55 protein-coding genes are annotated in these 49,170 nt (G+C 72.3%); 42 read left to right on the top strand and 13 right to left on the bottom strand.

The window, feature by feature from the left end:
* The 5 genes from ABT034_RS31845 to ABT034_RS31825 form a co-directional block, all read left to right on the top strand.
* The coding region (locus tag ABT034_RS31845) for a hypothetical protein (protein ID WP_351220557.1) at positions 1 to 275 on the top strand (275 nt) is incomplete at its 5' end.
* A gap of 2 nt (positions 276 to 277) precedes the next feature.
* On the top strand, positions 278 to 661 hold the full coding sequence (locus ABT034_RS31840) for a hypothetical protein (protein ID WP_351220556.1): 384 nt from the start codon (positions 278 to 280) through the stop codon (positions 659 to 661).
* A complete protein-coding gene (locus tag ABT034_RS31835) occupies positions 658 to 2,010 on the top strand; it encodes a hypothetical protein (protein ID WP_351220555.1) in 1,353 nt (450 codons plus the stop codon). The genes ABT034_RS31840 and ABT034_RS31835 overlap by 4 nt, the downstream gene beginning before the upstream one ends.
* Positions 2,011 to 2,042: 32 nt before the next feature.
* Positions 2,043 to 2,786 carry a hypothetical protein gene (locus tag ABT034_RS31830; RefSeq protein ID WP_351220554.1) on the top strand — a complete coding sequence of 248 codons (744 nt, stop codon included), beginning with the start codon at positions 2,043 to 2,045 and terminating at the stop codon, positions 2,784 to 2,786.
* Positions 2,787 to 2,890: 104 nt separating this feature from the next.
* Positions 2,891 to 3,637 carry a nuclease-related domain-containing protein gene (locus tag ABT034_RS31825; RefSeq protein WP_351220553.1) on the top strand — a complete coding sequence of 249 codons (747 nt, stop codon included), beginning with the start codon at positions 2,891 to 2,893 and terminating at the stop codon, positions 3,635 to 3,637.
* Between the two features lie 59 nt (positions 3,638 to 3,696).
* Here ABT034_RS31825 and ABT034_RS31820 read toward each other — a convergent pair whose 3' ends face one another.
* Entirely contained in the window at positions 3,697 to 4,443 is a 747-nt protein-coding gene (locus ABT034_RS31820) for a hypothetical protein (protein ID WP_351220552.1), read from the bottom strand.
* A gap of 199 nt (positions 4,444 to 4,642) precedes the next feature.
* Between ABT034_RS31820 and ABT034_RS31815 the strand changes: the two genes are divergently transcribed.
* The 7 genes from ABT034_RS31815 to ABT034_RS31785 all read left to right on the top strand — a co-directional run bounded on the left by ABT034_RS31815 (position 4,643) and on the right by ABT034_RS31785 (position 14,854).
* Positions 4,643 to 5,272, top strand: coding sequence for a hypothetical protein (locus ABT034_RS31815; protein ID WP_351220551.1), 630 nt, complete (start codon positions 4,643 to 4,645; stop codon positions 5,270 to 5,272).
* Entirely contained in the window at positions 5,272 to 5,841 is a 570-nt protein-coding gene (locus tag ABT034_RS31810) for a hypothetical protein (RefSeq protein WP_351220550.1), read from the top strand. The genes ABT034_RS31815 and ABT034_RS31810 overlap by 1 nt, the downstream gene beginning before the upstream one ends.
* 143 nt (positions 5,842 to 5,984) lie before the next feature.
* Complete coding sequence (locus ABT034_RS31805; protein WP_351220549.1) at positions 5,985 to 6,476, top strand: HNH endonuclease; 492 nt, start codon at positions 5,985 to 5,987, stop codon at positions 6,474 to 6,476.
* Between the two features lie 967 nt (positions 6,477 to 7,443).
* Positions 7,444 to 12,468, top strand: a complete 5,025-nt coding sequence (gene mobF, locus ABT034_RS31800) for a MobF family relaxase (RefSeq protein WP_351220548.1) — start codon at positions 7,444 to 7,446, stop codon at positions 12,466 to 12,468.
* Positions 12,469 to 12,544: 76 nt separating this feature from the next.
* Positions 12,545 to 12,973, top strand: a complete 429-nt coding sequence (locus ABT034_RS31795; RefSeq protein WP_351220547.1) for a hypothetical protein — start codon at positions 12,545 to 12,547, stop codon at positions 12,971 to 12,973.
* Positions 12,974 to 13,100: 127 nt separating this feature from the next.
* Entirely contained in the window at positions 13,101 to 13,745 is a 645-nt protein-coding gene (locus tag ABT034_RS31790; RefSeq protein ID WP_351220546.1) for a ParA family partition ATPase, read from the top strand.
* The gene (locus tag ABT034_RS31785) at positions 13,742 to 14,854 is read left to right on the top strand and encodes a hypothetical protein (protein WP_351220545.1); all 1,113 of its coding nucleotides are present in this window, start codon (positions 13,742 to 13,744) and stop codon (positions 14,852 to 14,854) included. The genes ABT034_RS31790 and ABT034_RS31785 overlap by 4 nt, the downstream gene beginning before the upstream one ends.
* Before the next feature lie 76 nt (positions 14,855 to 14,930).
* On the opposite strand, the gene ABT034_RS31780 is transcribed toward ABT034_RS31785, so the two are convergent.
* The 4 genes from ABT034_RS31780 to ABT034_RS31765 all read right to left on the bottom strand — a co-directional run bounded on the left by ABT034_RS31780 (position 14,931) and on the right by ABT034_RS31765 (position 20,104).
* Positions 14,931 to 15,632 (bottom strand): hypothetical protein, encoded by a 702-nt coding sequence (locus ABT034_RS31780; RefSeq protein WP_351220544.1) that lies wholly within the window; start codon positions 15,630 to 15,632, stop codon positions 14,931 to 14,933.
* Complete coding sequence (locus tag ABT034_RS31775; RefSeq protein ID WP_351220543.1) at positions 15,633 to 17,978, bottom strand: type IV secretory system conjugative DNA transfer family protein; 2,346 nt, start codon at positions 17,976 to 17,978, stop codon at positions 15,633 to 15,635.
* Between the two features lie 324 nt (positions 17,979 to 18,302).
* Complete coding sequence (locus ABT034_RS31770) at positions 18,303 to 19,904, bottom strand: DUF2637 domain-containing protein (protein WP_351220542.1); 1,602 nt, start codon at positions 19,902 to 19,904, stop codon at positions 18,303 to 18,305.
* Positions 19,905 to 19,918: 14 nt separating this feature from the next.
* Complete coding sequence (locus tag ABT034_RS31765; RefSeq protein ID WP_351220541.1) at positions 19,919 to 20,104, bottom strand: hypothetical protein; 186 nt, start codon at positions 20,102 to 20,104, stop codon at positions 19,919 to 19,921.
* 309 nt (positions 20,105 to 20,413) lie between these two features.
* Here ABT034_RS31765 and ABT034_RS31760 point away from each other — a divergent pair, with 309 nt between their 5' ends.
* The 15 genes from ABT034_RS31760 to ABT034_RS31690 all read left to right on the top strand — a co-directional run bounded on the left by ABT034_RS31760 (position 20,414) and on the right by ABT034_RS31690 (position 29,250).
* Positions 20,414 to 20,743, top strand: coding sequence for a hypothetical protein (locus ABT034_RS31760; RefSeq protein ID WP_351220540.1), 330 nt, complete (start codon positions 20,414 to 20,416; stop codon positions 20,741 to 20,743).
* A gap of 5 nt (positions 20,744 to 20,748) precedes the next feature.
* Entirely contained in the window at positions 20,749 to 20,892 is a 144-nt protein-coding gene (locus ABT034_RS31755; protein WP_351220539.1) for a hypothetical protein, read from the top strand.
* 96 nt (positions 20,893 to 20,988) lie between these two features.
* Positions 20,989 to 21,276, top strand: coding sequence for a hypothetical protein (locus tag ABT034_RS31750; RefSeq protein WP_351220538.1), 288 nt, complete (start codon positions 20,989 to 20,991; stop codon positions 21,274 to 21,276).
* Positions 21,273 to 21,557, top strand: a complete 285-nt coding sequence (locus ABT034_RS31745; RefSeq protein ID WP_351220537.1) for a hypothetical protein — start codon at positions 21,273 to 21,275, stop codon at positions 21,555 to 21,557. Before ABT034_RS31750 ends, ABT034_RS31745 begins: the two co-directional genes overlap by 4 nt.
* Positions 21,554 to 21,997: an ASCH domain-containing protein gene (locus tag ABT034_RS31740; protein WP_351220536.1), complete on the top strand. Its 444-nt coding sequence runs from the start codon at positions 21,554 to 21,556 to the stop codon at positions 21,995 to 21,997. Before ABT034_RS31745 ends, ABT034_RS31740 begins: the two co-directional genes overlap by 4 nt.
* On the top strand, positions 21,994 to 23,190 hold the full coding sequence (locus ABT034_RS31735; RefSeq protein ID WP_351220535.1) for a DNA cytosine methyltransferase: 1,197 nt from the start codon (positions 21,994 to 21,996) through the stop codon (positions 23,188 to 23,190). The genes ABT034_RS31740 and ABT034_RS31735 overlap by 4 nt, the downstream gene beginning before the upstream one ends.
* Entirely contained in the window at positions 23,187 to 23,609 is a 423-nt protein-coding gene (locus ABT034_RS31730; protein ID WP_351220534.1) for a DUF4326 domain-containing protein, read from the top strand. Before ABT034_RS31735 ends, ABT034_RS31730 begins: the two co-directional genes overlap by 4 nt.
* Positions 23,606 to 24,160, top strand: a complete 555-nt coding sequence (locus ABT034_RS31725; protein ID WP_351220533.1) for a DUF1643 domain-containing protein — start codon at positions 23,606 to 23,608, stop codon at positions 24,158 to 24,160. The genes ABT034_RS31730 and ABT034_RS31725 overlap by 4 nt, the downstream gene beginning before the upstream one ends.
* The gene (locus ABT034_RS31720) at positions 24,157 to 25,245 is read left to right on the top strand and encodes a DnaB-like helicase N-terminal domain-containing protein (protein ID WP_351220532.1); all 1,089 of its coding nucleotides are present in this window, start codon (positions 24,157 to 24,159) and stop codon (positions 25,243 to 25,245) included. Before ABT034_RS31725 ends, ABT034_RS31720 begins: the two co-directional genes overlap by 4 nt.
* Before the next feature lie 4 nt (positions 25,246 to 25,249).
* Positions 25,250 to 26,011, top strand: coding sequence for a hypothetical protein (locus ABT034_RS31715; protein ID WP_351220531.1), 762 nt, complete (start codon positions 25,250 to 25,252; stop codon positions 26,009 to 26,011).
* Positions 26,008 to 26,406, top strand: a complete 399-nt coding sequence (locus tag ABT034_RS31710) for a hypothetical protein (protein ID WP_351220530.1) — start codon at positions 26,008 to 26,010, stop codon at positions 26,404 to 26,406. Before ABT034_RS31715 ends, ABT034_RS31710 begins: the two co-directional genes overlap by 4 nt.
* A gap of 31 nt (positions 26,407 to 26,437) precedes the next feature.
* Complete coding sequence (locus ABT034_RS31705; RefSeq protein ID WP_351220529.1) at positions 26,438 to 26,818, top strand: hypothetical protein; 381 nt, start codon at positions 26,438 to 26,440, stop codon at positions 26,816 to 26,818.
* Positions 26,815 to 27,333, top strand: coding sequence for a hypothetical protein (locus tag ABT034_RS31700; protein ID WP_351220528.1), 519 nt, complete (start codon positions 26,815 to 26,817; stop codon positions 27,331 to 27,333). Before ABT034_RS31705 ends, ABT034_RS31700 begins: the two co-directional genes overlap by 4 nt.
* Before the next feature lie 83 nt (positions 27,334 to 27,416).
* Complete coding sequence (locus ABT034_RS31695; protein ID WP_351220527.1) at positions 27,417 to 28,919, top strand: hypothetical protein; 1,503 nt, start codon at positions 27,417 to 27,419, stop codon at positions 28,917 to 28,919.
* Between the two features lie 127 nt (positions 28,920 to 29,046).
* A complete protein-coding gene (locus ABT034_RS31690; protein WP_351220526.1) occupies positions 29,047 to 29,250 on the top strand; it encodes a hypothetical protein in 204 nt (67 codons plus the stop codon).
* Positions 29,251 to 29,289: 39 nt separating this feature from the next.
* Here the strand turns inward: ABT034_RS31690 and ABT034_RS31685 are convergent, their stop codons facing one another.
* From ABT034_RS31685 to ABT034_RS31665, 5 genes are all read right to left on the bottom strand, one after another.
* Positions 29,290 to 29,571, bottom strand: coding sequence for a hypothetical protein (locus ABT034_RS31685; RefSeq protein ID WP_351220525.1), 282 nt, complete (start codon positions 29,569 to 29,571; stop codon positions 29,290 to 29,292).
* Positions 29,571 to 31,046, bottom strand: a complete 1,476-nt coding sequence (locus tag ABT034_RS31680; protein WP_351220524.1) for an exonuclease domain-containing protein — start codon at positions 31,044 to 31,046, stop codon at positions 29,571 to 29,573. The genes ABT034_RS31685 and ABT034_RS31680 overlap by 1 nt, the downstream gene beginning before the upstream one ends.
* Positions 31,047 to 31,198: 152 nt before the next feature.
* Positions 31,199 to 31,852 carry a hypothetical protein gene (locus ABT034_RS31675; RefSeq protein ID WP_351220523.1) on the bottom strand — a complete coding sequence of 218 codons (654 nt, stop codon included), beginning with the start codon at positions 31,850 to 31,852 and terminating at the stop codon, positions 31,199 to 31,201.
* 121 nt (positions 31,853 to 31,973) lie between these two features.
* On the bottom strand, positions 31,974 to 32,891 hold the full coding sequence (locus ABT034_RS31670; RefSeq protein WP_351220522.1) for a hypothetical protein: 918 nt from the start codon (positions 32,889 to 32,891) through the stop codon (positions 31,974 to 31,976).
* Between the two features lie 100 nt (positions 32,892 to 32,991).
* On the bottom strand, positions 32,992 to 33,231 hold the full coding sequence (locus ABT034_RS31665) for a hypothetical protein (RefSeq protein WP_351220521.1): 240 nt from the start codon (positions 33,229 to 33,231) through the stop codon (positions 32,992 to 32,994).
* A gap of 72 nt (positions 33,232 to 33,303) precedes the next feature.
* Between ABT034_RS31665 and ABT034_RS31660 the strand changes: the two genes are divergently transcribed.
* Positions 33,304 to 33,522 carry a hypothetical protein gene (locus tag ABT034_RS31660; protein WP_351220520.1) on the top strand — a complete coding sequence of 73 codons (219 nt, stop codon included), beginning with the start codon at positions 33,304 to 33,306 and terminating at the stop codon, positions 33,520 to 33,522.
* A gap of 4 nt (positions 33,523 to 33,526) precedes the next feature.
* Here ABT034_RS31660 and ABT034_RS31655 read toward each other — a convergent pair whose 3' ends face one another.
* Positions 33,527 to 34,357, bottom strand: coding sequence for a recombinase family protein (locus ABT034_RS31655; RefSeq protein WP_351220519.1), 831 nt, complete (start codon positions 34,355 to 34,357; stop codon positions 33,527 to 33,529).
* 135 nt (positions 34,358 to 34,492) lie between these two features.
* On the opposite strand from ABT034_RS31655, the gene ABT034_RS31650 reads away from it, so the two are divergent.
* From ABT034_RS31650 to ABT034_RS31625, 6 genes are all read left to right on the top strand, one after another.
* Complete coding sequence (locus ABT034_RS31650; RefSeq protein ID WP_351220518.1) at positions 34,493 to 35,440, top strand: hypothetical protein; 948 nt, start codon at positions 34,493 to 34,495, stop codon at positions 35,438 to 35,440.
* On the top strand, positions 35,437 to 36,036 hold the full coding sequence (locus tag ABT034_RS31645) for a hypothetical protein (RefSeq protein ID WP_351220517.1): 600 nt from the start codon (positions 35,437 to 35,439) through the stop codon (positions 36,034 to 36,036). The genes ABT034_RS31650 and ABT034_RS31645 overlap by 4 nt, the downstream gene beginning before the upstream one ends.
* Positions 36,037 to 36,057: 21 nt before the next feature.
* The gene (locus ABT034_RS31640; protein WP_351220516.1) at positions 36,058 to 36,978 is read left to right on the top strand and encodes a RapZ C-terminal domain-containing protein; all 921 of its coding nucleotides are present in this window, start codon (positions 36,058 to 36,060) and stop codon (positions 36,976 to 36,978) included.
* Positions 36,979 to 37,086: 108 nt separating this feature from the next.
* On the top strand, positions 37,087 to 37,509 hold the full coding sequence (locus tag ABT034_RS31635) for an NUDIX domain-containing protein (protein ID WP_351220515.1): 423 nt from the start codon (positions 37,087 to 37,089) through the stop codon (positions 37,507 to 37,509).
* A gap of 132 nt (positions 37,510 to 37,641) precedes the next feature.
* Positions 37,642 to 38,094 (top strand): hypothetical protein, encoded by a 453-nt coding sequence (locus tag ABT034_RS31630; RefSeq protein WP_351220514.1) that lies wholly within the window; start codon positions 37,642 to 37,644, stop codon positions 38,092 to 38,094.
* Between the two features lie 543 nt (positions 38,095 to 38,637).
* The gene (locus tag ABT034_RS31625; RefSeq protein WP_351220513.1) at positions 38,638 to 39,051 is read left to right on the top strand and encodes a hypothetical protein; all 414 of its coding nucleotides are present in this window, start codon (positions 38,638 to 38,640) and stop codon (positions 39,049 to 39,051) included.
* A 293-nt stretch (positions 39,052 to 39,344) separates the two neighbouring features.
* Here ABT034_RS31625 and ABT034_RS31620 read toward each other — a convergent pair whose 3' ends face one another.
* Together ABT034_RS31620 and ABT034_RS31615 are read right to left on the bottom strand one after the other, a co-directional pair.
* Positions 39,345 to 39,731 carry a restriction endonuclease gene (locus tag ABT034_RS31620; protein WP_351220512.1) on the bottom strand — a complete coding sequence of 129 codons (387 nt, stop codon included), beginning with the start codon at positions 39,729 to 39,731 and terminating at the stop codon, positions 39,345 to 39,347.
* Positions 39,728 to 40,180 (bottom strand): hypothetical protein, encoded by a 453-nt coding sequence (locus ABT034_RS31615; RefSeq protein WP_351220511.1) that lies wholly within the window; start codon positions 40,178 to 40,180, stop codon positions 39,728 to 39,730. Before ABT034_RS31615 ends, ABT034_RS31620 begins: the two co-directional genes overlap by 4 nt.
* 170 nt (positions 40,181 to 40,350) lie before the next feature.
* Here ABT034_RS31615 and ABT034_RS31610 point away from each other — a divergent pair, with 170 nt between their 5' ends.
* The 8 genes from ABT034_RS31610 to ABT034_RS31575 all read left to right on the top strand — a co-directional run.
* Positions 40,351 to 41,577 carry an NsdA family TPR-like regulatory protein gene (locus ABT034_RS31610; RefSeq protein ID WP_351220510.1) on the top strand — a complete coding sequence of 409 codons (1,227 nt, stop codon included), beginning with the start codon at positions 40,351 to 40,353 and terminating at the stop codon, positions 41,575 to 41,577.
* A gap of 11 nt (positions 41,578 to 41,588) precedes the next feature.
* Positions 41,589 to 42,140, top strand: coding sequence for a GNAT family N-acetyltransferase (locus ABT034_RS31605; RefSeq protein ID WP_351220509.1), 552 nt, complete (start codon positions 41,589 to 41,591; stop codon positions 42,138 to 42,140).
* A 538-nt stretch (positions 42,141 to 42,678) separates the two neighbouring features.
* On the top strand, positions 42,679 to 42,912 hold the full coding sequence (locus tag ABT034_RS31600) for a hypothetical protein (protein ID WP_351220508.1): 234 nt from the start codon (positions 42,679 to 42,681) through the stop codon (positions 42,910 to 42,912).
* A 544-nt stretch (positions 42,913 to 43,456) separates the two neighbouring features.
* Entirely contained in the window at positions 43,457 to 45,502 is a 2,046-nt protein-coding gene (locus ABT034_RS31595; RefSeq protein ID WP_351220507.1) for a hypothetical protein, read from the top strand.
* A gap of 186 nt (positions 45,503 to 45,688) precedes the next feature.
* Positions 45,689 to 46,891 carry a hypothetical protein gene (locus ABT034_RS31590; RefSeq protein ID WP_351220506.1) on the top strand — a complete coding sequence of 401 codons (1,203 nt, stop codon included), beginning with the start codon at positions 45,689 to 45,691 and terminating at the stop codon, positions 46,889 to 46,891.
* 82 nt (positions 46,892 to 46,973) lie between these two features.
* The gene (locus ABT034_RS31585; protein ID WP_351220505.1) at positions 46,974 to 47,333 is read left to right on the top strand and encodes a hypothetical protein; all 360 of its coding nucleotides are present in this window, start codon (positions 46,974 to 46,976) and stop codon (positions 47,331 to 47,333) included.
* Positions 47,326 to 48,066 (top strand): hypothetical protein, encoded by a 741-nt coding sequence (locus ABT034_RS31580; RefSeq protein WP_351220504.1) that lies wholly within the window; start codon positions 47,326 to 47,328, stop codon positions 48,064 to 48,066. Before ABT034_RS31585 ends, ABT034_RS31580 begins: the two co-directional genes overlap by 8 nt.
* A 549-nt stretch (positions 48,067 to 48,615) precedes the next feature.
* Positions 48,616 to 49,170, top strand: a 555-nt coding sequence (locus ABT034_RS31575) for a type II toxin-antitoxin system Phd/YefM family antitoxin (protein WP_351220503.1), incomplete at its 3' end; no start/stop codon positions are given.

The raw sequence follows: 49,170 nt of genomic DNA, 5'->3' as shown, positions 1-49,170 counted from the left end.
ACGCCGTCGAGGTGTACGACGAGTTGACCCGCCCGGACGACGCCCTGTGCGTCACCTGCCGCGAGCCCATCGGCACCTTCTACGGCCACGAGGGCTGGCAGCACTACCGCATGGCCGTCAACGAGCACGGCATCAACGCCACCGTGGTCTACGAGGCCGAGGACAAGCACACCCCCGAGCCCACCTTCGTGCCCCGCACCCGCCGCGCGTTCGCCGACGGCAAGGTCGTCCGCCCGTACGACGACCCCGCCGCGCCGGCCGCCGAGGAGGCGTAGCCGTGGCCTGGTTCGTGGGCACCGTCCTCTTACTCGCCCTGCTCGCCGCGCTGCTGGCCCCGCGCCTGCACCGGCTGGAGCAGGAACGCCAGGAGCGCCGGGCGGACGAGCACTACCGCAAGCAGCTGCAGGCCGCCACCGACCACGCCATCACCACCGCCGTACGCGCCCGCCTCGCCGAGCCCGTGGTCGACCTGCACATCACCATCCCGATGCGCGTCACCGTCGGCGACGTCGTCGCCCGCGCGCTGGAGGACTTCGCCCTGGAGGTCCCCCGAGAGCACGCCGCCGCGATGCTGCGCCACCGCCTCGAATTCCGCGGCCACGCCCGCTGGCCCGACCTGATCACCGACGCATTCGACGACGAGGAGGACCCGACCCCATGAACATCCGCCAGTTGTTCCGCCGCCGCACCGCTACGGGGCCCACCGTTCAGCCTGTTCACGACACGTCCGACCCCTTCACCCTGACCATCACCGACCGCCTGGACGTCCTGCGTCCCGACGGCAGCACCTGGAACCTGTGCGAGGGGCACGATCACGAGCACCGGACCGTGGCCCAGGTGCTGGACTGCCTGGTGTGGGAGAACCTCGCCTCCATCCCGCCCGCGGACCTGTACGGCCTCCGAGTTGAGCCGCTCCGTATCGTCCTGCCCGGCGTCGAGCCCGTCGTCGCCGTGTTCCACGGCCCGGACGAGGACTTCCCCAGTGGCCGCACGCTCGACGAGACCGGCCTGCCGTTGTGCTGGCGAGCCCTCGCCGAAACGGCCGGCGCACCCGCCGCCGATGCGGCCGAGTCCATCGGCTGCCCCTCGTGCCAGCACCCGCCACCGGCGACCACCGCACCCGTCATCCCCGTGCAGCCGCCCGCGCCCGCGTGGGAGCAGGACGGCCACTTCCAGGTCGGCGACACCGTCCAGATGCCGCCCGCCGACCCCTTCCCGGCGAAGGTCGTGTGGGTCGAGGGCGACCGGGTCGGCATCGTCACCAACCCCGCCAACGGGGCCCAGGCCAACGCCTCGCGCGAGCAGCTCCGCCACGTCACCGGCTGCGAGCCCTGCACGGCCGACGCCGCCGTCCAGGACGCCGCCGAGGAGCAGCGGGAGAGCGCCTACTGGGAGCAGTGGCCGACTGACCACCGCGAGCTGCACGACGCGGTGATGGAGGACATGCAGCTCACTGCCGGGTCCGTGCCCAACCTGTCGGTGTGTGGGCACCCGTCCAACCACACCCGCTACAAGTTCGGCCCCAACACCCCGGTGCGCGAGTGGATGCGCACCGAGTTCGACGGGCACATGGTCGCCTCCGAATCCCCGAGCCTCGCCCTGGGCCGCATCTGGGACCCCATCGACTGGCTGCGCATCGAGCGCGAGCACGGCGACGAGGGGCTCACCATCACCGTGCCCTGGGAGGGCATGACGTGGCCGACCGTCCGCAGCGCCTACGCCCTTGCCCGGGAAGCCGACCTCGACGTCGCCCTGGACGTCGACCTGGAGATGGACCCGCTCGACGACGGCACGGTCGGCGTCGAGGCGACCCCGTGCTGGATGGTCGTCAAGGGCGTTGTCCCCGACGAGGTCGAGGAGCAGATCAGCGCGATCCTGGGCCGCACCCCCGAGTCCTACCCCCACAGCCGCGTGCTCCGGCCGTCCTACCCGGACCGGCCCGGCACCGACTACAGCGCCCCCTACAAGCACGACACCGACGACCAGACCATGTGGTTCTGGGCCGGATGACCACCCCCGCCTCACCGATCAGGAGCGCCCGCATGACTGACACCGCCCCGCGGCTGCTGCCCGCCGAGGAGAACTTCCTCGCCGACTTCTTCGACCTGGAGGAACCGCTGCTCATCTGGCTCGACCAGACCACCCAGGACACCCGCGCCGGCGCGGACGACGTCTACACCCTGCCCGCCGACCTCGACGGCGAGGCCGTCCGCGCCGCGTGGGCCCGCATCTTCGAGGCCCTGCCCAAGTCCCTGCTCGACGAGCGGCACGCCCTGCTCACCGGGGAGGAGCTGACCACCGGCAACAAGGTCATCGGCCCCGACGGGTACGAGCACAGCCCGCTGTACGCCGCGCCCGTCGACCAGGCCGACGTCGAGGTCCTGGTCGCGCTGCTCGACCACTTCCGCAAGGCCCTCGCGTTGGAGCCCGGCTACACCGACCTGCGCAGCATCCTCACGGAGGCAGGCGAGTGGTACGGCGAGAACGCCGACCGCGCGCGGTACTCCGTCGGCGAGCGCGTGCCCGAGACCGCTGAGCAGGTCGTCGACCGGCTGGCCCGCGCCCTCGCTGTGCTCCAGCTGCAGGACGACGACACCCGCACGCTGCTGGCCGCCGTCACCGCGGCCGGGCCCGACCGGCGCATCGTGCTGACCGGGGACCAGGAGCAGGCCGCCCACCGCTACTTCGACCGGGTCATCACCGCCGTGACCGAGGGCAAGCCCCGCATCGAGCGCGCCTTCGCCCGGTTCGTCGAGTTCGGCGACGACCGCCCCGCACGGCCCTGACCACCGGACCGCCCGCCGGGCACCGAAGGCGCACTGCCGCCGTGTCGGTGCCCGGCGCTACGGTCCCCGAGACAGGCCGATCAGGCAGACCAGGAGGGGACTACATGGCCATCGCACCAGGGCGCCGCAGCGACGGGGCCGGGGCCAGCGCCCGCCGCGTCGGGGAGTTAGCCCGCGCCGCCGAACGCATCCAGCAGCACCGCCGCGCCAAGGTCATGCTGCCGCTGACCGCAGCGGGCGCGGCCGTGGTCGGCGTGGCCGCCGGCACGCTGCTCGGGTGGCAGGCGGGCACCGTCGCCGCCCTCGCCGTCCTCGCGTACGGGACGCACCGCATCTACCGACGGGCCCGCAACAGCTGGACGAGCGGCGCCGCCGGAGAAGAGGCCACGGCCCGGCTGCTGCGGCCCCTCGCCCGCCGCGGCTACGCCGTGCTGCACGACCGGTCGATCCCGGGGAGCCGGGCCAACATCGACCACCTGGTCGCCGGGCCTTTCGGCGTGGTCCTGGTCGACAGCAAGAACTGGCAGTCGAAGAAGTCCGCGCTCACGATCACGGGCGGACTGCTGCGGTACGGCCGCTACGACCAGACCAAGGCGCTGCAGACCGTGGTGTGGGAAGCCGAGCAGGCTGCCAGGGCACTGGGGGTGCCGGTCCGCCCGGTCCTCGCGGTGCACGGCGCGAGGGTCCCCGCACCGCGCGGACGCACCGAGCTGCACGGCGTGACCGTGGTCGAGGCGAAGAAGCTGCGCGGGATGCTCTACGGCCTGCCCGCCCAGCCCGGGTGGGACGCTGGCCGCGTCACCGCCATCGAGGAGCAGGCCGAACGGCGCCTTCCCCGACACAGCGGCTGACCGACCCCGCCGACAGCAAGGGCCCGGGATCTCCCGGGCCCTTCGTCGTGTCCGCCGCCCTACGACGCGTCCGGCTGCGCGACGTCGTCCAGGCCGAGGTCGAGGAGCACCGCCAGGTCCTCCCCGGCCGCCCACTGCTGCAGCACCGCCCGGTCGACGAGCCGCACCCCGTGCCGGGCCGCCCACACAACCCGCTCCCGGGCGAAGGCCCCGGAGCTGACGACGACGAACAGCGGCCGGGGGCCCTGCGCGACTCCGGCCGGCAACCGCGGGGCGCCGCCGACCGGGCGCAGCGCCGCCCGCCCGCCTGCCTCGCCCGTCTGCTCGACGCCACGCTCGAAGGCGAGGCCGAGCTGGCGACCGTCGGGCCCGTTGCCGACCAGGTGCACCGCCGTGCGGCTGATGCGCACCCCGCGTACGTGCGTCCAGCCGTCGCGCAGCAGTAGACGGCCGACGATCGAGCGGAAGCGCCGGTCGTCCGCCGCGTCGATCTCCGCGAGGGAGTAGCACCGCGCCCGCCGGCGCCGCTGTACGACCACCGCGCGCCGCCACCGCACGGCAGCCCGCACCCCGTAGGCGAGCGCCACCGCCGCGAGCAGCGCGGCCCACCAGCCGACCCGGGACCACAGCCAGCCGAGGCCGACCAGGGGTAACCCGAGCACGGCCGCGATCCCGGCGAAGACGGGCACGACCTCCCACCACTCCGGCCCGTACTGCCCGTTCAGCCGCAGCTGCATTTCCTCGCGCTTGCGCCAGGCCCGCCGCGTGCCGACGGGAGACCGGGTCAGCGGCCACACGTCGTTCACCCCCACCACCACCTCGCCCTGCTTCGTCGTCCCTTGTCATATCTGCCCGCGCCACCGCCCGTACAGCTGCACCGCCGCGCACCGAACGGCCGAGCGACGCCCCGTCCGAGCAGCGGCTAATAACAAGCCCTGCGGAGCGCCGTGCGCGAGTTTGACAATCTGGATTGTCAAGGACAGTCACGACAACTACGCTTGTCACATGGACGACGAGAACCCTTACTGGACCGAGTTGCTCAAGCTGCGCGACCCGGCATGGACCGACCCCGCCGACGACCAGCAGCGCGCCCTGACCGCCGCCGTGCTCCACCTCGCCTACGACCTGGGAGGGGAGATCTGGAGCCGCGCCGGCGAACTCGACGCGATGGGTGCGCCCACGCGCGAGACCGTGGTCACCCGCTCCCCCGACCGGGCGCTGGCCACCCTGCGCGCCCTGCGGGCGGTGCGGGAGGCCGCCGACGCCGCCGCCGAGGACACCGCCCGCAAGGCGGGACAGCTGGGAGCGGGCTACCCGCAACTGGGCAAGGCGTGGGACATCAGCCGCCAGGCCGCCCGGCTGCGCTGGCCCGGCGCGGTGAGCGCGATCAACCCGGCCGCGAACCGCGAGCCGGTCCACTTCGAGATGTACGGCGGAGAGGCCCGGGTCTCCTACCACCCTGAGTTCGGCGGGTGGTGGTGGATCGCCACCGCCGCGAACCGGAAGACCGCCGAGGCGCCCGAGGGGGACGACGGGCACGCCGAGACCAGCGAGGAGGCCGCCGCCGCGGCGGGCGCGTTCCTCGCCGCCAACGCCGTTCCGGCCGCCGAACCCGCCCCAACGGGTGAAATGTGATGCACGTCACTCCGACGTGTCCGGGGTGCGCGACGATCACGGAGCGGATCGAGGTCGAGGGCGAGCAGGTGTGGCGCTGCACCGCGCCCGGGTGCGGCCAGCGCACCTACGGCACCGGCGACCAGGACGACGACCAGGACCTCCCGCCGTACACGGAGACCGACGAGACCGGCGCGGTGATCTGCCACCACGGCGACGGCGAGGTCGACATCGAGGCGACCGCTGAGCTGGCCGCCCAGGACGACCGCGGGGAAGCCGAGCCCGGTCACCCAAATTTGGGTGACTCTCCGATGGGGCCGGCCGAGCCCGAGGTGCGCGACGTCCGCGTGAAGGACCTCGCGCACGCCCTCGCCGGGGGGTGGGCGTGGATCTACGGGGACCCGGAGGGGTGGCGGTTCTTCACCAGCGCCGCGTACGACCCCGACCACGACACCGCCGTCACGATTACGTACAGCGATGGGGAAGTGGTCCGCGAGGAGCCGTGGCCCGAGGCCCGTTTCGTGCACGCCGGGCCCGAGAGCTTCCCCACGGCGAGCCGCCCCGGCCCGGCCGGGATGGTGAAGCGGTGATGTTCCCCAGCGAGCAGCACGGCCCGGACGTTCCCCACCCCGCGCTTCCCCAGGGCCCGGGTGGGGAAGACCCCGGCCCGGTTCCCCACCGTGGGGAAGCCGACCCCGGTGGGGAAGCCCTCGCCCCGGAGGGCGGGGAAGGGGTGCCGTGGGGAACGCTGCTGGCCGATGGGGAAACCGTCGAGCGCTACCGCGCGCAGGTCCTGCAGCGCGGTCCGGACGACTGCTGGTGGTGGCTGGGGGCGATCACCGACACGGGGCACGGGAGCTTCCGCGCCGGGTCCCACACCACCCAGACCTCCCGCGTGGTGCCCGCCCACCTGTTCGGCTACCGCCTCGCCCACGGGGCCGACGCCCTCGCCGGCGGGCTGGTCGTGCGGCACCGATGCGACCACGGCGCGTGCCAGAACCCGGGTCACTGGCTCCCGGGTACCCGAGGCGACAACAACCGCGACGCCGCAGCTAGGAGGCGACTTGCCGGGCACGCGCTGACCGACGCGCGGGGCGCGGCGGGGCGGGCGCGGGCGGTCCAGGCCGCCATCGCCGCCGCCGATCCGGAGCGGCTGGACGAGGCGATAGCCGCCGCCCTCGCCGCGGGCAATCCGTCCGGGGCGTACCAGGACAGCATCTTCTGACCGACGTGCAGCACCACGGCGCCGGGACCATTCGGTCCCGGCGCCGACGCGTGTGGGGAGCTGGGGAAGCGGGGGTGGGGAGCCGTGCCCGGGGAGGGTCGCGTGCGACTCGCGGCAGCAGTTCCCCGTCACCGTTTCCCCGCCCGTTGGGGAAGCCGGGCGTGCGCAGCGGGGTGGGGAAGACCGGGCCCCGTGGGGAACTTCCCCACGGGGCGAGGGTCGGGGAGGGCGCGCGGGTGGGGAAGTTCTCCGCCCGGTCCGTCTCGCGGCAGCCGTCGAGTTCCCCACTTCCCCGGGCGCTGCCCCGCTTCCCCATCGCCCGGGGAAGACCCGGCCGCGCCGCTTCCCCGGCTCCCCGGTCGGCCGCGTCGGCTTCCCCGCCGTCCGGTGCGCGAGCGTCCGCGCGTCACCGTCCGTGTCCGTCGCCCGGGTGGTGGGGAAGCCGGGCCCGCCGCGCGAGCGCGCCGGCCGCGCGGCGTGGGGCGGGTTTCCCCGGCCCCGGAACCGGCCCTTGGTAACAGTCGACCCCCGCCGGGTGTCCCGGCGGGGGTCGAAGTCGTCGCCGCCGACCGTAGCGCACGGGCGCGGCGGGTGGCCAGTGCCGCCTCTTGGTTTGGCGCGGCGAGCCGCCGGTGGCCGCTTCCGCAGCGCGAGCGCCGGAGCCAGCGCGGGCCGTGCCCGCCGACCGGAACATTTCGGTACAGACCGTGCGCGTCACCGCGAGGGCCGAGGCCCGCCGATGCAGGCCGAATGCGACCCGAAAGGCCGCAGGACCGCCTCTCTCCGCCGCCGTAGCGACCCATTTTGATCTTCCTCGGACCCCGGCCACCGGACCTCTTCTCTTCCCTTGATCATCCGGACCATCTAACCCAACGTAATCCCCCTGCTCACTACAACAACCCCCACACCTATGCATCACGATCCGATGGCTGTTGTTGATCTTGAAAACCGCCTACTCTGAGTCTCGATGTTGTCGATCAGTGCAGGCTCAGATCCCGGCTACCTGACCAAGACGGTCGGTGCCGGTGCCGAGCATTACTACCTGCGCTCGATCGAGCTGCAGGGGGAGCCGCCCGGTTTCTGGACCGGCGACGGCATCGCGGACCTTGGACTGTCGGGCGAGGTCGCCAACGACGTCTTCGAGGACCTGTACAGCGACTTCATCGACCCCCGGAAGCGGGACGAGATGTACGCCCGGCTGGCGTCGATCCCGCACCCCGAGGGCAGCGAGGAGTACGCCCAGGCGGAGAAGAAGATCCGCAAGGAGTGCCGTCTCGGCGACGCGCCGCGCAACTACGAGAAGGCGTACGAGAAGCGGCTGGGGAAGAACCTCGCCGCGGCCGAGGCCCGTACCCCGGGCGGGGTGCTGAGCCCCGAGCAGCTCAAGGCCATCGAGATCAGCACCCGCAAGGAAGCCCCCAGCGCGAAGCTGTACTACGACCTGACGTTCTCGGCTCCGAAGTCGTGGTCGGTGGCGCACGCCGCGCTGCAGGTCAAGGCCGCCGAGGCGCGCGAGGCCGGCGACCTGGAGACGGCCCAGGAGTTCAGCCGCAAGGCCGATCAGCTGTGGGACTGCTGGAAGTCGGGCGTGCAGGCCGGTCTGGAGCACATGCAGGACGAGGCCGGGTACACCCGCAAGGGCCACCACGGGGCGAGCAAGGACGGCCGCACCAGCGGCGAGTACGTCAAGGCCGACAAGTTCATCGTGGCCGCGTTCGCCCAGCACACGAGCAGGCAGGACGACCCGCAGCTGCACGTCCACGCCGCCGTGCTGAACAAGGTCCGGTGCGTGGACGTCGACCCGGTCACCGGCCGCGAGCGCGAGGTGTGGCGGGCGCTGGACGGCACGGGCCTGTTCCGGCACAAGCAGGCCGCCGGGCACCTCGCCGAGCGCGTCGCCGAGCAGGAGCTGGAGCGCGTGCTGGGCTGGCGGGTGCAGATGCGCCCGGACGGCAAGGCCCGCGAGATCGTCGGCGTGGACCAGGACCTGCGGGACTCGTTCAGCAGCCGCCGCACCGCCATCACCGCCGAGGTCGCCGAGGTCGCCAAGGCGTTCGAGGAGAAGTACGGCGTCGCCCCCTCCGCCTACACGCTGGCCCGGATCAGCGAGGACGTCAGCCTCCGGCAGCGCGCGGCCAAGAAGCACGACGCCGTGACCAGGGAAACCCTGCTCCAGCGCTGGGAGGCGTCGAGCCAGGCCCGCTTCCGCGAGTCGCTGGCCGACGTGCCCGAGCGGATCGCCGAAGAGTCCGCCATCCACGACCTGCACCGCCCTGCCAAGGAGTTCGACCCCGAGGTCATCCAGCGCCGCGCCATCGCCGCGGTGCAGGAGGCGAAGCCCACCTGGACGCGCCCTGACCTGCTGGTCGAGCTGAACCGACAGCTCCCCGACACCCTGGGCGGGCTGGAGCGCCAGCAGGTCCGCGACCTGCTCAACCAGCTGGCCGACGACGCGCTCTCCCCGACCGCCGACAACGGCGTGGTGCTCACCAAGGCGCCCGCCCTGGTCGAGGTCCCCGCCGAGCTGCAGCGCACCGACGGGACCTTCAAGTACGAGCCGAACCCCGACACCTTCGACCGGTACGCCACCGAGGAGGCCCTGCGCACCGAGGGCCGACTGGCCGAGTTCGCGGGCAAGCGCGGTGCGCCGACCGTGCCCAGCGAGCTGGTCGAGGAAGTCATCCAGCGCCGCGGGCTCAAGGGCCGCCAGGCCGACTTCGTCCGGGCCGCCGCCACCTCCGGCCGCAAGGTCGACCTGCTGGTCGGCCCGGCCGGCGCGGGCAAGAGCTACACGCTCGCCGCGCTGACCGAGGTGTGGGAGGCGCACGAGGGCCGCAAGGTCATCGGTCTGGCCAGCGGCCAGCGCGCCGCCGAGGTGCTGCGCGACGAGGGCGTGGAGAACGTCGCCAACATCGAGATGATGCTGATTGCCAACCGGTCGATCGCCGAGGGCCGCCCGATCGCAGACGCCGAGAAGTACCGCATCCCGGCGGGCGCCCTGGTCATCGTCGACGAGGCCGGCATGACCGACAACAGCGACATGGACCAGGTCCGGGCGCTCATCGAGGCCGCCGGCGCGAAGTGCGTCCCGGCCGGTGACCACCACCAGCTCACGGCCGTGGGCGCGGGCGGAATCTTCGCCCAGTGGGTCGAGGACGCTCCCGGCGTGCACGTCCTGGACGAGGTCCGCCGCTTCCGCGACACCGACCCGGTCACCGGTGAGAAGGTCGTTCGCCAGTGGGAGGCCGACGCCTCCCTCCAGCTGCGTGAGGGCGACAGCGAGGCGCTGGCCGCCTACGAGCAGTACGGCCGGTGGCGCGGCGGCTCCGCCGAGGAGATGACCGAGCGCGCCTACCAGGCATGGCTGACCGACCACCTCGACGGCCGCAACCCCCTGCTCATCGCCCAGGACAACGCTCAGGTCGCCGAGCTGTCCGCCCGGGTCCGCGCCGACCTGGTGCGCGCGGGCAAGGTCTCCGAGGACGGCGTGGTGCTGCGCACCGGCCGCGAGGAGCACGGCATCGAGACCAAGGCCGGTGTCGGCGACCTGATTCAGCTGCGCCGCAACAACCGGAACATCACGGCCGAGAACGGCAGCTTCGCGGTCAACCGCACGGTGGCCGAGGTCACCGGGATCAGCGACAACGGGGCGCTGATGGTGAAGCTGGAGGACGGCTCCCAGATGCACCTCCCGGCCGGATACGTGAAAGCGCACGTCGAGCTGGCCTACGCCGCGACCGTCCACGGCGCCCAGGGCCGCACGGTCGGGGTCTGCCACTCCCTGGTCGATCCCAACTCGACCAACCGCGAGGCGCTGTACGTCATGCTCACCCGCGGCGAGATGGAGAACTTCGGGTACGTCATCACCCACCGGGACGGCGACGGCCTCAAGGCCGAGGAGATCCCCCACCACCTCGCCGTGCTCGACTCCACCCTGCAGCGCAGCGGGCTGGAGCTGACCGCGACGAAGACGATCGAGGCCGAGCTGGAGCGCCGCGAGCACCTCGCCGTGCTGGAGCCGGTGTGGTCGGGCGTGAAGGAGCAGGACGCCGAGAAGCGCTACGGCACCGCCCTGCTGCAGGCCATCGGCACCGAGGACTACGAGCGTTGCGCGAGCAGCGAGGCGTTCGGTTCCCTGCTGCGGCTGGCCCGGCACGTCGAGGAGCAGGGATTCGACGCCGAGGACCTGCTGGTGCGCACCGCCCGCTCCCGCGAGCTGGAGACCGCCGACGACGTCGCCAAGGTGCTGCACGACCGGCTGAACAAGGCGTACAACCTGGTCGAGCGTGACCAGATCCGCGCCGAGGAGGCCGAGCAGCGTGCCGCCCTCGCCGAGCAGGAGCGCAAGGTCGAGGACGCGGTCGAGGCCGGGCAGGCGCCGGTCGACCCGGAGGAGCTGCAGCGGGCGGCCGAGGCCGCGCAGCAGAGCGACCCGCACGCCGAGCTGATGAAGCAGACCCTCGCCACCCAGGCCGGGGTCGAGACGCTGCACGCCGGCACCGACCCGGAGACGATCGAGCGCCAGGAGGCGGAGCTGGCCGCCGCGCTGCGCGCCGCCGAGGAGATGACGGACGCCGACGTCGAGCAGCTGGTCGACACCCCCGAGCCGGTCGAGGCCGAGGCGCACCCGCACTTCGAGGACCTGATGCGGCAGAACGAGGCGTTCGCACAGAACGTCGAGGTGCTGCACGCCGGTCAGGACCAGGAGGTCGCCCGGCGCCAGGCCGAGGAGCGCGAGGCCCACTGGGAGGCGATGGACTCCTACACGGCCCGCACCCCGGACCTGGACGGCGACCTGGGCCGCTTCCTGCAGGAGTGGGCCGTCGAGATGGACGAGCGCACCGAGCGGCTGGGCCAGCGCGTCGCCGAGGAACAGCCCGCATGGGCCGTCGACAGGCTGGGCCCGGTGCCCGAGGACCCGATGGAGCGCGCCGACTGGGAGCGCCGCGCCGGCCGGGTCGAGCGCTACCGCGAGGCCCACGGCTACGACCACGACACCAACCCCATCGGCCAGGCCCCGCCGCAGGGTGCGGTCGAGGCCCGCGCCGACTGGGAGCGCGCGCGCCGCGCCCTGGGAATCGACGAGAAGGAAGCCGACATCGCCCGCGCGTCCGACGAGACGCTGCGGCAGATGATCGAGCGTGCCGAGCGCGAGAAGGAGTGGGCGCCGCCGTACGTCGCCGACGACATGCAGAAGGCGTTCACCGCCGAGCGCGACTTCAAGGACCAGGCCGTGCAGATGGAGCTGCGCGCCCAGGAGCAGGCGGAGAAGGAGGCCGCCGAGCACGAGGAGCGCGTCACCCAGGCCATGTACGAGGCGCAGACCGCGACCGGCTACAACGAGCACCAGGAGGCCCTCGCCCAGTCGATGGCGCTGCAGCAGGTGCCCACGCTGCAGGCCGAGATCGACCCGAGCGACCTGGTGAAGGAGACCCTCGACCGCGCCCAGACCAGCCGCGACATCGCCGAGACGATGGGTGACCGCGCGAGCCGGTACCAGGAGGTCCAGCAGGCCCGCGAGGCGTGGGTCGAGGAGACCCAGACCGTCCGCGACGAAGCCGACCTCGCCCGGACCGAGCTGGAGCGCCGCGCCCCGGAGCCCGAGATCGAGGAGCCCGCGGCCCCGACCGCTCCCGCCGCCCCGGCCGCGCCCACGAAGTCCGTCGAGGAGCAGCTGATGGAGGCGATGGAGCAGGCCCGCCTCGCGCAGGAGATCCTGCAGCAGCGCGCGCAGGAGCGGGAGCAGGAAGCCGAGCGGCAGAAGGAGGCCGAGCGGCAGCAGCCGCAGAGCGAGGAGCTGGAGCGCGAGCGCCGCGACACCGGTCTCGGCGGGTACGGGACGGACTACGAGCGGCTGGGCCAGGAGCTGGCACGGGCCGAGCGCGACGCCACCCCGGAGCCCGCGGCCCCCGAGCCGGAGCCCGTCGCCGTCCCGGCACCGGAGCCCCCGGCGCCGCCCGCGCCGGAGATCGACCTCGACGTCGACATGTAGCCGAAGGGCCAGCGGAGCAGCCGCTGGCCCTTCCTACTGCCTGCCCTCTGTCCGTGCCGCCCGCTACCGTGCCCTTATGGCTGACTACCCGACGATGTGGAACGGGCCGGGCGCCATGCCGCCGGCCGGAGGAACCGCGGCGCAGCAGACCGCCCCGCCGCCACCGACCGCGCCGCCCGCCGAACCGGTGGTCGGCCGCCGCACGCTGGCCGAGGTCACCGCGCTGCTCGACAACATCGAGCACGCCGTACGGACTGGCTACCAGCTGGAGGAGTTCCACGAGGGCGTACGGGCGACCTACCGATGGGCCGTCGGCCAGGGCCCGAGCCCCATCACGGACCGCGCCGCCGGCATCCCCGACGCCCAGCAGCTGCGGGCCGAGGACGACGCCGCCGAGGGCGCGATGCGAGGCCCCCGCCGCCGGTACGCCAACGGCGTGCAGCACGCGGCGATGTGGCTGCGCGGCGCCACCCAGGACCAGCCCTGGGCACTGTGGGAGACCTGACCTGACCGCACACACGGACGAGCCCGCCCCCTCCCGGGGCGGGCTTTCGCGTATCAAGCGGGCGGTACAGGGGCGGAAGCGGGCGTCCGTGATGTGTTGATCTCAGCGCTGCCCATAGGCTCCCGACATGCTCATCGTGAATGCGAGTCCCAGAACCATGGGGAAGACGACGGACACCGCCTGGTTCGGGCACGCCCTCCAGGAGCACGGCTACGACGTCGAGGGGTTCGACGCCGACCACAGCCAGCAGTTCCGGGCCTGGTCACTGGCGGGGAAGTTCACCTTCCCGGTCCACCTCAACGCCAGCTCCCGCTTCCACGAGGAGGTCGAGCTTCCCGAGGGGAAGATCAGCCTCGCGGACTGCGGGCACAGCGAGAACCACCCGGCAGTCACCGACAGCTTGTTCAAGGTCGCCGACCTGGTGATCCTGCACATGTCGCCGACCCGCGCGGACTGGCTGCGCGTCGAGAAGCCGGTGGCAGACACACCGTTCAGCGACATCGTGAAGCGCAGCTCAGTCTTCCGTCCGGACGGCAAACCGCCGACCACGTGGGTGCTGCTCAACCGGTGTTCCCCCAACAGCCCGCGCGACAAGGGCATGACGAAGTACTACGCCGAGCGCATGGAGCGCGCGAAGTGGAACGTCTTCGACACTGTCATCCCGAACGTGGGCCAGTACGCGCACAGCATGAACTTCCCGATCACCGGAGCGAAGGACTCGCACTTCGGTGACCTGGTCGTCGAGATGAAGGAGAAGGGGCTGCTGCCGTGAGCGCCAACTACAAGAAGCTCATGGAGGAAGAGGAGCGGGAGGAACGGGAGCGGGCGGAGCGCGAGGCCGCCGAGGCAGAGCCCGAGACCACCGACGAGCCCGCGGCTGCAGAAGCCGCCGCCGTGGCCATCCCCTCGCCGGCCGGAGAGGTCGACACCTCGCCGCCGCCCCCGCCGCCGGAGCCGTACCGCCCCCAGCCCTTCACGCCGGACCTGATTCCCGAGCCCGTCGAGGTCGAGGCCGAGGGCGAGCTAACGCCCCAGGAGGTCGACGACCTGGAGCACTGCGAAGCCGCATTCGCTCACGGCAACCGGGCCGAGTGGATGAAGTGGAAAGCCGCGCACGCCATCCGTGCCCGGAACCTGCACCGGCAGGGCGGGCGGACGTGGGCGGACTACTGCCAGGACCGGTTCGGGGAGTCGGAGTCGGAGGTCAACCGTCGCATCCAGCAGTGGCCCCTGCTCAAGGCCATCACCGAGCAGCAGGACCGGCCCCGCGCGATCCCCGACTCCCACGTGCAGCAGCTGCTGCCGATGGTCGAGCAGCACGGCCAGGACGTGACCGCCCGCGCGTACGTCGCGCTGCGAGGGTGGGCCGCCGAGCGTCGCCACCGGGTCACGGCCACCGTGGTCGACGGCCTGGTCGAGCTGGCACGGGCCGCCGAAGTTCCGGCGCTGACGACCTCGAACACCTTCCAGCTGGCGATCGAGGCGAAGCCGAAGCCGAAGGCGACACGGTCCAGGAAGAAGGAAGCGGCCCCGGCCCCGGCCCCGGCCGCGGCCGAGTCCGCTCCGGCGGAGGCCGAGGCCGCCGCGCAGGAGCAGCCGGAGCCCGAGGCCGGAGGTCACCCAAATTCGGGTGACTCGACGAACGGAACCCCGGCCGGCGAGACGACGCCCGCCGACGGCGACGAGTCGGTGGTCGACGCCGAGATCGTGGACGACACGCCCCCGCACCGGGCGGTCCAGACGCGTGACCTGCTGCAGGGGATGCTGGCCGCGATCGAGTCGGGGGCGCTGCAGGACGCGCCGGACGAGACGTTGAAGGACATCAGCACCGCCGCCCTGTCCGTCGCGTACGCGGTCGACGAGGTCCTCAAGGGCCGGTAGCGGTCGAGACCCGGGCAACGCGGAGGGGGAGTCACCCAAATTTGGGTGACTCCCCCTCCGCATGGTGCCGCTGCGCTCAGTCGGTTTCCTTGTCCGGCTCCCGGCGCTTGGCGATGTTGCGCTCCACGTACTCGAAGAAGCCCGGGTCCGTGAAGTCCTCGATGGTGAACGCCGGCGGCGCCGGGTGCGGGTTCTCCGGTGTGGGCTGGACCGGCACCGGCACCGGGTGCTTCGGCTTCTTGAGGTCGTCCCGGGGAAGGCCGCAGTCCTTCAACTCCTCCTTGAGGAGGGTCTCGACCTGCGGCCAGAAACGGAACTCCCACTCCAGGGCCCGGGTCGGCGGCACCTTCGTGGTCTCGTACGACCACTCGTGCGCCCCGCGCAACGCGGTCAGAACGATGCGCACGCGGGTGTGGCGGTACCAGCAGGGCTTCCACACGTCCTGGGCATAGATGGGCCACAGGATGTTGTGGCACCACTTCGTCAGCCAGTCCCACAGCTCCCGGGCCTGGTCCTGGTCGATGTCATCGGTCCAGTTCGGGGAGACCCCGGGCCAGTCCGGTTCGGGCTCCGGCTCCGGTTCGGCCTGCAGCGCCGCGAACGCCTCAGTGATCGCGGCGAGCTGCTCCTTGTGCTCACCGACCTTGTAGGCCAGCCCCTCCAGCAGCTCCTTGAGCTTCTGGTTCTCCAGGTCCGAGAGGCGCTTGCGGGCATCGGAGACGTTGCCCGTCAACGTCAGCAGCATGTCGCCGACGCTGACCTTCATGTCGTCAGCCACTTAGAACCCCGTCTCGTCGTCGTCGCCCCAGCTGTCGTCCGCCACCGCGGTGTCGTCGGTACCGGTCTTGCGCAGCGGCACCGCCGCCGGCACGGTCCCGGCGGGCTGCTCCTGCGGCTGCTGCTGCGGCGGAACCTGCTCCAGATGCCGGGTCGGTGCGAAGTCCGGCTGGTCGGGGAAGACCGGCGGGTGCTCGGGCATCGGAGGCACCGGCGGGACGACCTCGCCACGCACGACCTGCAGGTGGTCGCGCGGGCCGGGCAGCGGGCCGGACGCCCAGCCGCTGGCCGCCGGGTCCGCCGTCCACGGGCTGGGGTCAGCCGTCGGAGCCGACGGGGCCCACGGGCTGGCAGGCTCCGGCGGGGCCCACAGGTCCGCCGGGTCCTCGACGAGCGGCGCGGCCATGGGCGGGGCGTAGGCGGGCACCGTGGCGTCCTTGTGCTTGCGCGCCTTCATCGCCGCCTTGGCGTCCCGCTTCCCCTGCTTGACCACGGCCTTGAAGTCCTTGCGGTCCCACACCGCCTGGTAGCGGACGACGACCGGCCCGCCGATGTTGCGGCGCAGGACCAGGATCTGGCCCGGCTCCAGGTTCATGATGTCCGCCGGGGTCATGGTGTCGACCTCGACCCAGGTGTACGAGGAGGACTGGCGCATGGTGCCGTCCGGGCCCGGGGAGTTCGAGTGCGACTCCCTCTTCTCCTTGTGCCGGCCGCACAGCTCCGAGATGCCCTTGAGGTCCTCTTCGTCGGACATGCCGCCAAGGATGAGCTTGACCATGTTGGTCCAGATCGTCTTCGCCGCTTCCCGGCCGTAGCGCTCCCGGATCTGCGAGCGCGACTGGAACACGGCGTGGATGGCGATGCCCAGGCCCCGGCTGTCCGAGGTCCACTTCTCCAGCGGTACGGAGCAGATCAGCGCCGCTTCGTCGAGGATCAGCGACCAGGGCGCGTCCAGGCGCCCGCCGGGCTGCAGCGGGGCCATGTCCCGGGCCTCTTCGTAGATCTCACCCGTGAGGCAGCTGAACAGCGGGCCGATGCCGCCCCGGCCGGTGTCACGGCCGAGCAGGTACAGGGTGTCCTGCGACTGCAGGTAGCCGCGGATGTCGAAGAGCCCGCTGCCCTTGTGCGCGTCCTGGATGACCCGCTGGACCTGCGGGGTGTCGAGGAACATGAAGGTCTTGGACAGCGTCCCGAAGACGTTCTCACCGGTGGTCGGCTTGCCCTCGACCTTCTGCACCTGGAGCAGGTCGTCCTTCCAGCCGCTCGGGGCGACCGGCCGCGAGGGGTTGTAGGGGTCGGGGTGCTCGTACTTCTCCAGGATCTTGATGGCTTCGTGGTTGCGGAAGCTCTTGGACCAGCGAGCCACGTCCATGAGGGTCAAGCCCTCCGCGTCGGCCGCCCACAGGAACGCCTTGAGCACCGAGTAGCTGGCCGTCTCCCAGAAGCTGCGGTTCTCGACACCGCGCGTGGCGTCGGAGCCGTCGAGCAGGTAGTTGGCGCGGCGCATGGCCCGGTCGACGCCGTGCTCCGGGTCGGAGCAGCCCATCACCGGGTCCCAGGCCACGTTCGAGGCCCGGCCGCCGATGTCCTGCGGGTTCCAGATCAGGATGCGGCCGACCCGGGCGCGCAGCCGCTCCGTGTGGTCGACGATGTCCGGCTTCACCGAGGTCGCCAGGACCGCGCCGGGTGCGTCGATGATCCAGTTGGCCAGCTTCGCGGTCTTGCCCGAGCCGGGCGGGGCGACCATCACGGAGCTGTCCTCGATCGCCATGTACAGGTGCAGGCCCGTCTTGCGGTCCTTGCCCAGGTAGGTGCCGACCGCGTTGGTGTCCACCTTCCGGGCCGGGACCTTGGCCAGGCTGGGCCGCAGCACGTGGCGCTTCTTGACCAGCTGACGGGGGCCGAGCGCCTTGCGCAGCGTGCCCTTGGGGGCGAACCCGTCGGTCTCGCGGGTGAAGTCGAACTCACCCTTGAACTTCATGTATCCGGCGCCGACCAGGCCGACCCCCAGGGCCGTCACCAGCAGCGGCTGCGCCTCGAACAGCGTGCCACCGGCATCGACGATGCCCCCGAAGATGGTCCCGAGCATCCCGCTGGGGTCGGTGTCCTGCGTCGTCGTCTCGGCCGCGAGCAGGGTGGCCGGCACGGACAGGGCCGTCAGCCTCACCGTGGGCCGGTGGAAGACCGGGCGAGGGGTGAACAGCACGTTCTTGAGCGCGTCGCCCTCGATGGGCTTCCAGGTCTCTTCCGGCTTCCCGGCCGCCGAAACGTCGGTGTCCGGGACCTGGTTGACGACGTGCTGGTCGGTCGAGTCGATCAGGACGCTGGCCTTACTGTTGTCGTTCACGAAGGTCCTTTCCTTCGGGGTCCCGGTGGTGCTGCAGCCGCCAAGCTCTTCACGCACCACCGGGGCCACTCCTGTCTGTATATGTCCCTGCACTGACAAGTGCCGCATGGTTATCGCCGATCGTTACGGACCTACTGCGCACCGCTGCGCAGCCTCCCGCCGGGCGGGATGACGTGCGCAGACTGCCCGCCAGACCGGACACCGTCTGGTGTCCGTGCCCGGTGGACGGGCCCGCGTCGATCGCCCCGCCCCGAGGGGTGGTGGTCGCCGTACCGATCACTGTGGAGCGGTTGGCCTGTGGATAATTTCCGCTGACTCCGGAGGTCACTGGCCACCCTCCGAGCCCTGCTCCTGACGGGGCGAGGGAACCTCCGTGAGGTCCTTCTCGTACTCCGCCAGCAGCTCTTCGCTGATGTGGGTGCGCCGCACCGTGTCGAGCTTGAGCGCGTTGCCGCTGGCCTCGACGATCGCCGCCGCCAGCGGACGCCCGCGCAGCGCCCGGGTCTCCGCCGGAAGGCTGCGGTAGGTCTCGGCGACCAGGTCCCGCGTCGCGTTGCCCCAGGTGCGCACCGGCTGTGCGCCACCGTCCTCGACGAGGTCCTCGACCTTCGCCTGCACCCGCGCCGGCGCGGTGCTGCGAGCCGGAGCGGCAGCAGCAACGGGCTCCGGCTGCTGCGGGATCTCGTACACCGGCTCGACCTGCTCCGGGCCCGGCTCGACGACCTGCTCCGGCTCGACGTAGGGCTCAGGCTGCTCGACGGGCGCGGGCTGCGGCTGCGCGTACGGGCCGTACCCGCCGCTGTAGGCCGCCTCCGGGACCGACGCCTCGACCTGCTGGTCGTAGGAGGCCACCGGGTCGCCGTAGCGGTGCGCGGGGCCGTAGGGCTCCGGCTGCTGGGCGCCGTACGGGGCGAAGTCCTCGCCCTGGTCGTACGCCGTGCCCTGCTTCTGCCAGAAGTCGTCCGGCACGGACGGGGCCGGTTCCTCGACCGGCTCGAACTCCGGCTCCTCGAACTCCGGGCCCTCGAACTCCGGCTGCTCGCCCTGCGGCTGCGGGGCTTCCACCGCCGGCCGCTCCTGCTCCGGCTCGACCTGCGGCAGCTGCTCCGTGCCCGCCTCCGGCTGCGTGCCCTTCTCCAGCTCCGGCCGCTGCTGGGGCTGGAAGAGCGCGGGAACCTCGCGGCCGGTGGCGATGAGCACCGCGGGCACCGTCTCCGACAACGGCTTGCCGTAGCGGGCCAGCCGCAGCGGCATCAGCAGTTCGACGGGGGCGCCGCCCTTCTTCCCGGGCTTGGCCGCCTTCCGCCAGTTCTTCCCGAACTCCGACTCCAGCCAGGTCTGGTACACGTACCGGTCCTGCTCCAGCTTGATGACCTGCTCGTAGCTGCGCAGCTCCCAGAGCTTCATACGCCGCCACAACAGGAACGTCGGACCGGGCGAGAGCAGCCAACGGCTCAGGCGCACGCCATCCATGTGCTTGTCGGCCGTGATGTCGGCGACCCGGCCCACCGCGTGGCGGGCCGCCTCGACCGAGACGACGAACAAGATCGGGATGACCGCGTGCATACCGACGCCGAGCGGGTCGGGCCAGGCCGCCGCACCGTTGAATGCGATGGTGGCCGCAGTCAGCAGCCACGCCGTCTGGCGCAGCAGCGGGAAGCGCATCCGCATCCAGGTCAGCAGCAGATCGAGCGCCAGCAGCACCACGATCCCGGCGTCGATGCCGATGGGGAAGACGTAGCTGAAGTTCCCGAAGTCCTTCTGCACCGCGAGGTCGCGCACCGCGGTGTAGGAACCCGCGAAGCCGATGCCCGCGATGATGACGGCGCCCACGACCACCACGCCGATCAGGCGCTTGTGCGTCTTGGTCAGCGTCGGGGGCCTGTTGGCCGCCGAGGTCGTTTCCTCGGTTGTCTCGGGGGTCATTACTCCTTCTCTCGTCACGCGTTCCGCTTGCTCAGGTATTCGTCGAGGGCCGCGTCGACCAGGTCCTGCAGGCTGACGTCGTGGCCGGCGGCGTAGAGCTTGGCCCTCTTACGTACGGACACGCGGACGCGGGCGGAGAAGTTGGTGCGCTCCTCCGTCTCGGGCGCCTGCTGGTCCTGGGGTTCGCCCTGCTTCGGCACTGTGGCTCCTGGTGTGGGTCGTTCCAATGTTGCGAGCACCCTATGGCCCTTCGTTGGCTTCGTGGCTTGTGGACTTGTACGGCAACTGTACTGCCAACATCCACGTTTGCCAACATCCCAGAAATCGCGGATTCCAGAATGTTGACAAGCTGGCCGCAAGGGAGGTTAATGGAAGAGCGAGAGAGGGGCCCGGGGCTTGCAGGCCCTGGAACCCCTCTCTCCACCGGGGCTTGCAGGCCCCGGCGTCATCCCGGAACGGCGCGTAGGACCGCCTTCCGGATTGGGACACCCCTACTTGGAGGGATCTCCGTGAACCAGTCTCTCAGCCTCATCCCCGGCGCCGACATCAGCGTCGACGACTTCCCGGCCCTGCGCCTGTCGCCCGAGGGCATCCGCGCTCTGCCGGTCCTCACCGGCCCGCGCCTCGCGGTCGTCGGACGGATCGGCCCGAAGTGCCGCGACTGCCGCGACTTCGAGAGCGTCGTCACCCGCACCGGCATCGTCACCTGCGACAACCCGGTGCACGCCGAGGCGAAGCCCCAGCTGCCCATGCGCCCCACCCCGCACGAGCGGGACGGCCGGCAGGACTCCCCGGAGCCCGCCCGCCCGCACCGCCGCGCCGCGCTGCTGGTCGGCTGACCGCCGTGCGTACCGCGATCGGTACCACCGCCGTCATCCAGGACCCCGCCGCGAGCGAGTCCCTGCGCCGCGCCCAGGAGGCCGCCGCCGACGCGCAGCGCGCCGCCGAGGCCCGTGCCGCGATCGAGCGCGCCCGTCAGGGCAGCTGACCGCTCCCTCTACCTCGACCCGGGCGGACGAGCGACCTGCCCCGCCCGGGTCGAGCCGGACCCCCCCGTCTCTTCTCTCCTTCGCCGGAGGCTGCTGTGCGTTCCACCTCGCGCGTCATTACGACGCTCGCCACGTTCCTGTTCGTCTCCCAGGCCCCGGTCGCCGAGTTCGCCAAGAACCCGGCCCGGACCCGCGAGCTGGTCCACGAGACCGCCGACCGACTCGGCCCAAACGGCGCCGCCGACGCGGTCGCCGAGGTCGCCTACGAGTACGGCCGGCACCCCGAGACCGCCGCCGCCCACATGCGCGCCTGCCTGCTCGCCGTCGAGTCCGCCGACTTCCGCACCTTCGTCCCCGCCGCGCGAGTGGCGGTGTCCCGATGAAGGTCACCGAGAACTTCACCGCCGAGCGGATCACCGCCCTGGTCGCCATCCTCGCGGGCACGCTGGCCGCCCTGCTCGCCGTCCACGTCGGCACGGGCATCGGCAACACCATCGGCGCCGCGTTCCTCACCTACGTGGCCACGATCGTGGCCGTCGCCGTCAAGGTGCCGCTGCAGCTGGTCAAGGTCGTCACCGCGAGCGGCCGGGGCACGATCATCGCGGTCGTCATCACGGCCATCGTGCTCATCGGCATCGCCAAGGCGTTCCGGGGGCTCGCATGATCCGCGCGCTGACCGTCCGCCAGCCCTGGGCCAGCGCCATCGCCCACGCCGACAAGCGGATCGAGAACCGCACCTGGACGACCCCGCACCGGGGCGCCGTCCTGATCCACAGCGCGGCGAAGCCCGACCAGCACGCCAACCAGTACGCGCCCATGACCGCCATCGTGCGCGGGCTGCAGCTCGACCTGGGCGCCGTCATCGCCGTGGCCCGGATCGTCGACTGCCACCCGGACGATGGCGAGTGCGCCCCGTGGGCCATGCCCGGCCACTTCCACTGGCAGCTCGACCAGGTCACCGCCCTGCCGCTGCCCGTGCCCGCCACCGGCGCGCTGCAGCTGTGGACGCCGCCGGAGCAGGTGCTGGAGACCGTGCGCCTGCAGCTGGACGACACCACGGCCGCCGCCCTCGCCACCGATGCCGAGTGGGAGGGCGCGCGATGAGCACGGTCAACCACCTGTTCACCGGAGGCGGGGGCGACCTCGACGGCTTCCGTGGCGCCGGGTTCCGCGCCCGCTCCGCGTTCAACCACGCCCCGCCGGCCGTCGCCACCGTCCGGCTCAACTTCCCCGGCGTACGCGCCGAGTGCGAGAACGTTCACACGCTCGACATGCGGCGCCTGCCCTACGCCCGGGTCCTGGTCGGCTCCCCGATCTGCAAGGAGGCCGCGCCGGCGGGCGGGAACAGCGCCCCGCAGGTGGCCACCCTGGACGACGCGGTCGAGGAGGCCGACGACGTCGTCGAGCAGGACGACCTCAAGGCCCGGCCCGCCAGCTGGTCGCAGACCCGGGCCACCGCGTGGGACCTGGTCCGCGCCGACGAGTGCGGCCAGTACGACGTCATCGCCGGGGAGAACGTCCCCGGATTCGCCACCCGCTGGAACCTGTTCGACGACTGGCTGCGGATCTGGGACAAGCTGGGCAAGTTCCCGACGCTGGTGTCCTTCGACGCCGCGCACCTGGACGGCGAGGACTTCACCGCGGCGCCGCAGCACCGCCACCGCATCGCGTTCGTCCTCGCCCGCAAGGGCCTGCCCCGCCCGGACCTGCGGCCCCGGCCCCGGGCCGTGTGCGAGCACTGCGGCGACGTCCGGGCGACCCAGCAGTGGGCCCGCCCGCGGATGCGGAAGACCGCCACGTACGGCGAGGGCTACCGCTACATCTGCCCGAACCGGCGCTGCGGGCACCGCGAGGTCGTCCCGCTGACCCGGCCGATCGGCGACGTCCTCGACCTGTCCGCGCCCACCCGGCGCTTCGGCGACGGCAAGCCGGGCAAGAAGTTCCGCCCGTACGCCGCGACGACCCGGGCCAAGGTCGAGATGGGGCTGCGCCGGTACGAGGGCAAGCCCTTCCTGGTCATCCTGCGCAACCACAGCACCGTGCAGAGCCTCGACGAGGCCGCGCCCGCATTCACCGCCGAGGGCAACCACCACATGTACGTGGAGCCCGCCGGCATGACGCTCGACGAGTGCCGGGTGCGGATGTTCACCAACCGCGAGAAAGCCCGGGGTCAGGGCTTCCCCGACTCCCACCAGTTCGCCGGGACGTCCACCGAGGTCAACCGACAGATCGGCAACGCCTTCCCGCCCCCGTCCGCCCGCTGGCTGGCCGAGCGGGTCCGGGAGGTGCTGGCATGAGCGCCGCCAAGCGGTTCGACCCCGAGATGAAGGGCGGGCTGCAGCTGGGCCTGGACCTCTTCGAGGAGGAGCACCAGGAGCAGACCGCCGCCACCGGGCCCACCACCGTGGTGTGCCTCAAGGGCCGCCGCGACGACCCCGAGATCAAGGACGTCGTCTACGTCGGCCGCCCGATGTACCAGGGCGGATGGCACCTCGCCGGTCACCTGCTCGCCAACCCCTTCAAGGTGGGCAAGCACGGCACCGCCGAGGACGTCGTCGCCAAGTACCGCGTGTGGCTCGACCAGCACCGCGACCTGGTCGAGCGCGAGCTTCCCCGGCTCAAGGGCCAGCGGCTGGGCTGCTGGTGCCCCGAGGGCGAGCCGTGCCACGCGCGCGTGCTCGCCGAGCTGGCGGACGCGGCGGAGGTGACGCCGTGACGCTCCCCGAACAGATCCAGGCATGGGCCGCCGACCAGGGCCTGACCCATCAGCAGGGCGACGCCGGCACCGCCGTGTTCAGCCCCGACCTGGTCCACCGCTACGCCCTGACCCGCACCTGGGCACCCGGCCCGCACCGCGTCTACGTCCTGCTCAACCCGTCGATGGCCACCGCCGACCAGGACGACCCCACGGTCCGGCGGCTGGTCGGCTTCGCCCACCGCGACCGTTGCGGCGGGCTGGTGCTGGCCAACCTGTTCGCCGTCCGGTCCACCGACCCCAGCGTCCTCACCACCGGGCTGCTCGACACCGTCGGCGCCCACAACGACGCGCTGCTGCAGCTACTCGCCGAGGCCGCCCACGACCTCACCGTCGGCTGGGGAGCATGGGGCAGGCTCCAGCGCGCCGCCACCGTCGAGAAGGCCCTCACCGCCCACGGCGCCCGGCTGTGGGCCCTGGGCACCACCAAGGCCGGGCACCCGCGCCACCCGCTCTATCTCCCGGCAGTCGCGCCCCTGCACCCGTACGAGCCGGGCGGGGTGGCCCGGTGAAGAAGCTGACGCTCAAGGCCGAGGAAGCGCTGCTCGGGGCGATGCTGCACCGCCCCGAGGCACTTCCTTCGATGCGCTGGATACCGCCGGGGACCTTCTCCCGCCCGGACTACGCCGCCCTGTGGCAGACGCTGCACTCGATCGACTTCTCCAAGGTCGCCCCGAACGACGTCCCGGCCGCCGTCACCGCGGCCGTGGCGAAGATCGAGGAGCCGGGCATCCGGCAGACCCTCACCCCGTCCCGCCTCTCCGTCCTCGCCAACGCCAGCGTCTGCCCGAACCCCCGCACCGCCCCGCTGTACGGCGGGATGGTGCTGGAGGCTGCGATCCACCGGGCCGTCGAGCACGCCGGCGAGACGCTGCGGGACACCGCCCGTCAGGCCGAGGTCGACCAGGCGCTCAAGGCACTGGAGCAGGCCGACCGGACCGGGCAGCGCCTCGCCCAGCTGGACGCCGCCTGGAAGACCGCACCGGAGACCGTGCGCAACCTGCTCGACACCACGCCCGAGCAGGAGGTCACCCCGGTGCCCCGCACCGAGCGGGCCCGGGTCGACATCCAGGCCGAGGGCGAGACCGTCGCCTCCCTGCTCTACGAGCCCCGCCAGCTGCGCGAGGTCACCGGCTGGCTGGAGGGCCGGGACTTCTCCCACCCGCAGCTGGCCGCCGTCTACCAGGCGATGCGCACGCTCGACGAGCGGCACGCCCCCATCGACCCGCTGACCGTCGTGTGGGAGGCCCAGCGACACCCCGGGCCGCAGCCCAGCGACCAGGTCCTCGCCGAGCTGCAGGAGGCCGGGATGGGCGGCACCGCCGCCTATACCGCCGAGCAGGTCCTGCACACCGCCGCCCTCGACCGCCTCGACGCAGCCGGTCACGACCTGCGCAACTACGCCCGCCACCCGGCCCTGCCGGTCTCCGCCCTGGTCGACCACGCCGGGCAGGCCCTGGAGCCGGTCCAGGCCGACCAGCAGCGCATCCAGCACGCCGAGCGCGAGCCGGAGCTGGCCAGCGACAAGGAGCCCGCCCCACCGGCTCCCGCCCACACCCCCGACGCCCCCGCCCACCAGCACGAGATGGAGATGTGACCCCATGAACGAGCCCACCCCCTTCGACCCGACCACCTACCTGATCAGCCGCGAGCAGCAGATCACCGCCCCGTACCTGCCCAGCGTCGAGCCGCTGCCCCCGGTGAAGTCCGCCGGCCGCGCCCTGTGGGAGCACTTCGGCCGCCTCGCGCCCGGACTGGTCACCACCGCGGCGACCGCGCTGGCGTGGGGCTGGCACGAGCAGCTGCCCGACGGCTCGACCCAGCCCCTGTGGATCAGCGGAGGGCTGGCCGCCCTCGCCGCCGCGGCGGGCACCGTGTCGGCCGCCAAGCAGCACGGCGAGGCGGAGACCACCCGGTTCGCGTTCGCCGCCGGCGGGACCCTCGCCCTGCTGGGCGTGGCCGCCTGGACGCCGGACTCCGCGCTGCGCGCCCTGCTGTGGCTGGTCGGCACCGCAGCGGTCTACGCCGTGTGCGCCCCGCTGTGGCGCGGCGACCGCCGCCTGGAGCGCGAGCAGCGCCACGAGCGCGTCATGGCGGAGACGGAGGCCCGCACCGAGGTGGCCGTCGCCATGATCGAGGGTCAGACCCGCGTCGCCGAGAAGGTGTGGGAGCACCGCACCGAGGTGGCCCGGGTCGAGGCCATCAGCAAGACCGTCGAGGCGCTGGTCGCCGCGAGCGACGCCCGCGATACCCGCGCCGTCGCGCCCGGCGACGAGCTGAACGTCGCCGCGCTGCTCAAGGCCGCCGGGCACGAGGCCCCTGTCGAGCTGGCCGCCGCCGAGCGCGAGGAGCGGCAGCGGTGAAGCCCACCGCCGCCGTCGGGCGACTGGTCAGGCAGTGGCGCGGCCACGTCGTGGAGGTCTCCCCGAAGGGACTGTCCATCGACGGCCGCACGGTCGACCCCGCGCCGCTGACCGAACGCGATGCCGTGAAGCCCGCCGACGACCCGCGCGCACACCCCTCGCTGCAGTTCCTCGACGGCGGCTCCCTGGTCTACCGGGGCCACGTCCAGGCCGAGGTCCACCCCGGCCAGGAGGTGACCGTGCACGGCCCCAAGGGCGCCGAGTGGCCGCCCGCGCCCGCCCGCGAGCCCGAGACCGCGCCCCAGCCGGAGCGGCACCTGCGGCTCGTACGCGACGAGCCCGACGCCGGCCCCGCGCCGCCGGAGGTCGACGACGACCTCGACATCGACTTCTGAGACCCCGCCACCGAGAAGAAGGGACCCGACCGTGAGCGACACCCAGACCGAGGACCAGGACGTCCGCGAGCACCAGGAAGAGGTCGCCGGGTTACTCCCGGCCCTCGCCCAGCTCGACCGGACCGCCGCCGAACTGCAGGAGAAGACGGCGTCCGGCCAGGAGGTCACCGCCGCCGACGTCAGCACCTACGAGCAGCAGGCCGCCCACGCCCGGCACCTGGTCGACGCGGCCGGCGCGGACCACCGCGAGGTCGCCGAGGCGGAGAAGGAACACCGCGGCGACGGCGACAAGGGGTTCGCCACCCGGGCCATGGACCACGCCGCCCACCCCCGCAGCTTCGAGCCCACCCCGCCCCCGGCCGACAACGGCCAGGACCGCGACCGCGACGACGACGAGGAGATCGACCTGTGAACGGCGAGAAGCACAACGGCGAGCAGCAGCAGGCCGAGGACCCGTGGGCGCCCGTCACCGTGACCGCCGACCAGCCCGCACCGTATGACCAGCAGCAGGCCGCCCACCAGCGCCAGCTGACGGCCGCCGGATACGGCGAGGAACAGCGCACCCGGTACATCGAGGAGTCGGGCGAGGACCCGGAGTACGCCGCGTGCGTGTGGGACGAGCAGATCGTCGCGGGCGCGGAGGCCGCCGGGATCATCCCGGAGAACCCGAGGCCGTTCTCCCCGGCCGAGGAGGCGACGCACGCGGCCCGCGACACTGCGATCAGCGAGTTCTGGACGCAGCACCCCGAGTACGACGTGTTCAGCAACTCCCCGGAGAACCAGGCGCTCTTCCGCCAGGCGATGGAGCACGGCGACCAGAAGGCCCGGGAGGTCCTGGGCGACGAGGTGGCCGAGCACCTGCTGAGCAGGCCGCAGGAGCCCGCCGAGGAGCCCGCCCGCCAGGACGACGAGGAGATCGACCTGTAACACCCCGCGGCCCGTCGGCCCGCCCGAAGAACCCCGGTGGAAACTGTCCGCCGGGGTTTTTCGCGTGTGAGTACGGTGCTGATATGCAGATCAACGGGGTGGAGCAGCGAGGACACGTACTTCTCATCGCCGGGGACACGGCCATGCGCCGTCGCACCATCCAGATCGAACCCAGCGCGAACCTTGCCGCCCTGTCGATCGTCCCCGTGCCGGTCCTACTCGGCAGCGACGTCCCCAGCGACACCACGTATCTGGACGGCGTACGCGACCAGAACGCCCTGCTGACCCGGCTGCGCGCCGCCGCCGCAACCCCCGGGCCCCTGCTGGTCTACCTCTCCGGCCGTCTCACCGTCGACCGGCGCGGCCACCAGCTCTACCTCGCGCTGGCCGGCACGACCGCGTCCACCGCCCGGTACACGGCTCTGCCGTGGGAGTGGCTGGGCACCGAGCTGCGCAACCGCCCGCCGGGCCTGACCACCGTGCTGCTGGACACCGCCGCCGACAAACGCTCTTGGCCCCTGCTGCAGGAGTACGGCTCCCTGCCCGCCCCCAGCTCCGTCGAGGTGTACGGCACGGTCGTCCCGCCCGGCTTCACCGACCCCGGCAACAGCCACGTCAGCACCTACACCCGGGCCTGGATCGAGCAGCTGCGCCGCAACCCCCAACGGCCCACCAACGCGCGGCTGCACGCGCTGACCGTGGGCGCCGCAGCACTGCCGCCCGGCGCGCTCATCGTGCCCACCGCCCACGAGATCGGCGCCCAGCAGCCCGCCGCCCGGCCGCCCCAGACCAACGTGCAGCGCATCCTCGCCGGGGACATGGACTTCATCCGCGAGCTGCGCGAGCGCGCCGCTCCGGCCCGGCCCGCGCCCGCCCCACAGCCCCAGACCCCAGCGGCACCCGCCGCGCCCGCACCGGCTGCGCCGTCGGTCGAGTCGCTGCAGTTCCCGCCGCCGACCAGCCCGGCCCCAACCACGGCCCCGGCCCCGCAGGTTTCCCGGCCGCCGTGGCAGCAGCGACAGCACGCCGCGCCGGAGCAGCAGCCGGTCCGAGCCGCTCACCCCGACCCGCAGCCGCCCGTCGCGCCGTACGTCCCGGCGCAGGCCCCGGCGCCGGTGCAGCAGCCCGTCGTGCAGCAGCAGCCCGCACCGGACCAGCAGGACCCGCGCCCGCACGTCTACGCCCTCGCCCAGCGGGGGGAGTTCAAGGAGGCCGCGCGCCTCGCCCAGGCGTGGGAGACGCACACGCTGCAGACGTACGGCATCGACTCGCCGCACGCCACGCAGTGGGTGGAGATCCGGGCCGACCTCGCCAAGCTGCAGGGCAACTTCCTGCTGGCGACGCAGCTGTGGATCAGCGCGGGGCGGACTCGTCTTGCGCACCAGTCGCCCGACGCCCCCGAGGTCCTCAGTACCGCCAAGAGCGCCCACTACTGCTGGACGCAGATCAGCGAGCCGCGCCAGGCCCGCGAGTGCGGACCCGAGCTGATCAGCCTGCTGCGCGCCCTGCCCTCACTCGACCGCAGGCACCTGTCGGTGGCGCAGCAGCGTCTGGAGTTCCTGCACAACGTGCCCAGCGGAAGCTGACCAGCTTGCCGGGCGGGAGGCTCTGACCTGCACCGCTGCCGGTGCTCTTATAGAAATGGGCCCTCGGATGAGGGCCCTTTCTGTTCAACTCGCCCGCTTCGTGGCGTTGTCCGTACGATCAGCGCTCATGAGCACCGCACGCCGGCCGCTGGGCCACGGCCCGCAGCCCCAGGCCCCCGCCGCTCCCGCGCCCGGGGTCGAGGTCACCCGCCGGGTCCGCGCAGCCGAGGCCGACGTCGACAGCACTCCGCTGTACCGGCCGGGCGGGCTGGAGCACCTCGCCCAGCTGCGCGAGAGCGGTGTGCTCGGTCCGGGGACGCCGCCCGCGTGAGCTGGGCAGGTTCCTGTTTTCCGACCGGTGATGAGGCGCTCAGCGCGGAAGCCGGCGCCCGCGACCCGCAGGCAGCGCCCGCCGCTGCACCGGCCGGTCCTGCTGCGCCTGGTCGTCGCGCTCGACCGTGACCTCGACCTGGTCGGCGACGTCGGCCAGGACCTCGATGTAGATGCGGCAGCCCGTCCCGCGCCGGTTCGGCACCGGGCTGGAGACGTCCCCGACCCGGCACTCCGGCCAGGCCCGCAGCGCCCGCACGACCGCGTTGGCCGTGCGCTGCACGTCGTCGGAGTCCGAGCCCATCAGGCGAATCTGCGGCATCAGGCCGCCTCCCCTTCGTCCAGGCCGCCGCCGACGGCCGCCAGCTTCTCGTAGCTGCGCCCCATGGCCCGGAGGAAGTCCAGAACCGCACGGCAATCCCCCGCGGCCCGGTGCCCGCCCTGCAGGGGCTGCCACCGGTTGTTCCCGTGGTACTCGCTCCAGTCCCCGACCCAGTCGCTGTACGGGACCATCACGTCCTCGACGTCCAGCGCCTCCAGCCAGGCCGACGCCTGCCTGCTCGCCGCGGCGACCGCCCGCTCCCGCAGTCCACCGGGCTCGACGCCGGCGCTCACGACCTCCCCGGCAACGTCCTGCGCCGCACGGTCGAGGTAGTGCAGCGTCAGTTCGTGCCGCAGCACGCCGACGTCGTACCACTTGTTGTAGATCAGCACCCGCTTGCCCTTGAGCAGGTCAGCGAGCCGCACGGCCAGCTCCGAGAACCGGGGCGCCCCCGCGACGTCGGAGTCCGTGATCCCGTGAATGTCCGACGCCCCGGCCGGGATCGGCACGCCCGGGTCGAGCAGGGTGTCGAGCAGGACGTCCCCCGCCGAGGACAGCACGGCCAGCTCGACGATCCGCGCATCGTCGCCCAGGCCGGTCGTCTCCGTGTCGAGGACCACCACGTCCGGGTCGACGAGCGCCTCCGCCGCCCACCGCACCCGAGCCGCAGCCGCCTGCCGCTCCCGTTCCGCCCGCTCCCGCTCCTGCCGCTCGTACCGCTCCTGATACTCGGCACGCAGACGCTCCTGCTCCTGCTCGTACGCCGTGGCGCACGGCGGACACCGCCGCGACCAGTCAGGCCACCACGACGAATCCGGCAGCCCCGTGCGCTCCGGGTTCAGCAGCCAGGCCCGTTCCTTGAGCCAGGCCCGCGCCCGCGTCTTGGAGCCCAGCCGCGTGGTGCAGCCGTCGCCGACGCACACGGTCACCTCGACCAGCCACGCCTCGACACGCTCCCGCTTCGCCTGCAGCTGCTCCTGTCGGCAGGTCTGGCAACGGCGGTGCCCCTTGGGGTAGGGACGCTCCCGGACCGTGCTGCAGCCCGCGCACGTCCGCACCAGCAGCCGCAGCCGCTCCTTCTCCGCCCGCTCCCTGCACGGCGAGCACGGCCCGCGCAGGATCACCTTGCGGACCTTGCCGCACTCCGGGCAGGTGCGCCGCGCCGCCATCCGGGCCTTCGTCGAGGAGGGCAGGGGCTTCATCTTCACCGCCGCCGCCGGGTCATGGAGCGGCACGTCGCCGTAGTCGCGGGTACGGACGTACGCCAGCGGAGCCTGCTCCTGCTCCTCCGTCGTGTTCAGCCGGTCCGCCGCGAGTTGGGTTTTGGTCCGCAGGTACGGCGGTGCCTGCCCCCAGCCGTAGACGGGGACGCCGGCGGTGTGGCCCAGGGGCTTGCCCTTGGCAACCCGGGACGGGTCCGCCTCCGTCCGGCTGGCCGGGATCTCCGCCTCCGCCGCCGTGGTGGTGGTGCTCACTCATACCTCCGAGGGAATCCAGGGAATTGAAACCGTAGCAGTCATAAACCCAATTCGCCGCCTTTCCAAACATTCCCGTTGACGTGAATGCGCGGCCGGAATTGACCCCTATTTATCGTGCGCGCGGAGCCGGATTGCAGTAAACGACGTCGTTACTTATCCCCGGTGGGAGCCAAGTCGCTCGCGTCCGCTTCCTGGGGGACCGGCCAGTGGTCCTCGACCGCCTCCCGGGCGATCCTGCTCGACGGGTAGAGCTTCTCCGCCAGCCGTTCCCGCTCCTCCCGGGCCGCTTCGCTCAGGTCCCTCGACGGGCCGATCAGGTTCTTCGCCTCCAGTTCCTTGAGTACCGGCTCAGACACTCGCCAGGCCGCCGTGCGGAGTTTCAGCACCAGGTCCTCATTGAGCGTGAACGCCCTTTCCGCCGTGCCCCTTTCGCAGCCAGACAGGCACGCCGGCCACCGTCCCGACAGGGACAACCGGGTGCGTTCCGTACGGGACAGCGGCAGCCACGGCCCCGCCAGGTCCGGCAGCTGCAGCCGCTCCTGCAGGGCACGTTCCATCAGGACGTCCAGGGCAGGCCAGCGGGTAGGCCGCAGGTCCGCGGCTTCCATCCGCGCCTGCCGGCGCATCCGGGCGACTGCCCGCTCCCACTCCACCGAGCCGACCGGCTCCGTCAGCGAATCCGCTCGTTCTTCCACCTGGTCATTTACGAACGCCGTTTCGGCTTCCCGGTGCTGCTTTATCAGCAGCCGGAGACGCCCCGCTTGTTGCACCGAGAGTTGCAGCGTGATCCTTTTCCTGGCCATGTGAACTAGTAAACGACGTCGTTTCATGCACCACAAGCGCGCCACCGCCTAATAACAAGCCCAGCGGCGGCGCCCGGCTGGAAAACCGCAGCTCAAAGCAACAGCGCCAGCAGAAGAGGGATCAGGCAGGTTCAGCCGTATCGACGGCGACCGGCGGAGTCTCGGCGATGACGGCGCGGCGCAGCTGCTCCAGCTTCGGGGGCAGTAGGCCGGCGAGCCCGTACCGGGTCCGGCCGCGCCGGTAGCTGGTGATCAGCCCGTTCTCCTCCAGCGGCATCCCGGGCGGACGGTTCAGCACAGCTCCCTCGCGGCCGGGGTCGCCGTCGTGGTTGTGCCACAGAGAGACCCACAACCGCGAGGTGCCGTGGGCGCGTTGGGCCAGTTCCGCGCGGACCGGCAGCCACCGCCCCAGCGCCGCGCGGCTCACGGGGGACAGCTCGAACCACTCGCCCTCGCCCTCCGGGTCGCCGCCGCCGCGCTGCGGACGCCGCTCGACGTACACCGCGGTGTTGCCCGGGGCGAGGTCGTCCAGACGCAGCTCGACCAGCTCCCCCGACCGTGGCGCCGCGTCGAGCACCAGGGCGAGCACCGCGGTGAGCCGGGTCTGTCCCAGCGGCATGTGGCCCGCGAGGTCCTGATCGAGCTGACGCCGCAGGGCCGCCAGGTCACCGAAGGCCGGAGTCGGCTGGAGCGGAAGCGCCCCGCCGCCCAGCTCCAGCGCGGGCAGGCCGAGCGCCTCGCGCAGCGCGTCGAGGACCTGCCTGCGCACTTCGTTGGTCGCCTCCGACGTGGGCGGACGCTGGCCGTCGACCAACCGGGCACGCAGGGCGCCGGATTCAGCGAGGCGGACGTACGGGCCGAGCGCCTCTTCCTCCAGCAGCCGCCGCAGGCTGCGCCGAGCGGGAACGGGCAGAGCACCGCGCGCCAGGGCCCGCGCCAGTTCGCTGCGGACCATGCCGAGCTGACGCCGCCGGGCCTCGCCGACGACCAGGTCGTCGAGGAGCCGGTCCAGGGCGGTGATCGAGGGGTACTCCGGCACGCGCCGATTGTCGCCTACGCCTGCCGCCGCCGCGCGACCCTCCGGGGTTTCTGGACTTTCTGGACCCCCCTTTATGCGCGCACGCGTACGCGCGGGCGGGTCACCGGTCCCGGCGGGTCAGGACGGCGATCCACCGGACCAGCCCGGTGCGCACGGCCGCGAGCGCGAGCACGCCGAGGGCCATGTCCCAGGCCGATCCGGGATCGAAGCCGTGCCCGCCGACGACGAGGGTGTCGAGGAGCAGGCCAGCCAGCAGCCAGGCGTACAGCTCCCGCCAGTGCCGCGCCCAGAGGACGGAGCGGATCGAGCGACGGGGCAGGTGGGCGTTCGTCCAGTTCATAGCCGGACCGTCACACCGAAAGCGGACACCCCCGCTGGATAGGCTGTGGGCCCCACCTGGAAGGACTGCTCGATGCCGAAGCCCACCACCGTCACCTGCACCCGGTGCCGGGCCAGCGCGCCGATCCCGGAAGACCGGGACCACCGGCCGCTGTGGGAGGCGGGGTGGCGCTGGATCGGCTCGCAGAACCTGTTCTCCTGCCCGCCGTGCCCGCCCGTGATCGTGGTCGACGAGCAGGGACGGCACCGCCGCGGCCCCGGCGCCGAGGTGCAGCCGGTGGCCGCCGCGTAGCGGTTCAGCGCACGCTGCTGCCCAGGATCTTCGAGGCCCGCGTACGGCGGGTCTCTTCCTTCTTCGCGGCACGGTCGAACGCCGAGCGCTGCCGGTTCGCCTCGCGCGCGGCCGGGTCGATGATCCGGGCCACCGTGGTCGGGTGCCACTTCCCGCCCCGCTTCGAGGGCTTCTCCTGTTCGTTGAGCCGCCGGCAGATGGCACGGGCGCCCAGGCCCTCTTCGTCGTGCCACTTGAGGATCAGGTCCTCGATCTCCTTCTCCGGGTCGAGGTCGACGAGTTCGTTGTCGACGGCCTGCTTGCCGAACGGCGGGGCGCCGAAGGCGTAGCCGCCCTGTTCGCCCTTGGTGTCGCGGCCGTCGCGGAGCCGCTTGCGGATGAGGCCGCGGTCGAGCTGGTGGAAGACACCGCGCATCTGCCGCATGGCGGTGCGCATCGGGTCGTCTTCGTCATCCTCCAGGTGCTCGCCGTGGTCGGCGGTGAAGACCCGGCCGCCGAGCGCCCAGGTGTAGGCGAGGACGGCTTCCTGCACGGTGAGTTCGCGCGCGAGGCGGTCGAGGTTCGGCGCGAGGATGCCGTCGGCCCGGCCGTCGGCGATCCACTCCATGGCGTCCATCAGCCCGGTGCGTTCGTCGATCGTGGACTTGCCGGTCCGTCCGCCCTTCTCGTCTCCGTCGGCGACGACGTGCACGATCCGGTGGCCGGCCATGCCGTTCCACTTCCGGCAGTCGCGTTCCTGCGCCGGGAGGCCGTAGCCGTCGACCGCCTGCCCTGCCGTGGAGACGCGCAGGGCGATGATCAGGCGCAGACGCTCGCGCGGAGTGGGGTTCACCATGATCCCGAGCGTACACATCTATAGGTATAGATGTAACACCCAAGGTCAGAGCCGAATTACGCCATACGGGGTACCGATCCGGTCAACTGTCAAGGTTCTCCTGACGTAAGGGGCTGTCAAGGCTAGCCTGACAGTATGGAAGCAACCGAACCCGCCGAGCGTGAGCGCCCCCCGGCCCTCGCGCCGGCCGACGAAGCGATGCTCGCCCGAGCGCAGACCCTGCGCGAGATCACCGACGCAGCTCTGCGCGACGTCGCCCAGCTCTACCCGGCCGACGACCACGGCAGCCTGCTGCGCGACGCCCTCTTCATTCACGGCCTCACCGAGCGGCTGGTCGACCAGGCCGTCGTCGCCGAGCGCGAACGCGGCGCCAGCTGGACCGACATCGGATACGCCGCCAGCAGCTCCCGGCAGGCCGCCCACGAGCGCTGGACGAACGACGTCGGCGCGTGGGTCCTCATGGAACGCCGGCGCACGGGCATCGGCAACGGCCCGGCCGACGCCGCCACCCACGCCCGCTACCTGGACGACTGGTACGCCGACCTGGTCGGCGAACAGGAGGCAGTCAGCTCCCTGCTGCCCTCCCTCGCGGACGAGACCGCCCGCGCCGAGGGCGACGCGCGCCGCGTCGAGGCCCGCCAGCTCCACGACCGGGCCGAGGAACTGCGCAAGGAGATCGACACCGCATACAACGAGTCGATGGCCGCCACGGGCACGCCCGCCGCCAAGGAAAGGCGGGAGGTGTGGGCCGCCAAGCACCTCGCCCGCGCCGAGGTCTACGAGCGCCTCGCCGTCGTCGAGGAGCCCGTCGCCCCCGAGCACCGCCGCCGCGCCGCCACCCAGCGGACCCTCGCGCAGGACATCGCCCGGGACCGCGCCCCGGAGAGCCTCCCGGCCGACGGCGGCACCCGCGAGCAGGTGTACGCCGCGTACACCGAGCTGACCGACGAGGAGCGCAGCGGCTCCAAGCGCACGGTGGCCGCCCTGCTCGCCAAGCAGCTCGACATCAGCGAGGCCAGCATCCGCAAGCTGCTCGACCCCGTGATCGAGGCGTACCGCGTCAGCAAGGAGACGAGCAAGTGACCGAGCCCGAGCCCACCCAGGAACAGCTGACCGCCCAGACCGAGGCCGAGATCGCACGGTTCAAGGAGGCGCTGCCCGCCTCCCGCGAGATCAGCACGACCGGTGAGCTGGCCGCCCTTGCCGCCGCCCTGCCGGCGGACACTCCCCTCTTCGTCGAGGAGCACGTCCGCGTCGACCAGGTCCTGCACCCCGACCCCGTCGAGGTCGTCGTCGCCCACATCGCCGGCGCGATGGTGCGGCTCGACCCGGACCAGCCCGACGGAGTCAGCCGGATGATGCCCGGTCTGGGCCTCGCCACCGTCCGCGTCGACCGCAGCCAGGACGCGGGCGCCGAGTTCGACCGGGGCGACATGGAGCCCATGGACCTGCTCGCCCGCGCCGAACTGCGTCTGGTGACCGACGGCAACGTCGAGGGCGGGATCACCGACGTCGCCGACGTCATCGCCATGGTGGCCCGGCTGCTGGAGGAGGGAGCCGGGTTCCTCGACAGCGAGCACGACGCCTACGCCACGCTCCAGGTCGAGATGTCCCGGCTGCGCCACGCCGCCGAGCGGCTGCGCAAGGTCGCCCCGATCGCCCAGAAGGCCAGCGAGTAACCCACCCCGAAGGAGAACCGGATGACGTACGAGACCGACCTTGCCGCCGCCAAACGGGCACGACGTGCCTGGACCTGCAGCTGCGGCGCCGACAACCCGCCGACGTACGACGCGTGCCACGACTGCCAGCGCCCGTCCTGGACGTGCGCCAACTGCGGCACGGTCAACGCCACGGTGTGGAGCCACTGCCAGGAGTGCGACGGCGCGATCCCGGCCGAGATCCTCGGAGACCGTGAGGAGGGCTTCGAGATGACCTGGGAGGAGCACACCGCCCTGCAGGTGGGCCCGCGCCGGGTTGGAGGCCGCTACGACCACGGTTACTCCGGCAGCGAGTACGAGGTCCTCGCCATCGACCGCGGCCCGCGCGAGAGCTGGCCGTCGTGGCAGATCACCGTGCGCGGCGCCGACGGGCAGGTGCGCGAGCACTGCACCGGCTGGGACTCCCGCCGGGACCGGATCGTCGCCCAGGTCCCGGCCGACGTCACCGTGGTGTCCATCGGCCGCCTGCACGACGAGGACCAGGACCAGGGCGAGTGGGCCGACGTCCTGCAGCGCGCCACCATCGCGCTCGACCTGCGCGAGCACTTCCGGGACCCGCACGCCATCAGTGCCGACCTGCGCCACCTCACCGCCCACGACCAGGTCGTGCGCGACACGGTCATGGACACCCCGGGCGTGCGCGAGGTCCTCGCCGCGACCGGGCTGCAGGTCCAGGGCTACCTCGCCGGGCCGAAGGCTGCGCCCATCACGGTGGTGACGCAGTGCGCCGGCGGACGTCATCGGGCAGCTACCACGGCCATGGCCCTGCGCGCCGTGATCGCCGGGGACGTCGAGCAGGCCGCCACGTACGGACTGACCGACGCCGCCAAGGCGTTCACCACCCGGGGCTTGAGCGTGGACCTGGTCCACCGCGACCTCGACAAGGACGTCGTCGACCGCTGACCGTCCGGCAGCACCACCGGGGCCGCAGCCATTCGAGCTGGCTGCGGCCCCCGCAGAAGGACACGAACCCGCCCTACACCGGGCGGTCCGACCAGCCAAGGAGCACCAGTGACCGACTCCACCGAGGAGACCCGCTACACCGCCGACGTCGTCGCCGTGACGCCCGACGGGCAGGTCCTGCTAATCGAGCGGGACTGGCCGCCGTACGAGGGCCAGTGGGCCCTGCCCGGTGGTCACGTCGACCCAACGGACGACAGCAGCCGTGAGGCCGCCGCGCGTGAGCTGGTCGAAGAGACCGGCGTCCGGGTCGACCCCGAGCAGCTGCACGAGGTCGGCCGGTGGGACCAGCCCGGCCGCGACCCGCGCGGCAGGTACATCACCGACGTGTACCTCGCCGAGGTGCCCGCCGGAACGCCCGCCGCCGCCGGGGACGACGCCCGCAGCGCCCGCTGGTGGCCGCTCGACAACCTGCCGCCGAAGCTGGCGTTCGACCACGCCGACATCCTCGCCAAGGCCACCGCCGGCCGCTGACCATCCGGCAGCACCGCAAGGGCGCCCGCAGCCATTCGAGCTGGCTGCGGGCGCCCACGTATGAGGGTACGGCCCCGCACCGCAGGGACGGCCGGTGATGATGACCCGAGCCGACCAGCGAAGGAGTCCACCATGACCCCGCCACCGACCGTGTGGATCTACCAGAACCCGTACCCGGACGGCCCGGTCCGTCTCATCCGTGCCACGACCGCCACCCGGATCGTGCAGGACGAAGGCACCAACCACCAGGTGTACGTCAACGGCGACGACGTCGTTTGGGGAGCCGGAGGAGGAGTGTCGGTTCCTCCGGGCTTCGCCCTCGCCCTCGCCCAAGCCCTCGACACCGCCCGGCACGCCGCCATCGACCAGGACCACGACCAGGTCGTCACCGCCCGCGTCCAGGACGGCCAATGGGTGTGGAAGGTGTACCGCATCGACAACGTCCCCGAGTCGCCGAACCCGAAGCCGGAGCACTTGACCACGTCCCCGTCGCCGAACGGGGCCTTCGTGCCCAACCCTCACGGCTCGATGCCTCTGTGGGTCGACAAGCCGACCGAGCCCCAGGGCGACACCGTCCCCGAGTAGCCGGTCCGCGCCGCCGTCTCGGCAGAGCCACAGACCTACGGCTGAGCAGCGTGGTACCAGGGGGCTTCGCCGCCCCCTGGACCCCGCTGCCCCGTCACTCCCCGGCGCGAAACGGCATCGTCGTGGTGCAGACCGGTCGCGCCAGGGAGCAACGGGGTTGTGGTCAAAGGCTGCTGTCCGGTGGGGAGTCCGGTAGAGACTCGGTCCGGTCGACGGCTGTCTGCAGGCCCGTCCGGTACGCCGCCCACACCGCCGGCGCCGCGAGGTGTACGTGCAGCGTCGGGTCGTCAGGGGTGGAATCGGGGAGCGGTTCGTCGTCGTCCGGCGGTCGGGTCGAGGGCTCAGTCACGGTGATCTCCAGGAGTAGGCAGCAACGGCACGGTGCGCGTGCTCCGCTCCGTCGTACGCCGCCGCCGGCCGCCGTGGGCCGCCCTGCTCCAGGACCTCCCGCCCGGCGATCGACGAGTTTCACTCTCCGGTCCGCCGGACGGGAACAGGCAAGCCGGGGGACCGGGCCGGATGAGGTCGCTACGCTGCCGCCCCATGACCCACACCGACGAGTCCGACGCGGTCCTGAAGATCAGCGATGCGCTGAGGGCACTGCACATCGACCCCGATGGGGGCGGTGCCATCGAGCGCCCCGCCATCGCGGCCGGGCGACTGCTCGCCGCCGCCGAGATCCTCGCCCGCAGCGTCATGAGCGGCCCCGGCGACCTGGACGGCCAAGAGCGGCTGGACGACCTGATGCACGGCTTCTACGGCATGGTCGTCGCCTTCAGCGACACGATGCCCGCGGGCGCATCCTCCGCCCTGCGCGGCGCGCTCCTGCAGGACCGGCTCCGCCGCGCCGAGAAGCAGGCCGACCTCGCCGGTGAAGAGGCCGACCATCTCACCTCCGCACTGCACGAGGCCATCGAGGAGGCCGGACGGCTCCGCAAGCAGAGCGGTGCCCTCTGAGTCCATCCGTGAGACCCACGGGGCATCGCGCTGACCTGCGAGAAGGAACGCCCGTGGAACCTATGAGACCGTCCTACGCGCGCGCGTGCGGGGCGGTCTCCTTCGTTCCCACGCCCGGCAGAGCGGGCATATCGACGGGTTCTTGCGCTACTTGCGCAGGTCCACGCGCGGGCGCGCGTGCGTACGAGAGGGGCCCCGGTGGTGCAGAGCCGCCCTAGCTCTTCTGCACCACCGGGGCCCAGGGAAGGCCCGCGCTCACGGGGGGAAGCGACGGGCCGAGGCCGTGGAGAGGATCAGCCCGGGACGGGCCGGGGGGTGCTCAGCCGGTCGAGCCGGGCGTACAGGTCGCGCACGATGCGGGCACGGCCCTGCACGCACCGCAGGTCCGGCTCCAGCGGAGTGGCCAGCCGCTCCCGCGCCTGCCGTAGGACGTCCTCCGCGAACAGGCGCCGCCCGTCGCGCTCCGGGAGCTGACCGGCCAGCTGCTCGACGTCGCGCGCGACGATCCGGGCGTGCCCGGTCAGCTGCAGACCGATCTGCGAGCAGTCCGCCGGCGCGAGCCCGGCCGGGTCGGTCACCGCGAGCACGGCCCGCACGAGGAGTTGGTGCGGCTCCCGGTCCAGGGGCAGTTCGCCGTCCAGGAGGCCGTCGGGATCGTGCAGCACCTGGTGCCCGCTCACGAGGCGACCGCGCCGACGTCGACCAGGCGCAGCAGCGCGGTCGCCAGCTTGCCGGAGTCGACGACCCCCGAGCCCTTCGGAGCGCTGACCCAGTGCGCTGCGATGGTGCCGGCACCGGAGACCGGGACGAGGACCTGCGAGCCCGTCGACAGCACGCGGACGCCGGGGACGTCCCGGCAGACGTGCCCCGTACCCGGGTCGACCATCACGTAAAGCCGGTTGCTCAGGTAGTCGGCCAGCACCGGGTAGCCGCGGTTCAGCCCCAGGCCGAGCGCGTCGAGCGCGTCCAGGCCCCGCTGCAGCTCGACCGCGACCGCGTCCCATTCCCGGCCGCAGTGCGCCCAGTCCGTACGGCAGTCCGTACGGCGCCAGCGTTCTCGCACCCGCCCGTCGGGGTCAGCTTTCGAGGACCAGGTGACACGGCGTCGGCCGCTGGAGGAGTTCGGCACGGGATGCTCCCGGATCGGTTCGTCTCGGTACTCCCAGACAACCGCCACACGTCCGGGTGGGATCAGGCCGGATTGCGGGCACTTCCCGTCGAGAGACCGGACAGTTTTGCCAACGCGCGGGGTGCCGCCGCACTACCGTCTCGCGCACGCACAGCACACCGGGGGCCCTGATGGACAGACAGCGCAACGCGATCCTCGAAGCGCTGCTCGACGAGTACGACTTCAAGCACCAGGGCCTCGCCGACGAGGTGAACCGGGTGGCCGAGGACATCTTCGGCAGGCCCGGCGACTGCAGCGACCGGCATGTCCGGCGGTGGATCTCAGGGGAAGTCCGCTGGCCGTGGACCAAGTACCTTCTGCCACTGGAACGGATCTTCGATCGTCCGGCCCAGGCGCTGGGGTTCGTGCCGCGTGGCAAGGCCAGCGCCAACCTTCCCCGTCCGCCGCGGCCGGCACAGCAGGAGGAGGAGCCAGTGCACCGCCGCCGGTTCATCACCGCGTCCGCCGCCACCACCGTCGCCGCCGTGCTGGGCATCGACCAGACCCCCACCAGCGGGCGCCTGTCGATGAGCGACGTCGACCGCGTCCACGAGCGCATCGGCCGCATGGACGCCCACTTCTTCTCCATCGGCGGGGGCCCGCTGATCTCCGTCTCCACCGGCTACGTCGCCCGGCTGCGCGAGGCCCTCGACGGCTGCACGTACGGCGACCGCGTCGAGCGCGCCCTGCACGGCGCGATCAGCAGCCTGTACGCGTCCGCCGGTTGGGCCTGCCACGACAGCGGCGACGGCGAGCAGGCCACCCTGCTCCACACCGCCTCCCTGCAGAGCGCCCTGCTCGCCGCCGACCCCTCCGCCACCGCCCGCGCGTGGTCCAACCTCGCCATGCAGGCCCGGCTGGAGGGACGCCACCGCGAGGCCGTCCAGATCACCCGCGCCGCCCTCGACAACCGCCGCGCCCGCCAGGACCCGCACATCGCCACCCTGCTGCACGCCCGCCTCGCCATCGGCCAGGCCCGCGTCACCGACCGCACCGGGGCCGCCCGCTCCCTGCTCGCCGCCGAGAAGGCGTACGACCGCGTCGACCCGAGCCAGCCGGCGCCGACGTGGCTGTCGTTCCTCAACCCGGCCGAACTGTCCGGACTGGCCGCCATCACCCACCAGGCGCTGGGCCACTACGACCGCGCCGAGGCCGCCACCGTGCAGGCCCTCGACCTGCTCCCGCAGCGGATGCGCCGCAACCGCGCGTACTACTCCGTGCAGTTGGCCGAGCTGCAGCTGGCCCAAGGCGAGCGCGAGCAGGCCGCGGCCACCGTCTCCGGCATCGACGCGTCCTCCCTCGACAGCCGCCGCATCACCGACCGGCTGGCCACCGTCCGCCGGACCCTCACCGCCTAGGAGCCCCGCCCGTGACCGCGCTCGACATACGGCACTACGCCCACCACCAGGCCGCCGAGGTGCGCCAGCTGCTGCTCGACGTCTACGCCGAGGTGTACGCCGAGGCCGCGAAGACGGACCCGTTCGCCACCGTCGACCGGTTCGCCCAGGGCCTCGACGGATGGAGCCGCCGCCCCGGCTGGACGTGCGTGGTCGGCTACGACCAGGACCAGGCCGTCGGCTACGCGTACGGAGCCCCGCTCCCGGCCGGCGCACCGTGGTGGGGCGGACTGCTCACCGAGGTGCCCGCCGACGTCGTCGAGGAGACCGGCACCCGCACCTACGCGCTCAGTGAGCTGATGGTGCGCGTCCCGTGGCGCAAGACCGGCGCCGGCCGCCAGCTGCACGACGCGCTGCTCGCCGCCCGGCCCGAGGAGCGCGCGACGCTGCTGGTCGACCAGGAGCACCCCAAGGTCCATGCCCTGTACGAGTCGTGGGGCTGGCAGACGCTGGGGGACCTGCGCCCCCGCATCCCCGACGCGCCCCTGTTCCACGCCATGCTGCTCGACCTCCCGCAGCGCTGACCCGGACCCGGGCGCGGACCGGGGTGTAACAGAATCCGGCGGACGACGTTCCCCCCACTGTGAGGACGCCACCGACATGCCCGTCGGGCCGCCGGCCCGGACAGCCGTCTCCCGGGAGACGGGAGCCCCAGCGGGAGACACCCCGCCGCCCTTCCCGCCCCGGGGGACACCACCTGACGTGCGAAAACTGGTGTCCCCTTTCCTGTAACGATTCCGAGGGCCGATACGTCTACGGATTCGAGAGGGCCGCACGGCCAGGCGTGGGAGGGGAGTTCAGGTGACCGGATCGGGTGACGTTGCTGGACGGGCGATGACCGCCGTCCCTCCCCAGGGAGGAGTGCCCCGAGCAACCCTGAACGTCCCGACGTGCCCTAATTGCCCGTCAGCCGTTCACCCTGGGGCGACGGATCAAACCACCCGCCTCAAAAAAAACAGGCGCCGCACCCGCGTTTTGAGTACGTACATGAACAGGCGGCATGGCATGATCACCTGCATGTCTAGGCCCTATGGAAGTCGGGATGCGCGCGATCGGGATTACGTGCCGCCCGTCGCAGACTCGAAGTCCAAGAGCAAGCTGGTGCGTCTGTCGCCACTTGTACCGCCCGAGGTGCACGCCAAGGCGTTCGCCAGTGCCAAGGCGTCCGGGGTCTCGATGGGCAAGTACATCGCGGAACTCATCCGGCGCGACCAGCTCGACGAGCACGGCCGCCCGGTGTGGGCCCGCGACGCATTCGGTGAGCCGGACCAGGGGGAACTTCCCATGACCGGCTGATCATCTGAAAAGCGTCGAAGGGCGCCAAAAAGCCCCGGTCATTCCAACCGGGGCGGCGCCCTTCCGACGTACCGGGTCCAGCGTCTTTTCCAGGGCCGCTGAAACCCATCGCATCACTGCACTGCTTTACCTGCTCCACCCCGCCAGAGGCGTCTTCCAAACGCCACCGCACAGAGGTTCCCCGGCTTCCAACCGAGGTCCTCGCCCCCAGAAAGATCAGGAGGTGAGTCGAGCCCCACAGACGCTTTCCACGGCGACTGTCGGGCGGGTGGTGTCCAACACCCACATGTGAGTCGAGAGCCCTGAACGCGCCTGGTTGGTCGCGTTGAAGCCCTCCGCCGAACGGCGGTAGGGGGGCTTCGGCGTGCATATGGAGTTAGGAGCGCCCCCCATCGTAGCGGACCGCTACGGTGCCGGACAGCTCACGCCGACCCCCGGAGTGTCCGCGGAGTCGAGTGCGCACAGCCCGTCATCTGCCCCGAATCACAACCCCCATACGGGTGTTATCCCGACCCCCCGAGCCGCGCGCGCGGACCTGCAGGAGTTGTTCCTGCGGCTGTCCCCGCGGCTGTCGGTGCGCGTCGACACCAAGAACTCTTCGGGCCAGTGGCAGCACAAGTACATCGAGCGCTCCCTTCCTGACCGGGCCCCGCGCGGCCCGTACGCCGTCTACCTGTCGAGCTTCTTCCGCGCTTACCGCTGGCTCTGCTTCGACCTCGACTCCAAGCGTGGCGAGGTCGGCCCGGACCTCGCAACTCTGCTCCGCTGGTTGGAGGAGGCCGGGCTGACCTACGTGGTCGCCGCCTCCGGGTCCGCCGGCGGACGGCACGTATGGGTGGCCGCCGAGACGCTGCTGGACGCGGGGCTGGTCGAGTCCATCGCCGTGACCGCCGCGAAGCGCCTGCCCACCCTCGACTACGGCCTGCTCAAGTCCCGTACGGGTGCGGCCCGTCCCATCGGTGCCCCGCACCGCAACGGAGGGCGCAGCGAGCTGCTGAGCCCGTCGAGCCCCGGCCGCGCCGCCCGGCTGCTCACCCCGGCCACCTGTGGCAATCCGTCGGACGCGTTCCTGCGGCTGCTGCTCATCATCGACGCCGTCCCGGCCGCCGTGGACGTCCGCCCCAAGCTGGTCGGCCGGGACGCGTTCGGCGAGATCATCGACGACGACGGCCCCCGGCTGGCCGGTACCCCGAAGACCGTCCTCGACCGCGAGACGATGGCGCTGCTGACCCGCCGCCCGCCCGCCGACCGGGTCAGCGAGGTGTGCGCCTCCGTGCTCACCAGGCTGGCCCTGCGCCGCTGGTCGCAGCCGATGGTCGAGCGCCTGCTGGAGGACCGCCAGTACCGCGAGGGCGGGCTGCTGCACCTTTGCACCTCGCCGGGCGTGGGCCCGCTGCGCGTCATGCTCAACCAGGCCGAGGCGGAGGAGAAGTTCGAGCAGCAGTGGGAGCGGTGCGTGGCGTTCGCGGCCAAGCTCCCGATCCCGCAGGAGTCGCTGGAGTGGACCGAGAACCTCGCCGACGTCGTCGCCCTGGTCGAGGAGCTGCAGCAGGCCGCCGACGCCTGCCCGGAGCGCTGGACGAGCGAGTCCGGGCCCGCCGACCGCGCTGCGCTTGACGTGTTCTGTCTGCTCGCCCTGCAGTCCGGCAGCACCGTGCTGAGCCTGGACGCCCGACGGGCCGCCCTCGCCGCTGGCTACGGCCGCTCGACCATGAGCCGGGCGTTCCGGCGCCTGGGCCTCGACAGCTGGCTGGGCCAGGCCGAGGACAACGGCCCCGCCGGCACCTACGAGCTGCTCCCCGTCACCGCTTCGCACCCTGCTTTCACCCTCGTTGCACGGGGTGGGACACAAAGGAACCTGCCCCCCCTAGGGGTAGGGCGCCCCACCCTGATCTCCCGCCTGGAAAAGCGCCTCGCCGCAGGTCAGGCCGACCTGTTCGCCTACGGCCGCGCCACCGAGAACCATGCCGGCGGGCTGGGCCACCATGCCGGACGCGTCTACCAGCAGCTCACCCTGCACGCCGAGCGCGCCCTCAGTCTCACCGAGCTGTGCGAGCGCACCGGATACAGCGCCCGCACCGTCTCCAAGCACCTGGGACGGATGCAGAATCTGCTGGTCGCCACGCGCGCGGTGATGACCGTCCATCACGAGTGCCCCACCTGCCAGGCCGTGCCCGGCGAACGCTGCCGTACGGCAGCAGGAGCCGTTCTCCGGCGCCGTGGAGCCGACCAGCACGCCGCCCGCCAGACCCTCGCCGCCGAGCGCTCTAGCACCCCGTACTACCGCGCCCGGCCCGGCTCCCTGGTCGCCGCGGCGAAGGCGCTGGGCTGCTTCGGTGTCACGGCAAGCCGTGCACGCCGGTACGCCGTCGAGACCGAGCTGTACCGCTGGTGGCGCCAGGAGGAGGAGTGGATGCACGCCCCCAAGTCCGGCATCCGTACGGGCGTCCAGACGCACCAGGAGCAGACCGCCCTGGTGCTCACCACGCTGGCCCGCCAGCCCCGCCGCCGCTACCCGCGCACCGCCGACGGCCGCGGCGACCACGCAGCCGCCAGGGCCCGCATCGAGCGCCGCATCGCCACCGCCTGACGTCACGGCAGGCAGGCTGTGACCCCCTCCGGCTGCTGCCGAGCCCTTCCCGATCTTCGGATGGTCCCACCGCAGGGCTTGTTATTGGTCCGATCAGGTTCCGGCCAATCCCTGTCAACTGGTTGACGCTTACCTGAGACACCGTCAACCTGTTTACGTCAGACCCGAATCAGCGAGGAGAGCTGAATGACCAACGGAACCGTTCCTGTCCCCCAGATCGAGGTGGCCACCTACCAAGCGCCGCGTGTCGCCATCACGCCGGTGACGGAGGTGATCTCGTCCGAGCCCCTCCACGGCCGGCACGCCCCGGGGCACTACCAGCACGTCCTGCTGGACACCACCACGGGCGAGCTGAGCTGGCACGAGAGCACCGAGCACCGGGAGCCGTGGAACCCCGCGTGGACGGCCATCAACGACGTTCCGCGCGAGACCTGGAACCGGTGGCACCCCGGCAAGATGTTCCCGCCCGGGTCCGCGGGCCCGCACATGTGGTTCGAGCCGGTGCCGGAGCTGATCAGCTGGACAGTCGACAGCGGATTCACCGGGCACCCGTACCTCGACGTCGAGGCCGCCAACGCGCTGCTGGAACTGGTGAAGCCGTACGCCCAGGAGCTGCTCGACGGGTTCTTCGAGGCCAGCGGCGAGCTGGACTGGTCGGCCGCCGCCGCTCACGCGGCCCGCAACATCTGCCGCCTGACCTCCCGTCACCGTGAGGCCGCGCCCCGCGAGGTCGACGCCCACCTGGTCGACTTCGCCGAGATCGTCCAGCGCTTCCCCCAGGTCTACCGCCCCCAGATGCTGGGCCTGTCGCTCGACAAGCTGGCCGAGGAGTGCGAGTACCAGACCCGGTTCATCGGCGCGAACGAGCACTGGCACGAGGAGGTGAAGAAGGTGTTCGGCACCCCGTACCGCGACGGCTCCGGTGTGAGCCTGGACGTGCTGGGCGTGCGCTCCTGGTACCGCACCCTCCTGATGGACGGAGACCCCCGGCCGGCGCGGGACTTCGCCGACTGGGACGTCGAGCACAAGGCGCTGGAGGCCAGCGAGATCACCTCCGAGACCGCCGACGCCGGCCTGGACGCCTGGATCGAGCGCGAGGAGATGCGCGCCGGGCAGCAGGGGGTGCGCCTGTTCGGCACGAAGGAGGCCGCCTACAGCCACCGGGCCCGGCTGCGCGAGCAGGACTGGGACCGCCTCGCCGTGGTCGGCGCCGAGTGCGCCCGGCTCAAGAAGTACGAGGCCGAACGACTGCAGCTGGTCAACCGGGCGATCTCCTGGGGCTACGGCGACTCCGACATCGCCGGACGGGCCCGCGTCTCACGGCAGGCCGTGCACAAGCTCAGCAAGAAGACCGAGGACAGCGGGCAGGTCGACGACCCCGAGCTGTGAGCCACCCCCGACCACCACGGCGACGGCCGGAGCCATTCGAGCTGGCTCCGGCCGCCGCCCCGCCTCTCCCCGGAAGGACCCGATGAGCACCACCGACCCCTTCGCCCTGCTGCGCGCGACGGCCGCCGTCCAGCGCCTGGACGACGACCTCACCGTCCACCCCGGCGACCGGCAGCGCGAGCGCACGTACCTGGTGCACCGTGCCGCCCTCGCCGACCGCGCCGTGCCCGCCCTCGCCGAGGTCGAGGACCCGACGACCAGCGAGCAGGACGCGGAGGACACCGCCCGCCGCCTGCTGGAGCACGACCGGGCCCACGGCACCGCGCGCGGACCCGTGCCGGCCGCCGACACCCGATGGGACACCGACGCCCGCGGCTACGCCCGCCAGGAGCACGCCGCCGCCGTCCTCGACGAGCACGACCAGGAGCACGCCGGTGCCTGACCTGCACATGAGCCCCGAGGTGCGCGCGCTGCTCGGTCCCGAGGGCCTCGCCCGCGCCGCCGAGGTCTCCCTGACCAGCGGTCAGTGCGTCGTCTGCGACCGGCCGCTGACCGGCATCGTGAACATGGTGGTGCGCACGGGCGGCACGTTCACCCACGTCGTGTACGTCCACGACCGGTGCGGACCCTCCCAGGTGATCCAGATGGGCGACGATTTCGCCCCGGCCGCGCCCGCCGACGGCTACGCCATGACGATGACGGCCGCCGTCCTCGACCACGGCGGCGCCGCCCTCCCCGTCCTGGTCGCCGAGACCGTCGGGAAGGCGTACGTCGTCACCGACAACCCCACCGGCGAGCTGACCAACGTGGTCGCCAGTCACCTGCTCGCCCAGGGCTTCCAGCTGGTCACCCGGCTGCGCCATGCCCCGCCGCAGGCCGCCGAGTGGGTCGGTGTGCTGCTGCTCGGTCACGGCCCGGCCGGTGAGGACGGGCTGCTTGTCCTCGACCCCGATGGCGGACAGTTCTTCACCGGCGCCGTGGACCTCCCCGACGGCTGGCTGACCCAGGCCGCCCGCTACGGCTGGGCCGTGCTCTACGTCGGCAACGCCGGAGGACTCGACCCCCAGGCCCACGACACCAAGGCCGCCACCAGGGCACTGCGCACCGCAGCCCAGGCCGGGCAGCTGGTCGGTGCCCGCATCGCCGTCGGCACCCCGGCCGCCGCGCAGAGGTAGCCCGCCCGCAGCACCGCTTCCCCCACCGCCGGTCACCCAAATTTGGGTGACCGGCGGACTGCTGACGCCTCATCTGCGGTCGAATTTATGGAACCCGCCCAGGTCAGCGCCCCGCACCCGGATGCCTGAGCAGGCAGGGCGACCGCCGCCCCGCAGCTGGCCCGGGTCACCGACCAGACGCCTCCGGCGGGCCCTTCCTCCGAGGGGGGTGGGAGGACGTGGCCGAGTGCCGGCCGGTGGGTGGTGAAGGGGGTGGTGGGTCGCGGTGAACTCCCTCGCCGACCGGGCCCCGGAGGGTGCCACAGAACCCCGGGGCCCTACGTGGACGCCTACGGCGCCCGCAAGCGGGTCGCGCAAGCGCGATCCACTCCGTTCCCCGGGAACCTGCGGCAGCGCTGCGCGCGCCCGCCCGACGAGGGAGCCCCCCGCTCCGGCCCGATGTACGGCGCGCGCCGGCCGGGCCGTGCGCCGGACCCGGACGCCCCAGCTTTCTCGACCAGTTCCCGCAAGTGCGTACCCTTGGTACACGTAACGCGGTACCATTGGTACATGACCGCAGTTGAGTACGAGCACCCGATCCGCAAGGTCCGCGACGAGATCGCCAGCGTCGTCGACCGCGCCAAGGACGGCGGGGCCATCACGTACGTCACCCGCAACGGCGAGCGCGTCGCCGCCGTCGTCCCCCTCCCCGTCGCCGACCGGGGCACCCGCCCCGCCGACCGCACGGCCGTCGACTCCCAGGGCAAGCCGATCCGGCCGGCACCGACCGCGCCGGGCGGACGTTTCACCTGGGACGCCGGCGGACCCTCGCAGCAGGAGGTCGAGTGGACCCGGGCCGGGCTGGAGGCCCTGCACGCGCAGCTGACCACGGCGACCGCCGAGACCGTCGCCCTGCTCGGGATCGTCGGCCAGGCCCTCGCCGCCACCAGCGACCGGCACCTGGGCACCGTGCAGGAGTTGCTCGACTCCATCGAGCGCCGCTTCGCCGTCCCCGAGGGCGCCCTGTCCGACGCCGTCGAGGTGTACGACGAGTTGACCCGCCCGGACGACGCCCTGTGCGTCACCTGCCGCGAGCCCATCGGCACCTTCTACGGCCACGAGGGC

This window comes from Streptomyces sp. NPDC002773, from assembly GCF_040295605.1.
Lineage (GTDB): Bacteria > Actinomycetota > Actinomycetes > Streptomycetales > Streptomycetaceae > Streptomyces.
Note: the sequence above shows the minus strand (reverse complement) of the source record. Positions and strands in the feature narration are given on the sequence as shown.

Bases quoted from the DNA above. Each gene is read 5' to 3' on its own strand.
- ABT034_RS31835 (WP_351220555.1), top strand. From the start codon at position 658: ATGAACATCCGCCAGTTGTTCCGCCGCCGCACCGCTACGGGGCCCACC.
- ABT034_RS31830 (WP_351220554.1), top strand. From the start codon at position 2,043: ATGACTGACACCGCCCCGCGGCTGCTGCCCGCCGAGGAGAACTTCCTC.
- ABT034_RS31825 (WP_351220553.1), top strand. From the start codon at position 2,891: ATGGCCATCGCACCAGGGCGCCGCAGCGACGGGGCCGGGGCCAGCGCC.
- ABT034_RS31815 (WP_351220551.1), top strand. From the start codon at position 4,643: ATGGACGACGAGAACCCTTACTGGACCGAGTTGCTCAAGCTGCGCGAC.
- ABT034_RS31810 (WP_351220550.1), top strand. From the start codon at position 5,272: ATGCACGTCACTCCGACGTGTCCGGGGTGCGCGACGATCACGGAGCGG.
- mobF (WP_351220548.1), top strand. From the start codon at position 7,444: ATGTTGTCGATCAGTGCAGGCTCAGATCCCGGCTACCTGACCAAGACG.
- ABT034_RS31795 (WP_351220547.1), top strand. From the start codon at position 12,545: ATGGCTGACTACCCGACGATGTGGAACGGGCCGGGCGCCATGCCGCCG.
- ABT034_RS31790 (WP_351220546.1), top strand. From the start codon at position 13,101: ATGCTCATCGTGAATGCGAGTCCCAGAACCATGGGGAAGACGACGGAC.
- ABT034_RS31770 (WP_351220542.1), bottom strand. From the start codon at position 19,904: ATGACCCCCGAGACAACCGAGGAAACGACCTCGGCGGCCAACAGGCCC.
- ABT034_RS31745 (WP_351220537.1), top strand. From the start codon at position 21,273: ATGAAGGTCACCGAGAACTTCACCGCCGAGCGGATCACCGCCCTGGTC.
- ABT034_RS31740 (WP_351220536.1), top strand. From the start codon at position 21,554: ATGATCCGCGCGCTGACCGTCCGCCAGCCCTGGGCCAGCGCCATCGCC.
- ABT034_RS31735 (WP_351220535.1), top strand. From the start codon at position 21,994: ATGAGCACGGTCAACCACCTGTTCACCGGAGGCGGGGGCGACCTCGAC.
- ABT034_RS31730 (WP_351220534.1), top strand. From the start codon at position 23,187: ATGAGCGCCGCCAAGCGGTTCGACCCCGAGATGAAGGGCGGGCTGCAG.
- ABT034_RS31715 (WP_351220531.1), top strand. From the start codon at position 25,250: ATGAACGAGCCCACCCCCTTCGACCCGACCACCTACCTGATCAGCCGC.
- ABT034_RS31695 (WP_351220527.1), top strand. From the start codon at position 27,417: ATGCAGATCAACGGGGTGGAGCAGCGAGGACACGTACTTCTCATCGCC.
- ABT034_RS31690 (WP_351220526.1), top strand. From the start codon at position 29,047: ATGAGCACCGCACGCCGGCCGCTGGGCCACGGCCCGCAGCCCCAGGCC.
- ABT034_RS31685 (WP_351220525.1), bottom strand. From the start codon at position 29,571: ATGCCGCAGATTCGCCTGATGGGCTCGGACTCCGACGACGTGCAGCGC.
- ABT034_RS31675 (WP_351220523.1), bottom strand. From the start codon at position 31,852: ATGGCCAGGAAAAGGATCACGCTGCAACTCTCGGTGCAACAAGCGGGG.
- ABT034_RS31665 (WP_351220521.1), bottom strand. From the start codon at position 33,231: ATGAACTGGACGAACGCCCACCTGCCCCGTCGCTCGATCCGCTCCGTC.
- ABT034_RS31660 (WP_351220520.1), top strand. From the start codon at position 33,304: ATGCCGAAGCCCACCACCGTCACCTGCACCCGGTGCCGGGCCAGCGCG.
- ABT034_RS31655 (WP_351220519.1), bottom strand. From the start codon at position 34,357: ATGGTGAACCCCACTCCGCGCGAGCGTCTGCGCCTGATCATCGCCCTG.
- ABT034_RS31650 (WP_351220518.1), top strand. From the start codon at position 34,493: ATGGAAGCAACCGAACCCGCCGAGCGTGAGCGCCCCCCGGCCCTCGCG.
- ABT034_RS31640 (WP_351220516.1), top strand. From the start codon at position 36,058: ATGACGTACGAGACCGACCTTGCCGCCGCCAAACGGGCACGACGTGCC.
- ABT034_RS31630 (WP_351220514.1), top strand. From the start codon at position 37,642: ATGACCCCGCCACCGACCGTGTGGATCTACCAGAACCCGTACCCGGAC.
- ABT034_RS31625 (WP_351220513.1), top strand. From the start codon at position 38,638: ATGACCCACACCGACGAGTCCGACGCGGTCCTGAAGATCAGCGATGCG.
- ABT034_RS31610 (WP_351220510.1), top strand. From the start codon at position 40,351: ATGGACAGACAGCGCAACGCGATCCTCGAAGCGCTGCTCGACGAGTAC.
- ABT034_RS31590 (WP_351220506.1), top strand. From the start codon at position 45,689: ATGACCAACGGAACCGTTCCTGTCCCCCAGATCGAGGTGGCCACCTAC.
- ABT034_RS31585 (WP_351220505.1), top strand. From the start codon at position 46,974: ATGAGCACCACCGACCCCTTCGCCCTGCTGCGCGCGACGGCCGCCGTC.